Below are 57,671 nucleotides of genomic sequence, written 5' to 3' on the forward strand. Positions count from 1 at the left end.
AGATCACCAGGTGTCGGACTAATATAAGACGGTTTTTGGTTAGAATGATTTTTACTTAAAAACGGAAGTTTGCGGCTCACAGCTGATTGGGCTAGCAGTTAACTCAAAACAAGGATTGCAGCTAGCGCCGTAATTGGTATCCTGATAGATGCAATATCTCAAAGAAATATCGCTTTATCTGGAAACGCTTCAATGGACCCTAAACTCACAAGGGGATATTTGCCAGTTGTATTGGTTTTGTTGTTAGGTGTCGGTTTCACCGTGACGCTAACTTGGAGCTTGCTTGATAGAGAATCTCGCTTTCAATTAAACCAATTCGAAAAAGACGCAACGCTTTATGCTGACGCCGTGGAAAAAGCGTTAGAACGGCGCAGTAATGTTGTATCTGATTTAGCGAATTACTTTTATCTTAATGAAAATTTGAGCCGCAAAGCGTTTTCTCAGATTGCCCAAACCTATTTAGCACGGGATCTGAGTATTCAAGCGTTAGAATGGATTCCTCTGGTGCGCAAGGCGGATCGCAGCGCGTTTGAATTACAAGCAAAAAAAGACTACCCGAACTTCCAATTTACCGATAAAGATCCTCAGGGAAATATTATTCGTGCTGGCGAGCGCGATGTATATTTTCCGGTTTACTATGTTGAGCCCTACTTAGGTAATGAGTCCGCTTTGGGTTATTCATCGATTGGCTCATCGATTCGCAATGAAATGATAAACCGCGCAATAAAAACAGCTTCACCGGTTGCAAGCAGTAGAGTTGATTTACTTCAAGTGCCGGAATTTCAGTCGGGCTTATTCGTTTTCACGCCAGTATTTCATAACAAACTAACTCAATCATTAACACAACTAGACCTTGGTAACTTAAAAGGATTCACGCTAGGCGTATTTAAATTGAGTAGTATTACCAGTCGAGCGCTAGAGCAACAAAAACATCTTCCCCTAAATTTGTTGCTATTTAATTCCTCGCATGCAAGCGCTGATAGTTTTTTGTACGGCCATGATAGTAAAGGCCGGCATCAATTTGAATTCGAATCGAATATGCTAGAAACGCGCTCGTTGATTTATCAGCATGACTTCAATTTAATGGGTCGACACTGGCAGGTCATCATCAAACCGGAAGCGGGAAAGTATTCTGCTTTATCGCTCAATCTTATGTTTGTTTTTATGTTTGGCTTGGGGATTTCGATATATGTCGCTTGGTTAGTATCTCGAGTGAGAAAAAAGCAAATTGCAGAAGCTGAATTACTTTCTCAGGAAATGACCACTGCCCAACTTATTCTCAATAATAAAGATACTACACTCATGCGACAGAATAATGCTCTGACTCATTTAACCCAAAGTATCAACCAGTTCAGTGAGAGTTTAAGTGAGTCTTTAGAGGATATAACCGAGACTGCGTCAGTAACCTTAAATGCGGGTTCAGTCAGTGCTTGGTTCTTTAATGATGATAAGAAAATCATCCAGTGCTTTGATTATTATGATCTTACCAACAAAGAACATCTAAGCGGCTTCGAAATGCATGCAGAAAATTATCCGTTATTTTTCAATGCGATCTTAAATGGTGAAGTTATTGTTGCCGATGATGTCTTAAAAGATTCTCGTACCAGAGAGCTTGAAGATGACTACATAACACGCTTTGATACGAAATCTTTATTAAGTGTGCCGCTGAGGTATCAAGGAAAAATTGTCGGTGTAGTCAGTGTCTCACAAAATAAAACCAATCGAGCCTGGTCAATAGAAGAAATTCATTTTACTAACTCTATTGCTAGCTTTATTGCACTAGCCGTGGAATCAGTGAGACGTCACCAAGCCGAATTACAATTAAAGCAATCGAGTGATCGATTAGCACTAATTAATGCGATTGCAAATGGTATCCGAAGCTGCTTCTCGCCCCAATCTGTCATTCGCTATGCACTAAAGTTATTGTTTGATGAGTTTCCTGACTATCGTGTCTCTTACGCAAAGGTATCAAAACTAGGTGTAGTTACCGTTATCGAGTGTTTATCGCCGAGTTTTATGAAAAATGTTAAAGGCGCTAAAATCGACTTAAAAGTGGTTCCTGATTTTTTGATTCGTTTACTCAAGCAAGAACCTGTTATTTTGAGTGACTTGTTGGGTGATGCACGATTAGATAACTTAAAGGACACAATAATCCAGAGCAATACGAGAGCATTGTTAAGCTATTCACTCTCGCGCTTTCACGATCAAGTCGACTTTTTAATGTTGGAAAGTCATGCTAGCCATCATTGGGGAGAGCATGAGATTTTAACCATTAAAGAAGTCACTGAATATTTAGAGTTGGCACTTCGAGATGCTCGAGGTCAGGAAGCCAGAAAGCGTGCAGAAAAAGCGCTTGATAGTCAAAAAGCTAAGCTCGAATACTTAGTGGAAGAGCGAACTGCAGAATTAAGACACAAATCTGATTTGGAAGAAGTGGTCGCCAATCTCTCTACCAAGTTTATAAATTTACCAGTCGATGAGTACGATGAGGTCATTTATAACGCACTACAGTCTATCGGTAGCTTATGTCGGGCCGAACGAGCTAATTTAAATGAAGTGAAGTCGGATGAGCTTACAGTGATTAAGAGTCATGAGTGGCTGGCTCCCGGTATCAGTTCTTCTGTAGCAAAAAATTCCGAATTTAAACTTAATCGATTACCGTGGATCTATCGGCGTTTAAAAAAACGCAATATCGTCTACTTTGATTCTCCTGAGATGATGCCAAAGAGCGCAGAAAAAGATCAGAGTAGCTTAACCGCGATGGGGGCAAAATCATTCATTTCTATTCCGATTGTCTATGGCCTTAAGCTCTGTACGATTTTTAATTTGAGCACTCAGAATTATGAAGCAAAATGGACACCAGATGAAATTACGCTGTTGCAGCTGGTGGGTAATATGCTGACTAATGTTATTCAACGCCGACGTTACGAGGAACAATTAAAACGCTCAGAAAATTTACTCAGAAAATCCAATAAAAAATTACGCGACTTGGCGACGATCGATGGTTTGACCGGGATTGCTAATCGTCGCTTTTTCGATACCCGGCTTGAATCAGAGTTTAATCGTGCTAAACGAGAGCAGAGTCGAATTTCTTTAATTTTATTTGATATCGACTATTTTAAACAGTTCAACGACGAATTCGGACATGTTGCAGGAGATCTCTGTTTAACGCGAGTTGCTACAACAATCAAAGAGCATTGCCAAAGAGCAACTGAATTAGCCGCGAGATATGGCGGCGAAGAATTTGCAGTGATTGTATCTAACGCCAATGAGGAACAAGTCGTTGCATTAGCAAGTCGTATTCGTCAATCGATACAGTCTTTGGCAATTGATGCAGCGCGTGCAGCAGACTCTAGCTTCCTGACTTTAAGTTGTGGAATTGCAAGTTTTACACCGAGCTTAGAGCAAGTTCCGCAAGATTTGATAAAAGCAGCAGATAAAGGACTATATTCGGCTAAATCGAGCGGTCGGAACTGCGTAAAAGTAGCCGGAGAGGATTCTATTGTCGAGTTTCGGCGTAAAAACTCCTAGTTGCTTTCTGACCATAGCCGATTAGCTTCATAGGCTTGCTGCAGTGAAGCGGTCGGTTTTTGGATAAAGAATCCTTCAAATAACTTAATCCCGAGAGTTTTGCAGATATCCAGCGTTGACTCCTCTTCAATTTGAGCGGCAATGATGGAAATTCCTCGGTTTTTACAATAGCCGATGAACGATTTTAAATCGACTTGAGTGTGCGCTGATTTCATTGCTTCGTTAATTAGACTGGCATTCAGTTTGATATAACCTGGCTTGAGTGCCTCAATGATGTCAAATGACTGGTGGTAATCATAGTTTTCTAATGCGATATCGCAATTAATATGATGGATAGCTTCGGCAAATCGCGTCGATTGTTCGAGGTGATTCTCTATACTGGATTGATCAAGCATAAAAATTAATCGTCTTTCTCCCAAAATTCTCGACTCTTGGATCAGCCCATTAACAATCGTCGGCAGTAAATTGTAGCTTAACGTTTCGGTAGATACTTTAAGGAACATTTTTGCACTCATGAGTCCTGTTTTATCAGATTGCATGGCCTGCGTTGTTGCTGAATATATCCATCGATCCATCTCAACAATCGCATCTAGGTTTCGGGCAGTTTCAAAAAACTTTATCGGTGAAATTTGGCGTCCCATATCGTCTTTTAGTCTAACCAAAACTTCAAACGCCTGAAAATCTGAATTTTCACTGGTGGCGATGGTTTGAAAATTGAGAATATAGGCTTTATCTCTAATAGCCGACTCTAACTTTTCACTGAGAACCATCTGCGCAGATTCATCGATGGTTTTATTATGGGCGTTGAGCACCGCGACGACTTTATTTCCACCGGCGTTTTTTGCCTGATTCACAGCTGCTTCGGCATAGGCTATTGAATCGATACTATTTGCTATGGGCGTATTTAGCGAAAACATACCAATACTAGCAGACGTCTTGAGCGATTCTTCACCTTGGGTATAAGCAATGTGATCGAGCTCATTGATAAGTTGGTTGGCTAAATCCCAACTATGGTCAAACTCACCTTTGATAAGCAAGAGCAAGGCGCCATCGGTTACGCTGGTAACACTATCTTGAGGGCTTAATTGTGGCAGTATTACTTTAAAAAGCTTCGAGTTAATCTCATCTAGGTTCCGGAGCCCAACGTGTTGTTTGACGTTGTTTATATTGTCGAGAACCAGATAATATAAATGGTATTGCTCTAACTCACTGGAGCGACCATTGATGACGCGATCAAGGTTTTCAATAAACTGTTGACGTTTCTTGATTGGGGACTGTTTGCTTGATGGTTTTTGGCGAGTTTGTTTGTGCTTAACCACGGCATATTGTCTCGCTGCAGTCAGACTGGCGTCAAGCAATTCACTTCTTTCCACAGGCTTAGTCAAAAACTGACTATTCTCTACGGCTTCTGCTTGCTGGCGGGTTTCTTCAGAGTTGTCTCCAGTAATAAAGATTATTGGTAGCTCGGTAAAGTGGTTATCTTGGCGAAGGACATCAGCCAACTCTAATCCGTTACACATGGGCATTTTCATATCTAATAACAACACATCAGGTTGAAACTGATTAATCTCTTTCATTGCATTAAGCGGATTATTCACTTTACGAACTTTAAAATTTGCTGATTGCAATTGATCGGCATGAAGCTCCAGAGAAATTTCGTCATCATCAATAATGAGTGCTCGATGACGCGTTTGATCATCGGGCGTTAGCTCCTCAATTTTTTCTACCAATGGCTTAATTTCTACTGGTTTTCCGAAAAAGGCGTTTCCGCCCGCTCTAAGACAACGTAATCTTGCGACCATATCGCTGCGCGCAGAAATAAAAATAACGGGGATTTTAAGACCCATTTGAGATCGTAAATGCTTGAGCGCATCGACACCGGCAAGTGCACCTTCCTCGGGGAACACAATATCGAGAATCACTAGAGAGGGTGTTTCTTGATTCAACGAATCGTAGAGGCTTTGTAGATTCTCAAACAGGTTAACTTGATAGCCACATGCTTCTAATTCACCTGCAAGTAAATCGCGGATGACTTGGTCATCATCAACGATGTAGAGGAGTTTTTCTTGCTTGTCTAGGTTGCTCACTTCGATAGAGGAATTGTCGATTACCTTCTCTGGTTTATGATTGGCTAAATCATTTGAAGTGGCTTTGAGGGCTAAAATACACTGTTCGATTAAATCATTATCTTGAAAGTTCGGTGCACCGGAATCATCATCGATTTGCGCAAGATTATAGTCGAGCGATTTCAGATCGTATGCAATTTTATGCAAGTGCAGTGCGAGCGCTCCACCGAGTAATTTGTGTGTTAAAAGTTTCAGAGAGCTAAGAACTTGTTGATTCCACTGGACGTGTCGTAAGTGTCCCCACATTTCTTCTAGCTTGGCGATATTTTTGGACAAATTTGCTAGGTACTTCTTGAGCACTTCTTCCCTTTTTTTAGCGTTGCCACTTTCCGTCATGTAACGGGACTCCGTCTCACAAAGATTTTTTTTGAGTATAGGACAAAAGCATCACAAACGCTTTGTCAGTTTTTATATACGTGTGACTTAAAATTGCTTGTTTGTGAGTGCAAATTCTTAAAGTTGAGATGTAAGAATTTAGGTTTAAGAGTTAAGATTCAAGAGTTGATAGGTTTCCTGGAGCAGCAACCCGCTATCACAACTAAATTTGTGAGACAGCAGATCATCAGCTCTTGTTGCGCCTTGATTGATTGCGACAATGGGTATCTCAAGTTTTTCTGCGATTTTACAAAAACGAAATCCAGAATAAACCGTTAACGATGAGCCCACGACTAACATTAGACTAGCCGAAGCGAGTGATGAAGAAGCATCCTCGACTATTGGTTTTGGAACGGTACCGCCAAAAAAAACGACGTCGGGCTTCAGGATTCCGCCGCAAGCAGTACAAAGTGGAGCTTTAACCTGGCTGATTATCTCATCGGATAGATGTGCATCACCGTCAGGTGCTGGCTGTTGATTCACTTCAGGGAGGAATGGGTTTTCAGCGATGAGTCTCTCTTGAATACTTTGACGAGTTTCATATTTACCGCAGTTAAGGCAAAACGCCTGGTCTAATCGACCATGCAAATCGACAACTTGTTGGTGACCTGCTTTTTGATGTAATCCATCAACATTTTGTGTGACTAAATAATGGATAAGGTTGTGTTTTTCCATTTGAGCGAGAATCTGATGAGAAGTATTTGGTTCTGCATCAGCTATGGTCGGCCATCCAACGGCACTCCGCGCCCAATATCGTTGTCTTTTATTCGCATCTGCGACAAACTCTTGGTGTTGAATTGGTGTCGCGCTTTTCCACTGGCCGCCATGGTCACGGTAAGTGGGTATGCCCGAAGCCGCGCTAATTCCCGCACCGGTAATCACCCAGACATTGCGCTGGGATGACAAAATTTCTGCGAGTTCTGCGGCATGCATAGTGACGGTTAATTGGTTAATTTAAGATAATCTGTTTCTCTTTATACTAGATCGAGCGTTTTACAGATCAAAAGTCGTACGATGACCCAAAAGTTAGCGAAACTTTGCAGGATTAAAGACCATGTAAACGTCTGCTCTCTGGTAATGCGAGTCATCTTTTTTGGCTTGATGCTCAAATCCCAAGGTTTCGTACAAGTGCAAGGCCGGTTTGAGGCGACTATTAGACTCTAAAAACAATGTCTTGCCAGCAACCGCAAGGAACTGCTCTATCGCTCTGATGGCTATTTTTCGGCCGACCTTTAGCCCTTGGTATTTTTCAGTAACTGACATTTTGGTGAGTTCGTACACTCCTTCAGCAGATTTTATGAGAGCGCCAGTGCCGATAATTTCATCGTTATAGCGCGCGAAAAAAATGTACCCGCCAGGATCAAGGATATACTCTTCTGGGTTTGATAAAACTTGATTGTCAATCTCTTCGACATAGAAGTATTTTTCTAACCATTCAACGTTCAGGGTTTTGAAAGCATCGCGATATTGTGACTCAAAAGGAATAATTTCTACTTTCTCTGATTCTCGCATAGCCTTTCTAGCCTCTACTCTCGATAATAGTGAATGCTCACTTTGTTGAATTTCAAATTGTTTCAAACCTTGCATTAAGTCAAAACCTGAATCGTGAATCATGGCTTTAACACTTTGTTCAATATCTTGCCACAGGGGCACCATGCGCTGAAATAGTGCCAGCCCCTCTTCAGTGAGACCAACGAGCCTTCGCCGCGTGTCATTTGGATCTTGCTTGTTTTGAATATAACCCGCTTTTATCAATTTTTGACTCATCTGACTCACAGAGGAATGCGCTTGTCCCAACTGTTCGGCGAGCTGGGTAATACCAGAGTTTCCGTTCGCGTTAAGTAAAAACAAAATAGGAAAACACCGGGAAGATATGGTTATACCTGAGTGTTGATAGAGTTTGTCGACATCCTCGAATAATTGGTCGCTCATTCTTTTTAATCGAGAGCCAAGGGTTAGTTCGCCAAGATCAGATAAATGTTTCATTAGTCGTTAAAGAGACTCGAGACTTTGATAATATGTCGGATTATATGTCGGTGCCGACGCATATTCAAGTTTCACATAAATTTCAATATCCAGTGTATTGGGTTAGTGATAGAGTTAGGGACGAGTGATTGTGGTTAAAAAGCGTTCTCATCATCAATGTAACTCACTAAAATCAAGATGCATTAGTTGTTCATAGCGCGTAATATGGACGCTTGCTGAACGAATGATCCGAGTTTTTGAATAGAGAGAAGTCATGCCGATGGAGTTGACCCCCTTTCACATCGCTATTCCTGTGCGCGATATAGATGAGTCTAGAGACTTTTATGGCGCTAAAATGGGGTTATCCGAGGGCAGAAGTAGTTCAGACTGGATTGATTTTAATATGTTTGGACACCAATTTGTGACTCATCTCAACCCAGCTATTGGAAAGCAAGGTAAGATAGCGCAGATTACCAATCCGGTTGATGGTCACGGTGTACCAATACCGCACTGTGGCGTGGTGCTTCCGTTTGACACTTGGCGCGAGTTTGCTGATAGAGTCAGTGGGTTTATTGAAGAATTCATCATTGAACCTTACATTCGTTTCGAAGGGCAAGCAGGTGAACAAGGAACGATGTTTTTTGCAGATCCGTCAGGTAACGCGTTAGAATTTAAAGGCTTTAGGGATATAAAGAAGGATTTATTTGCTAAGTAGTTGAATTTGATAAAATTTGACTGCTGGCGAGGTTATAAGAAATGAAAATATTATTAACGATAATTTTACTGCTCGGGATGGGCTGTGCCAACGCGACCAGTGATGTCAATGCATCCAAGACCCCTTTAAAATTAATTGAAGCTCAATTAACGGTCGAAGGAATGAAGCTTGGAATCAAGAGTGGTGTGTCTAAAACCTGTTTTGATTCCGGCGAAGCTATCGATATTTGTTTGAACGAATTAGATAAAATTGATCAACTTGACCTAAAAAGTTTGCTGACTAAAGTCTATCGAGAGGTCTACACCGAAGCTCAGATGCAGGAACTTTACGCGTTTTATTCATCTGAAAGTGGAAGAAAGTATTCTCAAGGCCTTTTATGCATTTTGGCAAGCCAACTGGATTACCCTTCGCCCTACCAAATGCCGTCTTTTTCGGCAGCCGATGAAACTTCAATTCGCGACTTTCAAGCTTCATTGATTTCTCAGATAGAACAAGAACGCCAATCTGCTATCGAAGTAGCCATCAACAAATACCTCATGCCAGTCCTCGGCAATAACAGCTAAATAGACAGTTAATCGTCTTAAAATTGGTGGTCTAGCCTCAAGGCCACCGCAAGCCCCAGCTTGGTCAATGTACGACATTAAAACGGTTAACTGTAGCCTTTTGCGCGAGTTTAGGGGCGTAAATTCTCTCAATAAAACCGACAAATAACCCTCTAATTTCACCCACAACATCTATACTTAGAGCGAATATTCAAATATTTTTCGATCAAGGAAAATGATGCAGTGAGTGAAATTAACATAAGTCAGCAAGTTATACGTCGATTGAATCAAATTAATCAGGCGAGAGCGCAAGGGTTTGACTATCAACTGATAGAGTTGCTTAAACTTGGCTTGCAACGATTCAATTTGGACATTGGTATTCTCTCTCGGATTGAAGACAAGCTTTATACGGTCGTCAACTGTGTGACGCCAGAAGGGGTTGAAATGAAGCCGGGCGATACCTTTGATTTTGACATTACCTATTGCGAAATTACCTGTGGAGCCGACAAGCCGGTGGCACTGGAGCATGTTGGGAATGATGATAAATATGGCACTCATCCCGCCTATAGTTCGTTTGGCTTGGAGTCATATATAGGAATACCAATAAGAGTTGAAGGTGAACTTTACGGTACTCTCAACTTTTCAAGCGCAATGCCCTATCCGAGAAAGTTTTCTGATTTTGATATCGATGCGTTAGTTCTGATGGCGTCCTGGCTTGAGGGAGAACTACTTCGCCAGCGTTTAGAGAAGAAGCTAGACCAGCTAACTAAGGAGCTGGCTCATAGCAACTAATTGGAGATCGCTCAATTCATTATTCGCCAAGGCAAAAAAAGCGAAACCGAGAGGTTTCGCTTTTTTATTGGGACTACAATTCCTCACTGCTGAATAGGAAGTTTTTTGTGTACTATTTTTCAGTGTCTGTTAATTGCCTGTTGATTACTGGGCGTGTGCAGTTGCTCTGAAAATACTGTTCATCAACATCACGTTTAATCCGTCAAGATAAGCCCTTACCGTTGGCTCCTGAGTATAGGCAATCACCATTCCTTTACCTTTTGGTTGGTGAATTAAATAGGGCTTGTAAGCTAACTGCCGCTTATTTTCTTGCCATAAATAACCACTGGCCAAAACCTCTTTGGGGCCTTTAAACCATGCCAGGTTTTTACCTGATTTGAGTTGAATTGGCGTATAGATATCGTTGCCATAAACTAGGCCAACCACATCTTTGTTGATACCTGCGGTTAGCCAGTGTTCTTGGTCGACCTCGATATTAGCCAGCACACCAGCGACAAAATCCGGTTTTTCTTGGGCATTTTCACTGGCAGCTACAAGATCTGACTTTTCAGTGTAAAGGGTTCCTTCTACAGTTGATTTTTTATTATCCTGCTTGCTCTTTTTTGACGGCTTGTCTTTGAATGCATTTTCTCGTTTAACGTCCAATAAACCAATCTCTTTGTCGGCTGCAAACCGAGTAGCCCCCGAAAAGGTGATCAATACTCCCCCTTTTTTTACCCAAGCTTCAAGGTTTTTAGCGCCGGATTTTCCAAGGGTTTGCTGATAGAAACCGTTAGGTAAAATGACCACTTGATAATCGCTTAAATCCGCTCTTGCGAGCTGCCTAGTACGAATCGCGGTGACTGGATAGTTGAATTGACGCTCTATCACAAACCGCGTATTGCCCGCACTCAGTGAGCTAGTCGGTGTATCCCACGCAATCGCAATCTTGGGTGCTTTCATAGTGACAGTATTGCCACTCCCAAAGCTGGGCCCCTCAGTCACCCAACTGGTATCGACGCCATCGACGATCGCACCGGTCTCTTTAGCGATTGTCGCGACTGTTTGAGCGAGGTTTTTTGAATTGGTGCGTGACTCGATAATTAAACTTCCCGCAGGATAAGACTTCTGATTATCGATCTTAAACGCCTTGTCGGCACTTTTGATGGTCAAACCTTGTTGTAACGCTGATGTTAAGAAACGACCCGCCGCCATATCGCCCCAAGGAACAATAAAGGCAACCGAAGCGTCTGGGTTATTGACTGTGCCGATAAGTTGATCGTCTGCTTTAACTGGTGTACCGGAAACTTTAACTGACTTGCCACAAGTATCGGTTTCGATATTAAACATCAAAGGTAGCGACCATCCGGTAACGTCATAAATTTCATCGTTTAGTTTTCTTGCTCGGCGACGTTCTTGCTCTTTGATAAAATCGGCATCCATGTTGACCTGTTGTGTGAAGGTCGTCTTTAAGAACCGTCCCCGCGGCTGAGCCGTATCGAGCACATAAGCGCCAGCTTGATAGGATTTTCCACACGCTTTAAATGCTTTATCAGCACGAGTTACTTCAACCCCATGCTGGGCCATGAGAGTCGCTAATCTGAAGGTGCCGGCTTTGTCTGTTTTGTTTGGCAAGATATACACTCTTTCTTTCTTGTCTTTCTCACCGGCTTCAATAGCATTGACTTGATACTGATAAAAATCAGTTAATAATTTCTTTCGATTATCCGAGGCGCCTTCTGCAGTCGAGACTGAGGCAACAAATTGCTGATGAACTGAGTCACGATAAGTATAAAGCTGACCGGTTTTCTTTTTAAATACTTCGCCGCGAGCGGAACCGACTTCATAGGTTGAAGCGGAGGCACCATAAAAGGTTGGCCAACTATCACCATAGCCTGGATAAAATGCGTCGAAAATTTCTCGGGTAAAATAATCAAAGCCGAATCGATCAAAATGTTTAGCATGATTGCGACCAATAATGTTCATGTTCTCTATCTGAGTTTTGGTCATAAACGGATTGAACGGTTCCGCAGCTGGCGCAAAGTAATAGCTTTGGTCGCCACCCATTTCATGAACATCGACAACGACCAGGGGTTTATACTTATTCAGAGAATCGATACGTCCTTTGGTTTCGGGTTGAGTAACGGCTAACCAATCTCGATTCATATCGAACAAATAATGGTTTGTTCTGCCTCGTGGCCATGGCTCGTTGTGCTCGGCTGATATTCTGTCATAACTGGGATGCAGGCCTACTTGTGCATAATAGCGGCTAGTGAAGCGATCTCTTCCGTCAGGGTTTTGCAGGGGATCGATGAAAACAATTGTGTTATCGAGGATTTTTTGATTAACGGTCTCGGTTGGCGCTGCGAGCAAATGATACGCCAATTTCATTGCTGAGTCTGTGCCACTGATTTCGTTTCCGTGAACACTATATTCTAGCCAAACTGAAGCAGGTAGTGATTCAATGATTTTATTAGCTTGTTTGCGATTGGTTACTCGGGGGTCCGCGAGTTTTTGCATATCAATTGCGAATTGCTCAAGTTTTGCAAGGGTATCTGGTTTTGCAATTGCCGCATAGATAAGCTTGCGACCCTCCCAAGAACGCGCATATTCGAATATTTTTATCCGATCAGGTGCGGCTTGCTCGAGTGCCTCAAAATAACGCAACATTCCATTATAGTTACTAATTCTCTCACCGGTTTCATACCCTAAAACCGATTTAACGGTCGGTATTGATGGGTCGTATTTTGTGCCTGGCCAGAATTCCTGGGTACTATTACTAGCATTGACGAGCGAAGAGAAAAGAAAGGCAAATATTAGCCCAAAGGTGGAAAATGGTCGTTTCGAGAGATAACGCGCACTCATTGAATTCCCCTGATTAGTTGTTAATTTTTCAAGATTCCCAATAATACCGAAAATCAAGTTTGATCCCAGCGGCAATTAGAAAAAAACGTTACCAAATGCTATTTGGCTAATAAAAACATTAGCGGTTGGTCGAAACGGCTTTTCCAAGCATTTTCATCATGGGCATGGCCGGGAAAAAATTTCGTCGTCCAAAGCGGTCGCTGATAGCCTGCTTTTTTGAGGATCTCATCGACTTTTTGTTGGAGCGGTGGATAATAAGCGTCTAAGGTTTGATCGCCGTAGTCAAAATAGAGTTTGTGGACCTGGGGTGAGGGTAAATTTGATGTCACGTAATCGAGTATCGCATCTGTGAGTAAGTAATCCGAAGTCGGATTTCTTCCTGGCCAGTGAGTTGAAAGGCAAGCAGCTCCACCGAATATGTGCGGGTATTCTAGTAGGGCATAAAGTGAAATGAGACCCCCCATGCTCGATCCGGCAATAAAGGTGTTAGCGCGATCAGTCGCGACAGAATAGTTTTTATCGACATAGGGCTTTAACTCAGTGACTAGAAACTTTAGATAATTATCTGACGTGAGGCTATTGATATCGATTCCTAACTTGGTGAAAGCTGGTTTTGATTGAAAGTCTTTGAGCGTTTTTTGCGGAAAGTATTCCTGCCATCGGATTTCACTAATATTTTCGATTGCAACAATAATAAATTTTTTCATATTCTGAGAACGATTGAGCACTGCAGCCGCTTCGTCGGCGCCCCAATCTTGTTTATTCCATGTTACGGCAGAGTCGAAGAGCATCTGTCCATCATGCATATAAAGTACCGAATAAGTTTCACTAGTTGAGTAACCTTCTGGCAACCAAATGTGGACCGGTCTAGAAGGGACAAACGCTGATTTGAAATGATTAATCGTTACCAAACTTCCCGAAGAAACCTCCATAGAGAGTGATACCTTAGTGAGGCTCAATAAAAAACTGATACAAACAAATTTGAATAGGTTACTCATTTTGATAGGCCCTTCCTTGAAAATTTTTTGATGCCATTATTTTTCGTTATATCGAAAAATTAAGTGTGAGTTATTTGCGCTTTTTTTAAAAGTTTCATCTCATTATGAGACTAAAATTGCGAGTAGTCGATGCTAATCTTATATTACTAGCCAATTAATTAACACTTGCTCAACAACAGCGACAGAAAAGCAGAAGGTCGATTACGTCGTTTAGTTAATTTAAATATTTTAAACTCAGTAACGAGGTAGATCCTGCGAGAGGTACTAGCTCCATGGCGCTTAGCCTACCAAATTCACATGAGCACGGAGAAAACAACTTATTCACAAGGATTGGTGGTGAAGCTGCAGTTGAAGCTGCGGTCAATATTTTTTATGAAAAATTTTTAGATAATCCAGAAATAAACTCATTTTTTGATTCGACTTCGGTCGTCGACCAGATTGAAAAAATGCGGGTTTTTTTACGCTTAATAATGCAAGAAAATACCCAATATGACCGAGATTTAGTGCGAAAGGCTCATGCCCCACTTCTAGAACGAGGGCTAAACGATCATCATTTTGATATTTTTATCGAGCTGATGGAAGAGTCTTTACAAGAGTTAGAGATTCCAAAAGAAATCATCGGTGAGTTTATGTTAATCGCTGAGACCTATCGCGATGACGTATTAGTTCGTTGAGATTTTTCCGAGTCGCGAAAGTAAGTGCTTTTGAAGACCTCCCAGTGCAAAGGTTTTGAAAGTAAATAACCTTGATAGTAGTCGCATTGGGAACGCGCAAGATAATCGAGTTGTGTTTGATTCTCTACGCCCTCTGCAACCACTTTGACTTGAAATAATGATGCCAAGGATAGTATAACATCGACCATTATTTTGTCGTCTTGCGCATCAGAGCCAGCATCAATATCCCAGACAAAACTTCTATCAATTTTTAAGGTATCGACTGGGTAGAGTTTCAATTGGCTAAATGCCGTGTAACCGGTCCCAAAATCGTCGAGTGAAATTCTAAAGCCATATGACTTTATCTCGTTCAGGAGTTTTATCGTAAAAGTATCATGAGAGACTAAGCTTGTTTCAGTAATCTCTAACTCAATTAATGAAGGTGTGATTTTAAATGAGTCGCTCAGCGACTTGAGTTCTTCTGGGAAAGATTCATTGCGTAACTCTTTTGCTGAAAAGTTGATTGAAAAAACAAACTCATCAGGAAGACTGTGCTGAATCTCACTGATCTTTTTAAATGTCTCGGTAATCACTAGCAAATCAATGGTGTGAATCATTCCGTACTCTTCTGCGATAGGAATGAAAATGTCGGGGCCGATCCCCTTTAGCTTTTCTGAACTACTCCGAATCAATGATTCAGCGCCAACTAAGGTCTTGCCAGAATCTTTAAAAATAGGCATAAAGTTTAGATAAAATTCCTGATTTAAAATCGCATCATTGACCGCTTCAGCAATATTATTCTTTTTAGCGACTTTTTCGGCGATGCTTGAATCAAAAAAAGTAATTCGGTTTTTACCATCACTCTTTGATTTAAACATAGCTGAGTCAGCGTCTCTTAATAGCTGATCGGCTGAACCGGTATTGCTTTCACACAACGCGATACCAATACTTGAGTTAATATGCAATTCAATGCCATCAATTTGAATGGGTTTATTTATTTCTTCTAAGAGTCGTTCGGCTATCATCAAAGCATCTTTTTCATGACGTACATTAGTCGCAGCGACGACAAACTCATCTCCAGCCAAGCGAGCTAAGCGATGTTCATTGCAGGTTGCAAGGATATCCGTTGAGCGAACCGAGACCTTTAAAGCGCGAGTAAATTCGTTAAGCAAGCGATCACCTGCGGCATGTCCGTAAACATCATTTACTCGTTTGAAGTCATCAATATCCAGATAAAACAAGGCAAGCTTATCATGTTGGCTGACATGAGTTTGGATCGTCCGATCTAACCATTCATGAAAACTACGTCGATTGTAAATACCAGTGAGATAATCTTCACTTGCTTCTTTTTCAAGTGCGATCTGTTGTTCAGCGATAGTCCTTCTATATAAGTGAGCAAATCCAATGACGATAATAATTGGGAACGAAATTCGAATTAAGTTGGAAGTAGAAACTAAGTCGGAGGCTGCAAACAAGGTTGCTGCCGATAGTATTATCGAAACTGTTGTCGAAAAGCGGATAGGAAAATTGAAATAGATGCCGATAATTGCAGGAAATAGATAAAAAATTGATCGTATCCCAATATACTGGGCAGCAAAAATGATATTAGCGCTGACCACGAAAAGGAAAATTGACTTATAGTGCTTTAGGGGTTTGCCGGTTAGAGTGAAAAACGCTGAATAGCCAATTAATGCACTGCTGATAAGAAAAACAATGCCAAGTTCTCTAAAATGGAAGAAGTAATGATAAAAACCGAAGCTGACTAACGGAAATACCGTCGCTAGATGGAACCAAGTGAGTTGTTTTTCGATAGCGAGGGTTCGTTTTGGCATGCGGTTAATGACTTTGACGGTATCTATTGATATTAATTAAACATGATTTAGGATGGTCTGCTTGTCTATCATTAACGGTAAGAAAGACAAATACGCCTCATTTAATAAGTTTATTGGTTAATAAGTCTATTCATTAATAAGTATAGTTAGATATCTCAAGGTTGGGTTTTTATTATTGAGAAAATTCGATCCCGTTAATGGGGCTATCTAGTGCGTCATTCCAAGCGTTGCCATAAATCCCATTATGAAGATTGCAGCCGACATTAGAAATCCGCAAATGGGTACCCAAATAAATACTTGAAAGCCGTCAAATGGTAATTCTTGTCGTTTTACTTTTAATAACGCTATATTTACCCCACTAAACACGATAAGGATGATCCCGCTGGTTAATTTGGCTAACGTTGTTAAGTCGACGCATAAGGCAAGCAGTAAGATCGTGGTTGTTACTATTACTGAAGCATTGATGGGCGTTTGAGTTTTTGCGTTGATCGACTTAAATACTTGCGGTGCTTGCTGATTTCTCGCCATTCCAAAAAGTACCCTGGCGGCCATTATTATTTGTACCAATGCGCCGTTTATACCGGCTAACAAGCTGATAATGATAAGGGTTTGCGGAGACAGCCAAGCGGATTGGCGAGTGAGCTCTGCCATAGGCGTGTTACTGCTTGCAAAATCGCCCAGATCGACTGATATCACTGCGATAAAGCTCACGCCGACGTAGAGCAATAAAGTAATCAACAAACTAATTACTATGCCATAAGGTAAATTCTTTTTGACGCTTTTCACTTCCTCGGCGAGCGTCACCATGTCTTCAAATCCAATGAAAGCATAAAAGGCTAAGAAGCTTGCCGTAAAAATACTTAACCATATTTGTGGCCCTAAAGAAGGGAGAAAGGCGCTAGGCGGGCGCTGTAGGTTGATTACTGAGTCGCTGTTAACGACAATAACGAGTATCAGACCGATAACCTCGACCAATGTGATCACGGCAACAGTGACGACTGATTGCTGAATTCCCCAACAGGCAATCATTGCGAGCAGTATGACGATTGATAGTTGACCCAGCCACAAAGGCAAGTTAGCTAGGTCATGCAGAAAGCCTGATACCGCAACGCTCAATGTGGCGGCAGAAACCACTCCCGTGGCAATAACTAAAAATCCAAAAATTTGCCCGATTGGCCGGCTAAAGGCTTGTTGCAAATAAAAAGCCGGTCCGCCGCTTTTGGGATACCGGGCTGAAAGTTCTGCAAAACTAAAAGCGCTAAAAAGTGCCATTACGCCGGCGATGATAATTGCCCAAGGTGTTAACAGGCCCGCGATATCGGTAACTTTACCTAGCAAAGCATAAATACCACCCCCGATCATGGTACCTACGCCATAAAAAACTAGGCCGGGTAATGAGATTGCACGTTTTAGGGATTTATCTGCCATGTCTTATTTTAGGCATAAATGCTGCGTCAATGATTGACCTGACACAATGAACCCGCACGATGAATCCAGGTTGTTATCGCAAAGAATCGAGGGCTCGCTGATTTTGAGTTATTTTTAGCGGCTGTCAGTCTTGAAAATGAGCGGTGGACTTTAGTTAACTTATTGTTATATAAAGGTATATCAATGTCGGCTATTGGAAATAGTCAGTTTTAAAATAAAAATCTCAATGTTTGCCAACCAAAACCTCACTTGATGCACCTAAGTGTATAGAGCGGATAAAGACTGTTGCTGAATTTACAGTTTGACAGTTTCGAAGTAGAAAAAGGCTATGTTGGGGAAAGGAAAAGCGATAGGTTTGCAAGATTTAGAGAAAGACTTAATTGCAGCGGCTAAAGAGGGTAGTGTCGGTGCTTTTGAGCAGCTTATTTCGCAGGTCGAGAAGAAAATGCTGAGTGTTGCGGCTGGGTTGGCGACGTCTCCAGAAGAAGCGGAAGATGTATATCAAGAAGCCATGATTAACGCCTTTAACGCGTTGCCAAAATTCCGCTTGGAAAGTCAGTTTAGTACTTGGCTATATCGGATCGTCGTGAATACAGCGATTAGTTACCGGCGAAAGGTGAAAAACAAATTAGCCAGTTTGATGAGCCATGATAAGTCAGTTTACGACGACAGCCAAGAGTCGGTATCTGGTGAAAAGTATGGAATTTATCATAACCCAGAAGCGCAATTAGTGAATGAGCAATTGAGTTATGCAATTAACCAGGCAATGGCGAAATTAAGTGATAAAGAACGGATTGCATTCGTACTGTGTCATCAGCAAGAGTTTAAGATTTGCGATGCGGCAGAAGTGATGAGTTCGAGTGAAGGCACGGTAAAAAGTTATCTTTTTCGTGCGAGAGAAAAGATGCGCGCTGAGTTGCATTCTTTTGTGAGGTAAGAAGAGAAATGAACGAGCAACAATTAATTCAACAAGATGACGAGCTTATTGTCGCTTATCTATACGATGAATTAAGCGAACAAAGTAGAGAAGCGTTCGAAAAACGCTTACAAAATGATCCAAGCTTTTGCGAGAAATATAATCAACATTCGCAATTAGACCAGCTCATGAGTAGAGGTAATCAACCCATTATCTCGGATCAACGAGCAGATGCCGTTCGCTGGTCATTACAACGAAAATTACGCAAAGAAGCCGCGAAAAGACAATCGAAGGCTGGATGGTTACAAAATCTTTGGACTGGCCAAGTCAGTTTTAAATATCAATTTGCGAGTATGGTCGCGACTTTCGCTCTCGGTTTTTATGTCGCCGGCGAAAGAGAAGTTATTATTCAGCCCGTTGCAGACAATTCGCAACAATCCGAACTATTAGCATTTGTTGAGAAGGATGATCTTCATATTACGGATATGCAATTAAAACAAGTTGATACGCAAAGTGGTGATATTCAAGTTGTTTATTCTTTAGCTTCGCGTACTCAATTAGATGCTAATTTATCCAATCAAAAGGTCCAAGGTCTTTTAGCAAAAACGATGCAGGATGATGTTAGCGATTCGACTCGTCTGGACCTCGTTGATTTATTGAAAGATTATTCAAACACTCAATCAGTGAGAAATGCTTTGAGTCATAGCTTACTCAATGATCCTAATCCTGGCGTTAGGATGGTAGCCGCTGAATCCTTAGCCAAAATTTCTCATGACGAAAATGTTCGCGATGTTTTGAGGGTAGCACTTCAAGGCGATGTTAACCCCGGTGTGAGAGTCGAAGCTTTCCAAGCTTTAATCCAGCATCTAGATGATAAAAAAACCATAGAAGTTTTGAAAAACCACAGTGCGAATGACAGTAATTTATATATTCGTAACCAAGTTAAGACTCTGTTTGATTTAGAGCGACCTGTGGTCAAGGAACAACAGGAAATAAATATTTAATTTTAAGTAGTATTATTAAGGTGAAACCCATGTTTAAAAAAGTTACTTATCCAGTCTTTGTCCTTATGGGATTGCTACTAACATTAAATGTTAGTGCTAAATCAGAAACTATTGAAAGAGAGTTTTCAGTTGCCACTGGTGGTCAGTTAGTTATTGACAGTGATCGTGGTTCAATTGAGATAGAATCATGGAATAACGATCAAGTTGATGTCGAAGTAAGAAAGTCAGCAAGCAGTCAAAGTAAGCTGGATGACTTTAGAGTTGAAATCGAAAATCGCGGCGATAATGTTTATATTAACGGCGATGGCGACGGATGGAATAGTAATGTACGCGTTAAATACATTGTCAAAGTCCCTAAAAAATATAACCTTGATTTAAAAACCGGTGGCGGTTCTATTAAAGTTGATGATATGGCTGGAAACATTAAATTACATACCAGTGGCGGTAGCTTAAAAATCGGTAATGTCGATGGTGGTAACGTTGATGCTCATACTTCTGGTGGAAGTATCAAAGTTGGTGACGTGAAAGGTAATTTAAAAGTTGATACATCAGGAGGTTCTATTCGCTTGGGTCATGTGACGGGAAAAGCGACTGTCGATACGTCCGGAGGTTCGATTAGCATTGAAAGTGGCGGTGAAGATATTGCTGCAGACACATCGGGTGGTTCTATTAAAATTGGACCATCTGAAGGGAATGTCAAAGCAGAAACTTCAGGTGGTTCGATAAAGATTGGTACCGCCAAAGGTGATGTTGACGCGGATACTTCAGGGGGTTCAGTAAAAGTAGAGGGTGCCGGCGGTAAAGTCCGAGTAGAGTCTTCTGGTGGTAGTCTATATGTAGGCAGTAGCGGCGGTCCTGTCTATGCGGATACCGCAGGCGGAAGTATCAAAATCTACAAAGCTCGCGGTGCGATTAATGCTGAGACTTCAGGTGGTTCTATTGTTGCGGAAATGATTGAGACCGATAACAGTAAAGACCAGAGCGTTAGTTTAGATTCATCTGGTGGAGATTTAACTATTTACTTACCAGAAACAATAGCTGCGACAGTTTCAGCATCACTGAGAGTGACGCGTAATTCGCGAAGAGACTACAAAATCTATTCTGATTTTCCACTCACCATTAAAGGCGAAGACAGCAAACGAATCACCGCTGAAGGTGACCTTGGTGGCGGTGGTGATAGAGTGAGATTAACCACAACTAATGGTGATATTTATATTAAAAAACTCGATTAGAATAAATCAACTAGAATAAATGGATTAAAAAGCCCGGCTAAACCGGGCTTTTTTTTACCTTACTTTTAGACTTCTTTAGTTATGCCAACGCTTAATTGATTGATTTGTTGTGTTCAATTTTGGAAGGATTAACTGTGATTAGTTTTGGGCAGGTTTAGTAATTAGAGATAGAAAAGAAAGCGAAAGAAAGGCAAGATAAATAGCGTAATTCGATTATTTTTACCCATTAAGTTTAGACCTCAAGAAAGCTAAAAAAATAGTTAAGGGGCAAGCATTAATGTAGATAAGCGGACTATATTAAGCGCTATCTATAAGAAGTCTATTAAGAATTTGTTTAAAGCACTTGCTAATATGAGTGAAAAAATTGCAGCGTTAATTTTAAGCTTAATTTAACGAAAGCGTCGATAAAGTTAACGATCGGGCGATAAAAAAGGAAGTCTACGGGGATAAGGTAGACTTCCCTAAAAAGACAACCAGGGATAGTTGTATTTTTATTTGGCAGACATGCTCGCAGAAACGACGATAGTTTTTGACGTGTTAATTGGTTGAGTGTTGGCAATATCCTGTCTGATAAGAATATTTTGATCGAGGTATTTACTGATAAATTTTGCAGACTTTTCTGCGCCATATTGGCGAGCAAATTTGGCAATATTCACATCATTACAGGTTAACTTATTCGCAAACAATTGATGATCTCTCACTTTAACTAACGACGTTGTACGATAGTTTTCAACAAGCGATTTATAATCTTGTACATTATTTGACGCAGCGGCGATACACATCGCCGTTTCTTTTGTTTTATCTCCGGCGATAAATTGCTGGCTACCTGCCATTGCTACTGAAGTTCCTGCTAAACCAACTGCTAACACACTAAGTTTTAAAAGTTTCATGATAAACTCCTTATCAATAAATAGACTGGAAACTGGGCTGCGATAAACTCAATCAATCCTGGAATAAATCAATAATGCGTATCGCAGCTCGTGAGATAAACGTAGCATTCATATCAGGCCTTGCCTAGAGCCTGGACACTGGGTGTAACATAGGAACAAAAGTATTTAAAAATAGAATTATTCTGTCATACAATGAACACTTAAAAAAATATGTTGAGAAGATTGATTACGACAAGAATACGTATTGATAATATTGAATTACGATTAAAAGTATTTTGAATTCAATAAATTCAATTCAGTTAACGATTAATTGTGAATTTAATCGATTAATTTTTTTTACAAAATAATTCAAATTCAACATCTTGAATTATCTTAAGATAAACTCACTCATTGTATACAATATCGCAAATTGTAAGTCTATTGCCAACGATCCTGACGTTTTACTTCCTCCGAAAATAGAGATGAGAATGCCCGCATTTTTGCTTTAATTAAATGCTGCCGCCCTTGCGGAGAGCGAGTATAAATTAACTCGGTCGGGCATACATATTTGCACCAAGCAAGATAAAAAGTTTGCGCGAGCTCTTTTTTGGTTGCTAGCTTCATTGGAACTGCGTGGTAGTCATCTTTTTGAAATCCCAAGAATCCACTTTCCCGGATGATTATGTATCTTGGGTTATCAATGGGAGATAATATTTCATTCAAGCAATCAGCAAAAAGCGAACTTTCATAAAATGTTGCGCCGATGAGTCCGAGATAAAACGAACCATCGTCAGCACGAACACTATTGACTTTTAAGCGACGAAAAGATGTTTGTATCTGTCCTGTTTGACATAGTGCTGCACAAAGTGCCTTACCGATTTGCTTTAAAGAACCATCGACAGGTGAATGCCAAATGAGCCCTTTAACGGCTTTAATCGTGGTTGGCAGTTTAAACGATACTAAAGCGATAATACCGAGTGTTAATGTCCAGTATATGGATTGATCTGAAATAAGACCAAAAGCGACGGTTTCTAGCAAAATTCCTATCACGAGAACGAGTTGCCACCAGAGCTTATGAAATGAATTTTTAAAGTGATAAAACTGTATTTTATTAGTGTTTGGCGCTTTAACTGAAGGAAGTACTCGCGCATTTTCATCGATGGTCAAAGCATCTTGCCAACGAGAAGCGATTTTTTTACGATTTCTAAAGCGCCAAATCATTTGCCAGTTGTTATTTCTTTCTGCATATCGAGCACTATTTATTTGAACTAAATTATTGAGTCCGGTTGTATTTAATCGAGCAAAGCCGCTTTCAATGGTGGGTTTCTTTTCGGATAAGCCAACAAAAGTCTCAAATCGTTTTTTGAGATCATAATAGTCGCTTAAGCCACACGGTGATTGAGTATCAATGGCGACTAAGTGCCAGATACTGCTGATCTTATCTGGTCGGTTTTTGTCTAACCTGATAGCTCTACCGCGCATTTGATTAGTTAGCATAAAAGAACCAACAGCACTTGCTAATATCAGTGAATTAATCGCTGGTGCGTCCCAGCCTTCGCCCAGCAGTGATCGGGTTCCTACCAGTACTTTTAAGTCTCCTTGCATGAGTAATTCAGTAAATGCATGAGTTAATTGATTCAGTGGACCGGTGACTACTGAAACTCGGCCCAAATGATCAAAATCCTCAAACTGACATTTTTCTACTTGCAGGTGTTCTTTAAGCTTACCGACGAGTTCATAAGAAATGAGGCATAGTCGACCGGTCAAAAGGCCGATTTTATCGCGAATCGGCGAATCAAGAACTAACCCTTGATAGATTGGCCAAGCGCCTAACGTAACCCGACCAATTTTAGTTTCACCGACTAATCCTTCGTCACGAATGTAGTCAGTCAAAATAACTTGGCGAAGATTATTTTGACGTTTTTTTAATTCGAGTTTGTGAATTTGTAAACACCCTTTGACCTTTGAAGGTGATTGACTGAGTGTTCGAAGTATTTTTTTTGAAAAAGCGACCGATAACTCTTTTTTGTGAAGTAATTCAGTCGCGCGTAATTGCTTTTTGAGTTTTTCGATAAAATCCTGCTGGTTTCTATCGTGTTCAAAGGTGTTGGAAAACAAGGCTGATTCTATAATAATCTGCCACCATTGGCGGGTAAGTTCAGGTATGTCTCGATTTGTTAGGTCAAGAATGGAAAGCAAGGTTTTTTGGATAGGCTTAGATGTCGCTTTACAAAATACCAATAATGCCATCGCAACTTTTGGATGTTTGATGATTGATTGTTCATCAGCGTTATTCTGTAACCAAGGATGATTGTAAATAATGGTTTTGAACTCAGGGTTTGTTATTAAAGATTGACAGAGATTTTGCACACGAGATTCATGATCTTTAACGAGTTGCTTTTCGCTGGTTGTAATATCAACGGTCCAAATAAAGTCTTGATGTGGACACAAGGTTTTTGATTTGACTAACTCAGGAACCGATATTTCCTCGTCAATTGGCCCACAAAGTTTCTCATAGCGTATCCATTCATGGCCTTGAGCATCGTATGGCGGAGTTGCGGTAAGTGAAACTAAAACTAGCTCTGGAATAGAACTAAAAACGCGTTCAATTGCTTTCCACCACTCTGCCCGTAAGTGGTGAGCTTCATCCATAATAATAACCTGGATCGATTGCGCTTTTATTGTCTCAATAAAATTATCGACTTCGTCAATGTCGAGCGGTTCCTCGTCATCAAATAATTCCGCTGCTGTTTCCTGGTTGAGTTCAGGCTTCATGCGACTGTGGAGCGCCTGGTAAGTGATTGAGGTTAAGGTTTTTGGTTTGTCGATATTATTACTTACCCAGGCTAATTGACTCGTGGGCATATCGGTAAAATCAGAAAGTCGTGAAATCCATTGGTCACGAATGACCCGAGTCGGTGATAAAACTAATGTTTTTTTTCGTAAAAGCCGAAAAACCTCTAGTCCTAAAGTTGTTTTTCCGGCTCCCGGCGCGGCGACTACATGAAGCCGTTGGTCATCGAGATGATGATGTACGGCTTTGAGGACTCTTGCCTGGTATGGGCGCCATGGATATTTAAATTTTAGGTCCGGAAACGTCATATCATTTTCTTATTTTTGTATTAGGAAGTGAGTAAAAACGATTTCAATTGGATAATTATCGCATTATTAGAATAAAAATTAATTCATTTAAATCATATCAAGCTTATCTAAGGAGTTACGCTTATTAATGATAAATATTCCCCCATAATAAAGAGGAAGCAAACGAAGTAATTAAATAGTAACGTGTCAATCTTGGATTTAGAAGAGCGCCGAATAGCGCCACGGTTTGAAGTGGCTCTTCCGGGACAGCTAACAACCGAAGCTAACCATCTTGTTGAAATGGTAGTCTCAAATATTTCCTCGTCTGGGGTACAGCTTGAGATGCAACAGCACGAGATGCCACATCTATTACCCAATGACCATAGCCAAAATACTATGAGCCCCGTCGGCGTGAAGCTCTCAATTGATTTACAAGACCAATTGGATACCATTCACATTCGTTGTGGTGTCGTGTACGTGCAACGAAAATCTCACAGCCATTGCATTGTTGGTTGTCGTTTTGAAAAGTTCTACGATAATGCAGGTCCGCGTTTGGAGTCTTTTATTGCTAACCAACGCTGATCTAGTGTTGGTCGCTTTGAGTATATATTAGCAAGCCCTCGAATTTGCTTGTTATTAATGGAATCCTTGCTTTATTTTATCAGTGAATACGGCCCTTTAAGCTATGGGCTTTTATTCGCTTATTGTGCGTTGAAGAGTGGTGCGTTGCCACTGTTTGCAGGCATAGCAGCACACTATGGTGCGCTGGAACTCTCTGCTGTTGCACTTTTTGTGTTTGCGGGTGGGTATTTAGGCGATGAAGCACGTTTTTATCTGGTGCGTCGATATGGCACTGGCTTTGCCGATAACAGGCCAAAAATAAGAAAAGCATTAGATACCGCGAAGCGACTACTAGAAAGATATGGTTATGCTTATATATTTTTATATCGCTATCCGAAAGGAATGCGCACTGTTGGCGCTCTGCCGGTCGCGTTAACAGCCATTAGTTGGCGATCATTTACATTAATCAATGCGGCTTCTGCAGTGTTATGGACGATAGTGATGGTCGGTTTAGGTTATGTTTTTGGCAGTACTATTGAGCACGCGATTAGCCAAAACTGGGGTGGATTTAGCATTGCCTTGTTGGTTATCTTCCTAGCTGTGAGCTATATTGCTTGGTTGAAAGTGATCAATCAAACGACTAAAAAAGACTCCCTTATTGAAGAACGCCCTTAGCGGCGTCCTCAGTATTTAATTTATTTCCATTTCTTGTCAACCATTGGAAGGTTGAGCCGTTATATCAATCAACTGTCATGTAACGCCTGATTATTTTGTAGGGGATTACCATGCTTAGGGTGATTTTTGTAACCGTGTTGAGCTTATCATTTTTGATTATTACAGGATGTGCACATCGTAATAAGCCCATTGTGGATACTCGGGGTGTAGATATGTCGGCTTACCGCCAAGATTGGTTTGAGTGCAACCAATATGCCCAGCAGGTCACCAATAAAGCGGGTGCAGGAGCCGTTGGTGGTGCAGTTGTTGGGGCAGCAGTGGGCGGCATTGTCGGTAATTCGGAGACCGCAAAAAAAGGTGCTGCGGTTGGTGCTCTGTCGGGAGCAATTAGAGGTCAGGCAAGGACTGGTTCAGAAAAAAGTGCGGTACTAAAAAATTGTTTAGCACAACGCGGTTATCGAGTCTTAAATTAAATGCGAAAGGATTAGACATGAGAGGAAGCGTGGTTTTGAAATTCGTTTTTGGATTGTTGGTTGGATGTTTAACTTTAACCAGTAAAGCCGATAATCCTATTGAACCAGTCGATCCGGAATTCTTAGCCTTTTTTGCTTCTATCTACAATGACCCTGTTGAACGTGCTGAACTACGATTAGACGATTTTGCAGAAAAGCTAGTAATTACCAAACAGCAGCAACCGGAATGGGAAAAGTTTAAACAGTATTTCTTAAAGCAATTTGAACGACGTCAAGAAAGGTTAGAAGATTTCAGGATAGCAGTACAGGACCGAAATGGAAAACCGCTAACCACTCCAGAATCCCTAACAATAAAAATTCAGTCACTCGAGCAACAAGTGAGCGAAGCGAAGATAGCACTCAGAATTATCGGTCAGTTGTATGAGAGTCTTGATGCGTCGCAAAAAGCAATTTTTGACCAAGGCGCAAAAGCAATATGGTTGAAAAATAAAATGCGGCAGCGGCGATTTAATTAAATTTGAGTTAGCGTTTCATGCGTTTTAGTTCCAGTGAGCAAAATATTGATACGAGTAGTAAGGCGCTTGGGTGCGAATTTGATCGAGAGATGACTTTCGCACCATTTTTTACTTATAACCGCTTTCTTGTTTGTGCAACCGCTGGCTTTTATTGAATATTGAACTCAAAAAATTTTGAGAAAACAAGTTTACAAATCATGGCCGAGCGAGTAACAACTAATGCTTAGTGTTTTGCCTTAACGGTTATAAAGCCCCATAAAAACCCGATGAGTGCGATAAACAAGCTATATTGATCTGCCACTGTAAAATAAAATTTGTTTGTCTTTGAAAGTCTTTTTCGCGAGTTATCACCGACGTTTGCGACTCTAACTATCCAAGCATATTCTTTTGGCGCGAGCAGCACTCGGTTCCAGGTATGCGCTTTGTCTTTCTTTACATCATTGAGTAAAAGTAAGGTTCCAGCATCAAGAGTACGAAGGATTTTAGAATCCAGTGAGGGGCTTTCTCTGAGTCTGGTTTGATTGGTGACGACCTCAACAAAGAGATGTTTCGATTCATAAACCGGTGAAGTCCATGACTTAGGCAACTGCTTGCTACCCAAAACGATAACCAGCTGGATCATCAGCAATACAATACTATAACCATACAAACCTTTTATAAGCCTAAAAATTAATGAAGCATTAGCTTTTATTTTAAGCAGTAGTATAGTGAGAAAAACCAGTAGTATCATTAACCCAGAAAATAGCCCTGGTTGCTCAACTGGAAGTTGTGAAGGGTTTAGCATGGCGATGGCGATTGACTCATTGTCGGCTAATATATAGCGGATAAATCGCAAGTAAATGACATAACAAGTAAAAACGATAACGGCGAAGTGCAATAGCACAAGTATTTTATTATTTTTGATCATTTATCGTAAACGTCTACCATTGCCCATTGGCAAACTATAGAAAAAAATACCGTAATAAGCGAGCGGCTCATTCACACTTTTGCTCGTTGCTGGTAGTTACTGCCCGTTGGTGGTCGTTACTTGGTTATTGTTTTATTGAGCGAGCTTATTCGTGAGATAAGCGGCAAGCATCTCTGAGGTGGCTGTAATCGATTCCTCAAAATTCTGCGGACAGCCGCTTGCTGGAGTGATTTCAGGATACACGCACTTTTCTATCGCGTTGTTGACGAGCGTAAATATCGCGAATCGAACCGACTCCTCGTAATGGGGCGTTTGTTCGGGGATAAAGCGCGTATAGAAACTGGCGAGAAATTTAAAGTCGTTTATGCGTTGCTCAAGCGTTTGTGGCTGAAGCAAATCAGAGTGAAGCCTAGCGTTTAGATAAATGGTTCGAAACACGCCTTTCTTTGAGTCAACAAAGCGAAAAATGCCTTCTGTCATATCGTAAACCAACTCAGACAGTTCCATTTTTTGCCATTCTTTTGATTTTTCGGTCAGCCAATCTCTGAGCTGGATCTGGAATTGCTCATAAATCACTGGTAAAGCGGCTTCCTTACTCTTAAAACGACGATAAAATGCGCCTGTAGACAGCTGAGCTTCGGTTGTAATGTCAATAATGGAAATCTGTTCGAAGTACTTGTCTTCGACTAACTTCATAATTGCATCAACGATCTTTTTCAAATTTGCTTCGCTGCGCTTTTGTTTTGGTTTGTAAGTTACCGAGTCCATCGATTTAAGTTTAATATGAAGTTTACTGACAGTGTATTCAGTTTACCTGATTACACCGGTTTATCGTAATGAATATTAGAATGAGTCGGATAAATTGTAAAATTGATATAACTTAATTGTGGGTAAAATGATCAAATCTATTTGATAGCCTTCCAAAACCAATGTTGCTTGTAGGCTTCTGTTTGTCTCACTTCAGCAAGCGCCTGATTTAATTGCGCGACGAAATCAGCCGAAAGTGTTTTTTTACTGAGCATAAAGTGAAGCTGCTCTGAGAAAATTTGTATCGGAAACTCTTCAATTTGCGAGCGGTTATGTTTTTTAAGCAAGATGCTATCAATGGTGTAAGGAGATTCGAGCAAACCGTCAATTGAGCGATTCAATAAGAGACTTACCGGAGGACCTTCATCAAATACGAGCTCGGGAAAGTTATCGAAATATTCAGGCTGCTCTTTGAGGCGCATGATAGTTTCGCCATAGTAAGCACCTTTTTGCAGGCCGATAACAAAGTCCTGCTTTAGCAAGTCTTCTATTGATTCTGCATCATGTTTACGCGATTCGCCTTTTCGGACATAAAGCACCACGAGACTCTCCCTATATGGGTCGGAAAAATAAGCGAATTTTTTTCGTGCATCAGTGATGCTGGCCCTACCGAGGAGATCAATATCGCCTTTTTCGAGTGCGATAATACTTTGTTCCCAGTTCATTCGCTTATAGATAATTTGGCACTTTAGTGCGTCACCAAGCCAATTCATCAAGTCGATATGGATTCCTCGTGCTTCTTCGGCACTTTCAATGAATGGAGGCCATGGGTTCCAGGCGACTCTTAAGCGGCAGTCAGTCACTCCTTTGTCTGGTTCTGATTGCTTAGCGATTTGAGCAGAGAGTTGACTGGTGACCAGCAATAGGATGGAAAATACCAGAATTTTCGGAATAAATGACCACATCTAACGACTAGGGATACTTCAAGGTTTGTTATTAATATAAGCCTAGCAGATTTTTTCGAATATTGAGATTAGAGATATTAAATAGTTTGATAGGTTTGAGTTAATTGAGGTATTTGGCGCATTGTAAGTAACAAAAAGCGGCCGTAAAGGCCGCTTTTTATCGATAGCAGGGTTTAAACGCGTTCAAACACTGTTGCGATGCCTTGACCAAGCCCGACACACATTGTAGCGACGCCAAGGTTGGCATCTTTACTTTCCATCAAACGGAGTAGGGTGCCACTGATACGTGCACCTGAACAGCCCAATGGGTGGCCCAGTGCAATCGCACCACCATTAAGGTTAACTTTCTCATCAGCGACATCGAGAATGCCTAAATCTTTCATGACGGGTAGCGATTGAGCGGCAAATGCTTCGTTAAGTTCCCAAAGGTCAATGTCTTCAATTTTAAGACCGGCTCTTTTGAGAGCTTTGTTGACCGCAGGAACCGGCCCATAACCCATGATAGCAGGATCACATCCGGCAACGCCCATGCTGCGGACTTTTGCGATCGGCTTAAGACCTAATTGATCCGCTTTTTCAGCACTCATGAGTAGCATCGCTGAAGCACCGTCAGATAAGGCAGAAGCATTACCTGCAGTCACGGTACCTCGAGGGTCGAAAACAGGGCGGAGTGAACTCAAACCTTCCATATTGGTCTCTGGACGAATAACTTCATCGAAATCGAATACTTTTAATGCGCCATCGGCATCGTGACCTTCCATTGCGATAATTTCTTTCGCAAAAGCGCCACTAGTGGTTGCTGCGTGAGCTCTTTGGTGAGACCGCATTGCAAACTCGTCTTGGGTTTTACGATCAAATCCGTGAAGTTTACCGAGAAGCTCAGCAGTTAAGCCCATAGAGCCTGAGCCTTTTGCTGAAAATTTAGAGATTTGTGGGGCAAAGTCTACACCATGCATCATTGGAACATGACCCATGTGCTCTACACCACCAATGAGAAATACATCCCCGTTGCCGGTCATGATTGACTGGCTAGCCGTGTGAATGGCTTGCATTGAAGACCCACATAAACGATTGACAGTTTGTCCAGCAACGCTGTGCGGAATATCGGTCATTAACATTGCGTTTCGAGCAATGTTAAAGCCTTGCTCTAGGGTTTGTTGTACACAACCCCAGATGACATCTTCGATTTCTGCGGGATCGAGGGCTTCATTACGATCGAGTATTTCTTGCATGAGTTTGGCACTCATGACTTCGGCGCGAACGTTTCTAAACATACCGCCTTTAGAACGACCCATTGGGGTTCTGATAGCATCAACAATGACGACTTCTTTCATTTTCATTTCTCCAAATTCTTAAGCGGTATAAAAAGATTTGTTGTCTGCAGCCATTGATTTCAATAGCTCAGGAACTTCGTAACTGGCACCCAGGTGTGCGTATTTCTCGGCGATAGCAACCACGTTAGCAACCCCAAGTTCATCGGCATACTTCAATGGACCGCCGCGGAATGGAGGGAATCCTAGGCCATAAAGTAGCGCCATATCGCACTCTGCCGGCGTATCAACAATACCTTCTTCAAGACAACGTACGACCTCAAATATGAGAGGTAGCATCATCCGCTCAACAATTTCTTGTTTTTCAAATTCTTTATTTGGCGTACCAATCAGCTCGAACACGGTCTCATCGACCACCTTAGTTGGCTTGCCGCGCTTATCAGTGCCGTAAGTGTAGAAGCCGCTACCGTTTTTCTGACCATACTTGTCTGCTTTAAACAGCTTCTCTACCGCATCCCCGTCTACTTTCGCCATGCGAGTAGGGAATCCTTCTGCCAGTACATCAGTACAGTGATAAGCGGTATCGATACCCACAACATCAAGCAGATATGCTGGCCCCATTGGCCAACCAAAACCGGCCATAACCTTATCGATTTGACGGAAATCTGCGCCATCTTGTAATAATGCACTGAAACCGCGGAAATAAGGGAATAACACTCGGTTAACGTAAAAACCGGGACAATCTTTAACAACAACAGCCGATTTACCCATCGCTGTTGCGTAAGCGACAGTCGCAGCAACGGTTTCATCACTCGTTTTTTCACCACGAATAACTTCAACTAGTGGCATTTTGTGGACTGGGTTAAAAAAGTGCATGCCACAAAAGAGTTCAGGACGTTTTAGGTTTTTAGCGAGTAGGTCAATAGAAATCGTCGATGTGTTTGAGGTCAAAATAGCATCTTCAGCAATGATCCCTTCAACCTCCTGTAAAACAATATCTTTGACCTTAGGGTTTTCGACAACGGCTTCAACGACGAGATCAGCGTTGGCCACTGGTGCGTAATCAAGCGTCGGGTTGATGCTTGCAACGACTTTAGCCATTTTTTCCGGAGTGACTTTGCCTAATTTAACGCCTTTATTAAGGATTTTGATTGCTTCGTTCATGCCTAAATCCAATGCGTCAGTCGTAATGTCTTTCATCGCAACTGGAATGCCTTTCGAAGCTGATTGATAGGCAATACCTCCACCCATGATACCGGCACCTAAAACCGCGCCATACTTAACTTGTTTGGTTGCGGTTTTAGCCGCAATTTTCGCTTTCTTTTTAAGTAATTGATCGTTGAGGAAAATTTGCACCATCGCATTGGCTTGCGAAGTGTGACTGACGTTGGCAAAGCCTTGGTGTTCTTCAAGCAATGCTTCGCTTTGCGGCATGGTTGCAGTTGCTTCGATCACACGAATCGCTTCCATTGGCGCTGGGTAGTGAGGAAGTGCTTTGGCTCCGACCATACCTTTGGCGGTTTCAAATGCCATCGTAGACTCAAGCTTATTCAGCTTCATCGGACCTTGCTTCTCTGCTCGCTTAGCTTTCCAGTTCAACTTGCCTTCAGCTGCGTCATTCACCATTTGCAAGGCAACGTCACGGAGTTTTTCAGGTGCGGTAATTGCGTCAATCGCGCCAACTTTGAGGGCTGCTTCCGGCTTATGATTTTTCGCCATAGCGATCCATTCAATGGCATTATCGCTGCCAATCAAACGCGGTAAACGGATGGTTCCACCAAAACCCGGGATAAGACCAAGTTGAGTTTCTGGTAGCCCTACTCGAGCTTCTGTCGATGCAACTCGGTAATCGCAGGTTAAGGCCATTTCAAATCCGCCACCTAGTGCAAACCCATTGATCGCTACGACTGTCGGGAATGGAAGTTCCTGATAGCCGGTGAAGATTGCGCCAGCTTGTTTACACCAGTCAACCATTTGTTCTTTAGGTTGGGCAAACATGGCTAAGAATTCAGTGATATCAGCACCCACAATAAATACCGACTTAGGGCTTGTAGCGATTGCGCCACGAATACCGTCAGTGGTATTCAAGAGCTCGATGACTTCCTTCCATTCTTGTAGCGTGGCAGCGTCGAATTTATTTACTGACTCTTTTTTGTTATCAAAAATGACTTCAGCTATGCCGTTATCTAGCATCTTGCACTGAAGCGATTGACCGTCATATATCATTGGGTACTCCATTAGTTGAGATGTCGTTTGTCGCTTAGTCTAGTTTAGTTTACTGACAATATAGTGAACAATCGGATGTAATTATGATTGGATTGTTGAACACAGGAGGCTGAGTATAACAGGTTTGACCAGAATTTAAACAAGTGTTTGAATTTATCTCGTTGGATGATTTTTAGACAATTTTAGGCCCTGTCCGACCACTTTACAAAACGCGTTAAAAAGCTCATTATTGCGAGATTAACAACTAGAGGCGTACCGATGAAAACCGCACAAGAGCAACTATCAACCTACAAAAGCGTCCATTTGAGTAAGAAAAATATCGCGACTCATTTTATCGGCGTGCCATCGATAATCTGGTCACTGAGTTTGCTGTTGAGTCTTTACTCGTTTCCTGTCTCTGTTGCTAGTGTGAGTTTCAGTCTGACCCCAGCCATGGTCTTTTTCGGATTGGTGTTTATTTATTATATTAAGCTGCATTGGCGACTATCGTTGGGCTTGTTTTTGTTTATTGTTCCCGTTGTTTACACGACGACGCTTGTGGCAGCAAACCCGAATGCGTTGTGGATCGCAGTAGGAGTCTTTTTTGTGGGTTGGGTGATTCAGTTTATTGGTCATCACTATGAAAAAGCGAAACCTGCTTTTGTCGATGATTTAAACCAACTTCTGATCGGTCCTTTTTTCTTAATGGCCGAAGTCTATTTTATGTGTGGTTGGGAAAAACAGCTAGAAGCGGAAATTACCCCAATGGCTGTGGAAAAGCGACGCGCATTTGAGGCGGCAAAGCAAAGCTAGTGCCACTCGACGTTGAACCCCGAGAATAATTTCGCTTTAGACGTTTTGCCGCTCAAGTCCGACCTGATTGCGCCGCTTCAATAAAGCCATTAAGATGGTGCCAGTTTCATGTCAAAGATGCGCGGAAAGCGCGATTTAAGGGGTTCAAAGAGTGTCAAATTTAGCCGCGCTTTATGGCGAGCATCTTGCCGATCTGCTCGCTCGGCATCGTCAAATCATGCAAAGACATGATATTGAATATCTGGTGGTACCTTCAGGGACGCCGATTAGAGTGTATCAAGATGATATGGATTACCCTTTTAAGTCGAGCTTTCTGTTCCGAACATATGTGCCACTGACTGAGTTGCCCCATAGTTATCTTGTTATTGGACTAACGGGTAAACCGCAGCTTATCTACTTCCAACCTGAAGACTACTGGCACACTCCGCCGTCGGATCCAGAGGGTATTTGGCCACAGCATTTTGATATTGAAGTTGTATCTCAGTTAACTCAGGCATTAGCACTGTTGCCAAAAGACGCTGAAACCGTCGCAATTTTAGGCGAACAAACCGAAGCGACGGAAAATTACCTCCGTGCCAAACTGAATCCGCTTGAAGTGATTAACGCCATCTACTGGCAACGAGCATACAAAAGTGATTACGAAATTGCTTGTTTATTGAAAGCCAATCAACTTGCGGCTCACTCTCACAAAGTAGCAGAGGAATCATTTCGAGCAGGAAAAAGCGAACAACAGATCCATCTTGCTTATGTCGAAGCGAGCGGCATGATGGAGCATCAGATGCCATACGGCAATATCGTCGCTCTAAATGAACATGCTGCGATACTTCATTACCAAGAATGTCAGTCGAAAGTACCCGCAACAATGCGTTCATTTTTGATTGATGCGGGAGTAAGTTTTAATGGTTACCATTCCGATATCACCCGGACTTACTCGTTCGAGCAAAACGAATTTGCAGAGTTGATCGCTGCGATGGATGAAATGCAACTAAATTGTATCGCGTCGATTGAAACGGGTCAGCAATACCTTGATTTACATATTGCGGCTCATCAACAGATTGCGCATCTATTAAAGCAGTTTAATTTTGTCGATATGTCACCCGAATCTATGGTCGAGTCAGGCGTTACAGCAACATTCTTTCCTCATGGCTTAGGTCATTTAATTGGTCTTCAAGTTCATGATGTTGGTGGACAATTTGCCGACCAAACTGGTGCAATCAATTCACCACCGAGTGCGCATCCTTTCTTAAGAAGTACCAGAAATATGGAGCCAAGAATGGCATTTACAATTGAGCCAGGACTGTATTTCATCGATATGCTGCTTAAGCAATTAAAGGCAACCGAACATGCAAAATCAGTAAATTGGGAACGGGTGGAGTCATTTAAACCATTCGGTGGGATTAGAATTGAAGATGATATTGTGGTTCAAGAGAACGGCGTATTAAATTTAACGCGAGAAGCATTTGCCGCTTTGTAGTTTACCCCAGTCGATCCCTCAAAAAATCAAAGGCGCCGATTGGGAGCCTTTGTTGTTTTATCGTTGTTTGATGCGCGATTCAGCTAAGCCGCTGTTAGCGGGTAGTTTTTTCTATGCAGTTAAGTAGCCCTTGTTCTTCGTCAGCACTCACTTCACTCGATAGCATTTCAACCCGGCTCTCAAAACAATCATCAATCATCATTTCGGTTAAAACATCGTCGCTTAAGTTATAACCGAAAATGCCTTCTTCAGTGATAAACACGCCTTTGAGTCGTTCTATTGCTAAGCCATTAATCCAATCGAGTAATCGCTCGCGACTAAAGGTTAACTCGGGAGAAAAACGCCAGCCGATACTATAAAAGCCTTCTCCTTGATTCACTGCCTTGAGATATCCGCTGTCGGGAATCGGTTGATCTGAAGGCGACCCTAACGGGCTGCTTGACACTGAAACGGATTTCGCAGAGTGGTGGCTTTTATTTTGTTTGATGACTTTGAATTTAGATGGATAATTAAGCCAATCAAAGTTCAGATTCCCATGGCTGACAAAATGAACCGTCGCTTTTTGATGATTAATCCTATTGACATAATCAACCAAATTAGCTTGTTCAATATCTTTGTAACGATCTTGTTTGTTGCCGACAACAACATCGGCTACTTTGATCTGCTGATTGAAAGTCTCGTGATTTGTATAGCGATCGTCGGTTAGTTTTCTTGCATCAACTAAAGTGATAATACTTTGAATATTTAAAACATCTTGGTAATGGTCAGCGGTTAAACATGCCATTACTTCGACCGGATGCCCTAACCCAGTCGGTTCAATCAATAACCGGTGAGGCCGTGCTTTACTCAGTAATTGATTTAAAGCTATTTGCATTGATAAGCCAGCTGTACAGCACATGCAACCGCCAGGAACTTCTTGAACATAAATGCCATTATCTTCACGATGCTTTCCTTGCAAGAAGCTACCATCGATACCAATTTCGCCAAACTCGTTGACAAGGATCGCCCAACGTTCTTGTGCAGGCTTGTTTTTCAGTAGTTGTTGGATCGCAGTAGTTTTTCCTACCCCTAAAAAGCCGGTTATTACGTTGGTTGGCACTGCAGAAATTTTGTTAGGTGACATATTTATTGGCTATCGCGTTGCGCTAAACGGTCACTGTGGCAACAGGTTTTGTAGTTTTTGATATGGCCGATAGCAATAATTGCAGCACCGAGAACCGTTAAAATTTTTTCAGCATATTCGCCGAGCAAGTCGTGACCTAGTAGCGCGGCAGAGAACAATATCATTAGGCCTGCGGATATCCAATAGACAATTGATATCTGTTTGTGTTTTTTAAAACCAATCGTCAGCGCAGTGAAACTGCTGATAAAAACAGCGATTAGTATGCCCTGATGAAATCCCTCGTCGCTGAACATCTGAAGGGTACTTGATGGTACTAAGATTAATAGCAGCGGCAATATTAAACAATGGACAACACACAGGAAAGAAAGACCGATGGCAGTCTTGTCTCCAATGGGCTGAAGGAAATGAGCTATATTCATAGTATTTTCTTTGAAATCAGTTGATTAGCATTTGTCGACTCAATTTGATGAACGACATTACTGGATACGCTCCGTAATCCAGTTTGTCTCTTGAATTAGAGGCACCATGTATTTTTCGCTCACTTAAGAGAACGGTTGAAACCTTAACTTTTTGAGCCATCGTAAGTAAAAACGAGAGCGCAAATGATATGTTGTATCATTTTGTGAGTAAAGTGTTTTATCCAATTAATTGTTTGAGAGCCTAAACTCAGTGGTTAACGGGGTTAGCAGCAAATCAGTTAGTCGTGGAAGACTGAGCATGATAAGATCTGCAGGTCTCTGATTTAAGCTAAAACCTATGCCAAGCTATCAAGTACCTGCAGCGCCTATAGACGTCGAAGAAATTATTAAAAATAGTCAATTTATTACCCGAGTGAGAAATGTCACGACGGTTGAAGCTGCGAAAGGTTTTATTAAGCAACTAAACAGTGAGTTTCCAGATGCGACTCATCACTGTTGGGCGTACATTGTTGGCAACCCTAGTAGTACAACCTTATTAGGCTGTAGTGATGATGGAGAACCTTCCGGCACAGCTGGCAAGCCAATGCTCAATGTCCTGCAACACTCTGGTATCGGCGATATTGTCGCCGTATGTACTCGATTTTATGGGGGGACTAAGTTGGGTACAGGTGGTTTAACGCGAGCCTATGGTGGTGGCGTTAAACTCGCGTTAGAATCTCTGTTGACTGAAGAAAAAGTCGAATATAAATCCCTCGAGTTCGATATAGACTATGCGCAACAGAAAGATTGCGAGTACATTATTAAAGATTTTCAAGTGGAAGGGGTAAACTTCGACTTCCAAACAAAGATAAGTGTTTCTCTGCAGGTTGCAATCGAGCAATATGAAGAATTAAAGCAAGCAATACAAAATAAATTTAAGGGGCAAATTCAGTGGAAAGTTACCAATTAGTTAAAAGTATTCATATGTTAACCGCAACCCTCTCGCTAGTGGGCTTTTTGCTGCGTGGTTATTGGATGATGACAGATAATAAATTACTCGGTGCCAAACCAGTAAAAATTCTTCCGCATATTAACGATACTATTTTACTTGGCGCGGCAATTTATTTAGTTGTCATTACTCAGATGTATCCTTTTGTTGTAAATTGGATAACGGCCAAAGTGGTTCTATTGGTAGTGTACATCGTAGCTGGTGTGTTTGCTTTGAAGCGGGGTAAGACCAAACAAATCAGAAGCGTTGCTTTTGTTATCGCCGTTGCATCCGTACTTGGGATGTTTTATCTAGCCTCTGCTAAACCCGCGTTAGCCTTTTAATCAATGCTTAAAAAACATAAAACATTAGTTTACGACGGCTTAATTATCCTAGTGGTTGCTATCGGTTTTGAAGTGATTGATAGCAGCCTAGCTCAGTTAGAAAATGTGCCATTGTATTATGACTATTTGAGCACCGCTAAATGGTTATTAATTGGCGGATTTACGCTCCATGGTGTAATCAATTTTTTCGTTGATCGTTCCAGTTAACCGGTCGTCTTTTTCTTGCCAGATCCTATTAATCCATTGTTGAACAGCTTTGCGGTTTTCAGGGTCATTAATGTAGTCACCAGCCAATTCTGCAGGAATTTCGATTACTTCCGCGTGTAATGAAATTTTGCGAACCTTGCCACACATAAAATCCCAAAAAGTAAACATCTCATTATCAGGGTAGTCGATAGTGACATTGACGAGTTTATGAATTTCATTGCCCATCAACGTTAAAACATAACCGATACCGCCCGACTTAGGTTTCAATAACTTTTCGAAGGGAGAATTTTGTTTCTGGTGTTTTTCGTTGGTGAAGCGCGTGCCTTCAGCAAAGTTCATGATAGAAATCGGTAAAGTTTTAAATTTTTCGCAAGCTTTTCGGGTTGTTTCAAAATCCTTACCTTTTTTGTGAGGATTCTTTTTTATATAAGACTTGGTGTAGCGCTTCATAAACGGGAAGTCTAAAGCCCACCAAGCAATGCCAAGCACAGGCACCCAAATCAATTCTTGCTTAAGGAAGAACTTTAAGAATGGAATTTTACGGTTGAATACCTGTTGGAGTGCCAGAATATCGACCCAGCTCTGATGATTAGCGACGACCAAGTACCATTCTTTTGGCGATAAGTCGTTGGGTATATCAATGTCCCAGGCGATGGGCTTACTCCAGCGGGTGATGTAAGTGTTAACTGAAATCCAGCAAGAAGCGAAAAAATTAAGCACTAACGTACAAACATTAGTCAACGGCTTGATTGGTAGTAGAAACTTTACTAGTGCTACCAAAATGATAGGGACAAACCAAAAAAACGTATTAAGTGTATGAAATGAAAAAGAAATAAGACCCACCAATTGGGCAGGTAATATTTTAGCTAACATATATTTGCGTCTAAATCATGAAAAAACCGGCTCATTATACGCAATAGTCTGACAGTTCCCAAACAAGTTGTCGCTTTCAAACCGGAAAGTCTAACGTATTAGTTGGTAAGCTCCACAGCTTAATCGAGACTCTCATCTAGGCAAATCAGTTTAATATGCTAAAATTCAGCAGCCTACAATAATCGAGACCACTCTATGTTAGATGCCAGTAAATTAGATGAGATAGCGCAAAAACTTTCAGATGTATTACCGCCAGGTGCCAAAGCGTTCCAAGAAGATATCCATCAGCAATTTAAACAGATACTGCAGTCTATGATAGCTAAGATGGATTTAGTCACTCGAGAAGAGTTTGATGCACAAGCCAAAGTATTGGCAAGAACGCGAGAAAAAATTGAGGCGCTTGAAAAAATCGTCGCGGAAATTGAAGAAAAATCGGCAAAAGAATAGCGTGTTACTATCGTTTTGTTTACCCCAGACTTCTAATTGACCGGGCTGACTTTACTGCATAGTTAGGTCGGTTCCTAGAGGTCATTGTTTTGCGGAAATTTGTAAGCGCATACCGACTTTTCAAAGCAATTTATCAGTTTGCACTGGCCGGCTTTTTTGACTCAATTGACTGTCGATTAGGCGCTTATGTTTTCGCCGGTTTGCGACAAACTCCTCAAACTCCGACACAGGCATAGGTTTAGCAAAGTAGTAGCCTTGGACATAATCACAATCGATTTTCATTAGTTGTGAAAGCTGCTGTTTCTCCTCAACGCCTTCGGCGACGACTTTGATCCCTAATTTATGAGAAAGGTCGACCAGCGAGTCAACAATTGCCGCATTGCGTTTGTCGGTGACCAGGTTGTCGATGAAGGCTTTGTCGATTTTTAGAATGTCCGCAGGAAAGTCTTTTAAATAACTTAATGAGGAGTAGCCTTTACCAAAGTCGTCCAAAGCGACAGAAACACCAATTTCTTTGAGTTCGCTGAGTATGTTGCTGGAATCATTGACATGCTCGATCATGATATCTTCGGTCAGTTCAACCTCTAAACAATTGGCGTCCATAGAACTTGATTGAAGCGCCAAATAGATATTTTCTTTCAGGTTGCCAGTTTTAAAATGTGAGCCGGAAATATTGACTGAAAACCTGAGTTCGCCAAATTTATCGGTAAGCTTTTTGCCAAAAGAACAGACTTGATTAATCACCCAGCCTTCGACGCCGGCGAGTAAGCCGAGATCTTCAAGCAAAGGAATAAAAATGGCTGGTGAAATAAAGCCATGGCGTGGGTGCTTCCAGCGTAATAGTGCCTCTGCACCCACCACCGTTTCGCTGTGAGGAATAATTTGCGGTTGAAGATGAATATCAAACTCGCCATTAATTAGTGCGCGTCTCAGGCTTTTTTCCAGCTCTAACTTAAAACGCGCTTCTCGATTGAATTCACTCGTGTAGAATTCGAAATTATTACGGCCTTTCTCTTTCGCTTTGTGCAAAGCTAATTCGGCACTTTTAATTAGAATGGCAGGTTCGAGACCACATTCTGGGAAACTAGCAATACCAATAGTGGCAGTAAGGAACAATTCATGATTGTTTATCACAAAAGAGTTGGCCATGAACGCTTGAATTTTTTCAGCGACCAGAGCGATGTCTCTGGTGCTACCGCAGTTTTCCAACAATACCGCAAACTCATCATTGCCCAAACGTGCGACGATATCAGTTTCGCGGACACAATGAATTAAGCGATCAGCAACTTGTTGGAGAAGTATGTCGCCAATATCAGGACCGAGTGAATCATTGATTAATTTAAACTTATCTAAATCGATGAATAAGATCGCAAATTGATTTTGAGTTCGTTTTGACAACGATATCGCGTGTTCGAGATGTTCGTGAAGTAAATAGCGATTAGCAAGGCCGGTGAGTCTATCATGAGTTGCATGCTTAGCTACTTGCTGTTGATTATGACTTCGTTGTACTGCGCGAACAATATTATGCGTTAAGAATTCAGTTGAAAGCTTATTTTTGACTAAGCAGTCATCGGCGCCACACTGAATCGCTTTTTCTTCGAGTAACGGATCTGGCTGCTCGACGAGTAGAATAATCGGCTTGTCGACTTCCAGCATTTTAATCGCTTCGAGTTGCGACAAATCGTTTCGATCGGCTGACTGACTCAATAAAATTAGATCAAATTCTAGGGCGAGCAAATCTTGCGAGCTTATCTCGGATAGTTGATGCGCAACAAACTTCGTTGTAGCGTCGCTTAAAATACGCTCAATTTTAAGAAAGTTATTGGTTGAACTTTCTACAATCAGAACTTTAATCATTCAGGTTGCCAAATCCTTAGCTTTGACTTCTTCCTTGTTCAACAGCGTTGATTGATTAAATACGACAGGTTTTACAATCACACAAACATCTTATTGGTTGAAATTCGCTTAAGTATAGGCAATAAATTGCGGTCGCCTATAAAAAAAATGTAAGTTATTTCAAGCGGCGATAACCACGGCTAAAAATTCAACATTTATTAGCGTAAAAACCAACGATAGATAAACCGATGTATCGCATTACCATAAGGAGGAAATGCCATTTTTGCTGAGTTAAACCGGCCGCGTTTGAATATTGGCTTTGCATTGGAGAAGGTTTTAAAGCCCTCTTGAGCATGATATTTACCCATTCCAGAGGGGCCAACGCCACCAATTGGTAAATCATCTTGGGCAAAATGAACAAGCGTATCATTAACACAAATACCACCCGAGTGGGTTTCTAGGGCTAACTTTTGCTGGAGTGCTTTGTCAAACGAAAACAAGTAAAGCGCCAGTGGCCTTGCTCCGTCATTCACAATCTGAATAGCTTGTTCGATATTTTTATAAGTGACTATCGGAAGGATGGGGCCGAAGATTTCCTCTTGCATGATGGTCATATCCATCGATACATCAGTGGCCAAGTACAGTGGCATGTAGCGTTTTACTTTGGGGTTTTCTTCACTTAGGGGGATGATATTTGCGCCTTTATCTTGTGCATCTTTTAGCCAATCGCTAAGACGGCTGTGTTGACCTTCGTTGATAATGGAAGTGCGGTCTCCATTATTCACATCAGGGTAGAGAACACTGAATTGATCTTTAAAGGCTTCGATTAACCCGTCTACTTTATCTTCTGGGCATAATACGTAATCCGGTGCGACGCAGGTTTGACCGGCGTTTAAGGTTTTACCAAACAACATTCTTTCAACCGCAAAGTCAGCACTCACATCTGAAGCAATAATTGCAGGCGACTTACCGCCAAGTTCTAGCGTGACAGGGGTGAGATTTTTGGCCGCTGCGGACATGACTAAACGACCAACTTTGGTCGAGCCGGTGAATAAAATATGGTCAAATGGTAGTTCGGTAAACGCAGCGCCTACCTCAACTCCGCCTTCTACTAAGTAAACTTCATCTTGGGTAAAAGATTCTTGAATGATTTCGTTTAGCACTCGGTTGGTATAAGGGCAATGTTCGGAAGGTTTTACCATTGCGCGATTACCGGCAGCTATCGCAGCGACTAATGGTCCTAGGGTTAGAAAAACCGGGTAATTCCAGGCGCCCATAATTCCAACAACGCCCAGTGGTTGGTACATGATCCCTGCTTTCGCTGGTTGAAATAGCCAGTGTATCTTGCGTTTCTCTGGTTTCATCCATGCGCGCAGATGCTTCATGGCATGATCAATATTCATAATGGTCGGCAAAACGTCTGCTAACAACGATTCGTCATTAGAGCGGCAGTCGAAGTCGGCTGAAATTGCCTTGACCAACTTATCTTTGTGTTTCAGTAATGCAGTCTTCAAAGCTTTGAGTTGCTGCAACCGCAACTTTTCACCAGGAAAAGGGGCTTGTGCGAAGGTCGCTCTTTGCAAATCGAAAACTTCGCGAGCGTTTTGAATTTGATGCTTTGTGTGGTCGATAGTTTGGTTATTCTCGGTATTATCTGAGTTCACTGCTGATGCTTGATTGGTGGTATGCATTGCTAATCCTGATCATTTATTTGCGTCGCGAGCCGGGGTAGTCGGTTTGAATTCCGTCATCTCTACTATCGTCGATCATCGACTAATTTTAAAGTCAATTTTTCCTAATCTGCCAAAATCTGCTTGATATTGACCTTCGGCAGCGGGGATCATTTTACCTAACGCTCCGGTGATGAGTAGTTCCCCTGCAGATAGTTGATAACCTTGTGAAAGCAGCTGATTGATGAGCCATAGTAATGCTTGCCACTGATCGTTTAATGCATCGCTGCCTTGACCACCATTGACTTGTTTGGCGTTGTGAGTCAATTGGACCGTGAGTTGGTTTAAGTCGTCAATGTCATTAAGATTTGTCGAGGGTCCAAGAATAAATTGATGAGACGCTACATTCGCGGCAATTAAGTCAATACCTTGTATTTTTGATGGACCACTAAAACCAATGTCAGGGAGTTCGATAACACCGACAACATAAGCAATGTGAGATTTGAGCGAGCTAATACTCGTGATGGGTTGCTCGATGTCTTTTGACAAAATAAATCCAATTTCAGTTTCAATCATTAACTTACCCGCGTCTGACAATCGGATAGCATTCGCGTCGGTAACATGGCCAGATGAAAATAGTGCACCAGATAAGGCTTGAGTAACCGAAAATTTGGCTTGCCCGGCTGTTGAGGTTAAACCGGCCTTGAAACCTGCAATCGTTTCTTGAGATTGGCGCAGAGATACATAGTTTTTTTGAATTTGATAAGCCTCTTGCTCGCTCAAATTGGGTGCTAGTTGGCTGATTTGTGGGGTGGGCTGATCGTTTAAGTAAGCTTCGTGGAGCTTTTGTGCAAAGTTTTCGTTTGCTGTCGCTGACGTCAAATTCAAAAGCAGGTAGAATAAGACTATTACTTGTTTGAGCACTAGTTGTCTGGTCACGCTAGGTTCTTCTTGAGTACAATTTTTCTTTTCGGCTGGTCAATATACAGAATCATATTATGGATGTCACACCGATCCTTGATGGACTTAACAAAGCACAGCGAGAAGCTGTATCGTCACCTGATGCCGCGCTATTAGTGCTTGCTGGAGCCGGCTCAGGTAAAACACGTGTTCTGGTTCACCGAATCGCCTGGTTAATTAGTGTGGAACAGCTGTCGCCCCACTGTATCATCGCAGTGACCTTTACTAATAAGGCTGCTCAAGAGATGCGAGGCCGGGTTGAAAACCTTTTAGGTCACTCTGCTTCAGCGATGTGGATTGGAACTTTTCATGGTTTAGCTCATCGTTTGCTCAGAGCGCATGCGCGAGACGCGAATTTACCGGATACCTTCCAAATTCTCGACTCGGATGATCAGTTGCGTGTCATAAAGCGGGTCATGAAAGAAATGAATCTGGATGATACGGAGTGGCCCCCTAAACAAGCTCAATGGTTTATAAATAAACAAAAAGATGAAGGCAAACGCCCCAAAGATATAAAACACCAGGGTGACCTGTTCACTAGTGTTCATTGCAAAGTATATTTTCAATATGAAGAAGCCTGCAAAATCGGTGGCTTGGTTGATTTTGGCGAGTTGTTATTAAGAACTTATGAATTGCTCAGGGATAATCAACACCTTAGAGATCACTATCAACAAAGATTCCAACATTTACTAGTTGATGAATTTCAAGATACTAACGGCATTCAATATGCTTGGTTGAAGCTGATTTCTAATAAAGACTGCGGAGTCACTATTGTCGGCGACGATGATCAATCGATTTATGGTTGGCGTGGCGCAAAAATAGAGAATATCCAGCGGTTTGATCGCGACTATGCCGATGTCAAAACAATCCGTTTGGAACAAAATTATCGTTCAACGGGCACTATTCTAAAAGCTGCCAATGCTGTTATTGCCAACAACCAAGAAAGAATGGGCAAGAATTTGTGGACCGAGGACGATGAAGGCGAACCAATTTCTTTATACGCCGCGTTCAATGAACAAGAAGAAGCTCGGTTTATTTCGTCGAGAATTAATGAATGGCACGAAGATGGCAACGCGTTTGCTGACTGCGCAATTTTATATCGCTCCAATGCACAGTCGCGTGTTTTGGAGGAATATTTACTCCAACGGCAAATACCCTATCGTATTTATGGCGGGCTTAAGTTCTTCGAACGCGCTGAAGTTAAAGATACGTTAGCATACTTAAGATTAATGTATAACCACCAAGATGATGCCGCGTTTGAACGTGTCGTCAACACACCGCCGAGAGGATTGGGACAAAAGTCAGTTGAAAAAATTCGCGAGACAGCGCGCGCAGAACAAACCAATTTATGGCAAGCCGCTTGGAAAGTGGTTGAAGACAAACAGTTGTCACCAAAAGCCAATGGCGCGCTATTAATGTTTTTGGAGCTGATTAAACAAGGTTACCAAGAGTTTCATGAATTACCCTTGGAAGAACAGATCCAGCTTACGATAGAAGCGTCTAACTTGATGGAAATGTATGCCAAAGAGAAGGGCGAGAAAGCTTTGGCAAGAAAAGAAAACTTGGCTGAACTCGCCAGTGCCGCGCGCGAGTTTGATGTTGATGATTACCCTGAACTGTCTCCGATGACGGCTTTTCTTGCGCATGCTTCGCTAGAAGCCGGCGATACTCAAGCGGAACAGTATGAAGATTGCGTGCAATTAATGACATTACATTCTGCAAAAGGACTTGAGTTTCCATTAGTCTTTATAGCCGGTATGGAGGAGAAGCTCTTTCCGCATATGATGTCGATGGATGAGCCTGATAAGTTAGAAGAAGAGCGCCGCTTAGCTTACGTAGGTATCACTCGTGCGATGAAAAAACTTTATTTATTGTATGCAGAGAAACGTCGCCTTTGGGGAAAAGACACCTATCCTGCTGTATCAAGGTTTATTCGAGAAATTCCCGCGCAGTTAAAAGAAGAAGTCAGGCTTAATAGTCAGATTGCGACACCGACTTTTTCATCGGGCGCGACCCAAGATGTGGTTAACGATGGCATTGAATTTAAACTGGGTCAAATGGTTAACCACCCTAAATGGGGAAGCGGCGTGATATTAAATTTTGAGGGTGAAGGAGACCGTACCGTGGTCCATGTGAGTTTTGATTGCGGCGAGTCGAAAAGATTGATGTTGGCGTATGCTCGCCTGGAAGCACTGTAGAAATTTAAAATCGCGAAGGTGTTTTTGTAGGCAAAAAAAAAGCCTCAAATACGAGATTTGAGGCATATATTGAATCTAGCTTGGGGAAACCAGATCCAAGTTCCCGCATCTATAGGAGGGGTCGCGGGAGACGCTACCTGCGTCTATTTACTAAGACGCACCAGCGAGATAATAGTTGCATAATTAGTCGCCGTGAAATGTAAACATTTGTAAATAGATGTGATGGATGAGCGAAGGCCCAAAATCAGCGTGACATTGTAAAGAATTACTCGTTAATACATTGGTGGTAGAGTGGTTAAAACCACTAAAAGACAGAGCGTTTTAGTGGCTTGAGGTTATCTTTTTTAAGTTTTAAATTTAGCGATGGTTGCTTCGAGTTCTGCAACATATTCGGCCAGTTGTTGTGAAGCTGAAATCGATTGGTGAACGTTGCTCTCAGTCACTGTGGATATCTGGCTTATGGAAGCCAAACTGGATTCAATTTGTGAAGCAATATTCTCTTGTTGCTGAGTAGCTTGTTCGGTGGCGGAGTTTTGTTCTGAAATCTGGGTCACTGCTTCGCTAATATTATCAAGTGCTGCGTTCAATTTAGCCGATTCTTCTATCGAGCGGTTGGCTTTTTGATCGCTTCGAGTCATTGCTTGAACGGCGTTTTTCACGCCATCTTGCAAGCTTGAAATTGTTGTTTGTATTTCCTCCGTTGATTCGTGAGTTCGTTTGGCTAAAGACCGAACTTCATCAGCCACTACCGCAAACCCTCGACCTTGATCACCGGCCCTTGCCGCCTCTATTGCGGCGTTTAACGCCAACAAATTGGTTTGTTCGGCAATACTTTTGATAACATCGAGGACTTGGTTAATCGAGTCAGACTGATGTGAAAGCTGATTGATGACTTCGACGGAGAGTTTAATTTCATCACCGAGTTCGTCGATAGCTTTAAGCGCACCAGCGAGAGTTTGCCGACCTTGTTCCGATTCTTGGTTAGCACTTTCTAACGATGCAACGACGTTTTTGGTGTTATTTGAGACATCCGCAACTGCGGAAAGTAATTCGCCGATCGAGTTGGTGATTGCACCAGTGTCTTGTAATTGTGAAGTAACGGCCTCTCCAGTTTGATTAGACAGTTGTTCCACTTCTTCGGTTTGTTGGGCGACACCTTTAGCGGCTTGTTGCACTGACTCAACCAAATGATGAACTTTGCTCGCCATTTGATTAAAGGCTTTGATCGCATCAGCGAGTTCGTCTTTTGCGCGCACAGTTGATTCAACGCGAGTATCGCCATCGGCCAATTTTATTGCCGCGACCTTTAAGCTATTGGTGGACATTGATATCGACAGGCTCATACCGACGAAAAGATAAACGATTAACAAAAGTGCCACGACCAAGGTCGCCACCTGAGTATAAAAAATTACTTGGTTGCTATTAATTCGCGATTGTAAGCGTTTATTGAGTTCGTCATATAAAGTGCCTTTGCTCGTGTAGAACTGCGCGAGTTGATTATTGATCCATTCGTCTAACTGAGATTGAGTGAGAGTAACCTCTTCCGCGACTAAAAATTGATCTTCCAAGAAGAGGAGGTTGTCATCAAGCAACTTAACCAAAACATCAATATCGCTCAAAATGAGTTGCTCAAGATTAGGGTCTTGGCCCTCAGCGGTCGAGGTAAGCTGCCTAACATTGGCGATGTTATTGGCAAGTTGATCCGAGACGATACTTAAAGCATCGAAGGTCACTGACGATACTTCTGGCTCTCCGACTGCATAGGCACTGATTAAAAAAGCCCTCATCATGAAATTCAGCGCAATCAGACGTTTTTCTATCACCAGTCGAGATAAGGTCACTGTATCGATTTCAGGATCATTGGTCAGCTGCTTCATGTTGGCGACCAAACCATAGAAATTATTGAACTTGTCGAGATTTGAAAGACTTCCATTGATTTTATCTACGGGTGTTAAGCCTGCTCGATTAGGTGATGAAGTCTGTTCCAATAAACTCGTTTTAAACTTTTCAATCTGCTGCCTGAGTGAAGCCAGTTGCTGCTCGTCGAGGAGTTCAGGATCCAGTAGATCGTTCAACTGAGTAGTAAACTGTTGGATTCTTTGCGCTTGCTCTGGTGGTGCATTTTGGCCGGAGCGCCAGTTGAGATCATAGACCAGCACGCTACTCATTTTTTGCTGCTGTTGGTCAAGGCTCTGCAATATTCGAACGGCCTCTAGCTCACTTTCGGTATGAGCGGTTGCTTTGATAATCGAGCTGAAGTAGCTAAATGCCAGATAGAGCAAGGGAAGAAAAAAGAGTACCACGACTAAGGTAAACTTGAGGCCAAACCTCAATTTGTTCATCAGTAGTGTTGCGGGGAGAAATAAGTCTTTAATCATTTTTAGTGTTTATGTGGCTAACTTATTAATAAATATAGACTAAAATTGTAAATAAGGTTAGTTTTTAAGCAAAAACAAGCTAAACGGCAAAGAATTCAAGAAAATGCTCGGCTGAAGTAACAATTTATTGATTCTAGCCTTGAATTCAGCTGTTGTACTTTGAGAATATTAAATGCCCAATCTGAGCTGGCGTTACCGGGTATTTGGTCATTCACTGTGATTAGTGGGCGGTTAGCTGTTAGACTGCAACAGCCTTGTTCGACATTGATCGGTAGCATTGCTGTTCTCAATCGGGTAATACGGGATTTAAAATAGCAGTAGCGAAGTCGATAAGAACTTTAATTAGAGGGACAAATCATGCTTTCCATTTTGGCAAAGTTACTCAAGGTGCTTAATTCAGAGCAATCTCCTGGGCAAATTGCCGCGGCAATATCCTTAGCAGCCATTGTCGGCTTTACGCCTTTATTTTCTCTTCATAACATTGTCATTTTCTTTTTCGTGTTAATTCTGCGAGTTAATTTGACTGTGTTTTTAGTCGCGTGGCCGTTACTGACCTTATTGGGGGTATTAATTGCCCCGGGAGCCGAATCGATCGGGCTTTCTATTTTACAAAACCCATCGCTGATTCCGTTTTGGGAGAGTTTTTACAATACTTTGATTGGTCGTTGGAGTAATTTTTATTTCAGTGGCGTAATCGGCGGCCTAGTAATCGGCGTTATTACTGCGGTGGTGCTCTACCCAGTGTCAATCTTGTTAGTCAATCAATACCGAACCAAATTAATGCAACGTTTCGAACAATTTCATATTGTTAGATTGATAAAAACCACTAAGTTTTGGCAGTTGTATGACAGTACAGCCAATTAATCATCGACTCTGTTGAAAACGACAATAAGGCATAGAGGAAGGTAATCATGAAAATTATTCGTTGGTGGGGTATTGGTGTTTTTATCGCACTTCTGGTGTTGCTAGCGCTTTCTTGGGTTTTACTCGCCCCCAAGATTATCGGCGACACAATAGAGCAGGTCGGTTCAGAGGCATTAGGCGCAAAAGTGGAAGTTGGCGATGTCGACCTGACTCTTTTCCCTGTATCGGTTACTTTAAATCAAGTGTACGCTGCCAACCCTGATAAACCGATGGAAAATATATTTGAGTCTTCGCAGATAAAAATGGCCATTGACTCAGAGTCATTACTTTGGAAAAAGATTGTAATCGACGAGTTAGTCTTAGATGGAGTAAAAACTGCGACACCTAGAACAGAAAGCGGTGAGCTTGCTGGCGGTCGAAAGTCAGCTCAATTTGTCCAGGAAACGCTAGATATTGATATTCCAGAATTAAGTGAATCAGATATCAAATCTGCGGTTGAAAAAGCCGACTTAATAACGGTGAGAAGAGTCAACACGTTAAAAGATACCCAACAACAACTTAAAGGAGAATGGGAACAAGTATTAGATAAAAAGGCCTTTGAACAAAGAACAGACGACATTAAAAAGGAATATGATCGACTGTCCGAACGTCTTAAGAAAAATAAACTTAATTTGATAAAAGATGCAAAAGAATGGAAAAAATTGAAGCGAGAGATAGATGCAGAGCGAAAAAACATCAGCGGCTTATCGGATAAACTTAAACAAGATAGGCGTTTACTCGCCAAGCAATTAACTGATGTTAAAAATGGACCAGAGGCCGATTTGGACGCCGTGATGAGCGATTTTGGTCTAGGTAACGGTATCGACGGTATTATTGATAAATATCTAGGGCCAAAATATACGCCATGGGTAAAAAGAGCGATCGAAATGACCCAAGGAATGGAGAGTGAGCCTGCAACGGCTGAATCACAATCAGAAACAGATAAGTTAGCCGTTCAAGTTGGTGATAAAGTTTATTATGAAGATGAAAAACTTTTTCCAGAAATACTTATCAAGAAAATTAAATTAGGCGGTGGCGATACCGGTTGGACGCTTGATGGTGATGGATTTAACCTAGGTTATTTGCCATGGCTGACCGGCAATCCGGCAGTCATGAACTTAAAACTTGATGGTGATAGAAAAGCGAGTTTTGATATGTCCAGTGACTGGCCGAGTAGTAATAAAATGCTCACTAAGTTGTCTTCGAAAATCGATGCATGGCCGGTAACCAATATGCAGCTCATGCAAACCGAAGAAGGTGCTTGGACAATCGATTCGGGTGTTTTTGTCGCAGATATTCAAGGTGAACTAACGTTAGAAAAAATCGATTTACGTGCGACCTTCAAAGTGACTTCACCGCAATTAACGGCGCCCGAGGGCTTGAGTGACTGGAAAAAAACGCTAGCAGCGAGCATCAATAGTCAAAAGGTCGTTGATTTTGATTTGAAAGTAACTGGTAGCGTCAGTGAGCCTAAAGTCAAGCTGAAATCGAGCCTTGAAAATTTATTAAAAGATGCGGTCGGCGAGAAAGTTAAACAAAAAGCGGAAAGTTTAAAAGCCGATTTTAAACAACAAATTACCGAAAAAGTGGGAGACATTTCTGGTCTTGAGGATTTCAATGGTAATCTTGACGATTGGCAAAAACAGTTGGGTAGTAAAGACGATTTGTTAAAGGAAATTTTAGGAAAAATTAAAATATAAAAGGAAACGATAAAAAATGAAAAATATATTAGTACTCTCGGTAATTACATTAGGGACACTCTCGACTTCGGTTAGCGCCAAAAAACTATATGGTGATGTTCTAGTGACTGATGTCAATCCTAAAGAAAAAATACATTGGCAAAGAACCGATCCTAAAACAGTCACCTATCCAAAAGAGCTCGCTATGTCAGAGTCAACGGGCTGTGTTGTATTGAATTTCGATGTCAACCAAGCAGGCGAGACAGAGAATATTAGCATAGTGCAAACTAATGCTAAAAAGAAAGTGGCCAAGTATACCAAGCGCATGTTAAAAAAATGGCAATGGTCGCCAATCGATTCCTCTGCAAAACTCAACACAGAATCACGCACCATACGATTCGATTACTGTATGAGTAATGAGTCAGGCGAAAAGGCAAAGGCAATGTGCCAGCAACAGAGTCAATTAGCTTGTAGCAATAAAAATGTCTAGTTAAGCGAAAACTTTCTAGTGACTCTATCAGTTATTTAATCAATAAAATCATGCTTAAACCTCGCGTGTTTTAGTTTACTTGTGACTCAATGTTTTTTTGAATTGATTTTGCGATAGAGTCGAAAGTTTTCTTACTGGCTTCATTATAAATTGACCATGTTGCTAGCGAATATGGTGCTGATGGCCAACACCAACACCAATACTTAATAAGCTTGTCCTAAATCTCAAATATCATGGAGTGATAGATGTATAAAATATTAATCACTGTGTGCTTTATTTTTTCATTGTTGATAACGGAAAAATTAAAAGCGACACCAGTCCCGAGCGAACTTTATAGTTTAGAAATGCTAGAAGGATATCTGCAGTACCAAATGCAAAATAACAACAAAGCATTTTATGTTTCGAAAGATGGAAGCTGGGGATCGTCTTGGAACTATGGGAGCCAAGCACTCGCTAAAAAAAATGCGTTAAAAAACTGTCAAAATTCTAACCAAGCTAGGCAGTGTATGCTTGTTGATCTCAATGGTGATATTGAAACTGATTCGGTTGAATATGAATTACTGAAAAAACAACTTAAAATAGCCTCAGAGCTTAGTTGGCCGCTCCCTGATAACAAAATCCCCAGTGCTTTGCAGGGAAAACCAAAACTGGTTAAACAGTACAAACGCTATTTGAAGCATCCTGGGCACAAGGCCTTTGCACTCGCTGATGACACTTCTTGGGGATACTCTAACAGTAAGTCGGTTGATAGTGTTGCTAAATCCGCTGCGCTAGAGAGTTGTGAAAAATATACCAAGAAGAAACTATCTTGCCGCTTGATAGATGTGAACAACCAAGCCATCGACGGTTGGGTCGAAGAAATGCCTACCATTCAAAGTGTCAATATTGAAACGATTAAAGCAATTCCTCAATCTATTAAGATGACTTATCAACTGGATGACTATTTAGCTTATTTAGCACGACCGTATACACATCGAGCTTATGCTATTAAAGGTGCCAACTATTCTGGCTACGCGATTAATGAACCATCCATCGAATTGGCCAGAGATAAAGCCTTGGAAAAGTGTGATTATAGAAAACCTAATTCTTGTCGAATCATTGCCGTCGATGATCAAATTTTAGAACAAACAGTGAGCACCAAAGATATCAAGCGTGCGCCGAAAAAGATTACCGCAACCCTACCAAAACCGATAATGAAACGCTTAAGAAAGAGTTGGCATTCGTACAGTAATAGTAAAGGACATCGTGCTATTGCAATGAGTTCATTATCTATCAAAAGTGAGGCAATAGGCTTTATTAAACCAGAGTATGCCATTGAATATGCAATGAATGGCTGTAAAGCGATGAATGAAAAATGGGGAACAACAGAGCGATCTTGTCGAATTATTATTGTAAATAATCAAGTTGACCAAGATGTTGTTGATTACATAATGGAAACGGTTAATTAACCAGAAAAATTTTTGAAAGCTTAGCGTTCTTCCTCATGATATTTACATTGTTTTGAAGTTAATAATTAGAAATTAGGAAATTAGAGTCAGAATCAAAAAGTTCATGGATAGAATGTAATGGAAAATAACTATTTTAAATTTGGGAAATTAGGGGCAGAGTCAAAAAGCTTCAAGAATAACGAATCATGGTGCTCAAACTCCACTACTCAAAAATCTAGACTATTGCTATGAATAAGATGAGAAAGATAACTAGAAGTTGTCCTTTATGCGGGGAAACTTGTTTATCTATAGAGAGCCTGTTTTTTAGTAGCGCCTATTATCCTTAGCTGCTCATCTTGTGGATGTCTTGTTACTACTTCTTCTCGGGATGATACTGTTATATGCATCTTCTAATAATGGTAGGAGTACTGTTGGTAATCTTTTTTCAAAGTTATTGGGCCGTACTTCTGGTAATTAGTTTTTGGGCATTCACGAAAGTTTATTCTTCTTACGAATATCAGCTGATTGAAATAGAAGCTGAAGCGCTTACTGCAAATCGAATTTTGGTCTTACTTGCCCTCCTTGCAATAGCATCGGTGACGATTTATGCTCTGTATATGCTGAGCGATTAGACTGTTTGCTACACATTGAAGTCAGTCACAGGTGGTATTAATTTTTCAGAAATACAGTCGGTCGCTGTTTCAAGTGATCTGACCCCCTTGGTTGCATTCAGAGGCTTGGTTTGACAAGAACGTATTCAATGATAGTGAAAACACGTAACCATACACTGAAAAAGACGCGAACAACACGCTTATTAGCTTGGCGTTATACGCCAGAAAGGAGTGCTAAGTGCATATTGCCGTATACAATGAAGAAAACTCAGAGATATTTGAAACTCTGGTTTCTGAGTTGCGTCAGTTCAACATGTCACACATGGATAATGAAAAATCGAAACCCTTATCCGTTATTGCAACTGACGACATTGGAAAGATAATTGGTGGTGTTTCTGGTCGCACTATTTACAATCAACTCTTAATTGAAATTTTATGGATTAGTGAAAGCGCTAGAGGTAGTGGTTTAGGAACCAACTTAATGCTTCGCGCGGAGAGTGAAGCTAAAGCACGAGGTTGCATAGCTGCACAGGTAGACACGCTATCTTTCCAAGCCCCAAAGTTCTATCAAAAACTCGGTTTTGAGATCGTTGGTAAAGTTGCAGACATACCAAATAGCCCAGAACGCTTTTTTCTAGTAAAAAGGTATAGTTAGCAACTGACGTATAACAAAAGCATCAAATCGCGCTGAAAAGCGCTGCTGGGACATCAAAACTACACAGCGGTTAGTTTGGTGCTCCGCCCAAGTTTAACAAACCGCCGCTTAAGTTTGCTGCCCCTTATGCGGACGTTGAGTGTCCGCTATCGATAATATATTTCTGTGTTACTTTTAAGAATGTTGAACGTCTCGATTATGGCAGCAAGTGCCGCTCAGATATATCGGCTATTGGTCGTTTAGCAAGTTAAGAATTGTACGATTAGGTCAAACCCTCAATTCTAATTTTTCAGATCGAGTATGAGCTAATACAGTTTATGATTAGTCGGCAATTGTTTACGATCGAGTCACTTTGAGAAAGGCTCGAAATCATAATTCAACATCTCATAGACTAGTTGAAATAAATCGCTTACTCTTCAGGTATTGACGTTTCTATACGCTATAACAATAAAAGCAACTCTAAAAATACAAAGACAATGCTAAATCTCATCACAACCCTCAATATTGGATTTTCGTTGATAATCTCAGTGATTTTGATTATTTGTTATGTGTTTTTTCTAGAGAGTAACAATAAAAAGCCCGCTTCGATTATTTCATCGATTTTGTTCTTGTCTGGGATAGCCGCCTTGCAACTTGAGCACTTAAGTTATTTCCAGTGGGAGGGACAACCACTCGATACCCTCTATTATCGTACTTTGGCCTTTGCCATCCCGCCTATGTTCTATTTCTTCAGTCGTTTTGTCCTTTTTCCGGAATATCGATTTCGGCCGCTTAGTGCACTCCACTTTTTGCCAGTTCCGTTTGTCTTCATTGTTGATCGGGAAATTGCAGTACCTATGGCGTTTTTGATTGGCGCGGGTTATTGCGTCTGGCTGACTAACCTTTTGTATCGCCTTCGAACCCATCGAAATCGGTTCGAGATTGAATTTTTCTTTTTTGTCGCATTTTCGCTGTTTGCACTGGGTGTGTTAGTGGTTGGCTTTTCGGCCACCTATATAGATGATGCTTATTTTTATCATTTTTATGCCAACGGAATAGGGTTAGCCTACATGCTGGTAACGGCAGCATTAATCATTTACCCGGATTTGCTCAACGAGCTAACTGAGGCGGTTAAGCTGAGCTATATGACGTCTACACTAAGTAAAGTCGATGTCGACCAAAGTAAGGCGAAATTAGACGAGTTAATGCAGCAGGCCAATATTTACCAAAATGAAAACCTGAATCTTTCGACCTTGGCTGAGGCGACAGAGCTAACAAGCCATCAGTTATCTGAATTAATCAATACCCAGTTTGGGGTTAGCTTCTCTCAATATTTGAGAGAAGTGCGCATCGAGCGAGCAAAGTATCTGCTTAAAAATGAACCTCAATCTTCAATACTATCGATTAGTATGGAGACCGGATTTAAATCTCAGTCAAACTTCTACGCGGCGTTTAAAGAAATTACCGGCCAATCGCCTGGAAACTATAGAAAATCCTTCCAAAACTAGCCTCAGAATTCTCATTTTATCATTCTGGAACTTTTTAACTCACTGATAAATAAAGAATAAAATTATATCTGTTACTTTTTTATCAATGAGGAGTTTTTCAACTTAACTTTTCTCTAAAGTTTGCTTCAGACATCAAATCAAAGCGGAAAATAAGATGAAAAATGAAGCATGCTATGAAAATCAACGGGTGAAAAACAACGCTGGCTCAGCAGTAGACGGAACAGTTGTGTGGTCTATCGATAAGCTATTTTGGATGGGTTCAATTTTTACGATGACCTTAATCGGCTGTGCGTTGACACTGTCCTTGGAAAATTTTCTTGTTTTTATCATTACCACGGCAATAACGCTTTGCTTGGGGCATTCGCTCGGTATGCACCGATTATTAATTCATCGAAGCTATCAAGCACCCAAATGGCTCGAATATTTTTTAGTTCACTGTGGGGTTATTGTGGGTCTTGCTGGTCCTAAGGGGATGATTAGAACTCATGATTTAAGAGACTGGGCACAACGACAACCGCAATGCCATGACTATTTCTCTCACCAGCAGCCAATGAGAAAGGATTTTATTTGGCAGTTATTTTGTGATTTTAAGTTTGACTCCGCACCAACAGTAGAATTTGAAGCCGAAGTTGAACACGACAAAGTCTATTACTGGATGGAAAAATATTGGAAATGGCAACAATTGCCCTTAGCTGCAGTGTTGTTTTTCCTCGGCGGAATAGAGTGGGTAGTTTGGGGAATTTTCGCGAGAGTCTCTATATCAGTCCTCGGCCACTGGTTAATCGGTTATTTTGCACATAACAGCGGGGAAAAGCATTGGCATGTTTCAGGGGCTGCCGCTCAAGGATTCAACATTAAATTCGCGTCATTAATAACCATGGGCGAGAGTTATCATAATAATCATCATGCTTTTCCGGGATCAGCGAAACTAGGGATTAATCAAGGAGAACTGGATCCAGGTTGGTGGGTGCTGAAAGTACTTGAATGGCTGGGTCTAGTAGGGAACATTAAGCTTCCTGATGATTTGCCTCCGAGAAATGAGCTCATTGAAATAAATAACCCACTGCATGCCTTTAACCAATCGGAGGCCGAATCATGAGAATTTTAGTGATAGGCGGTTATGGCACTTTTGGAAAACGATTAGTCGAAAGCTTGGTTAATTTTTATCAATATGAAATTATTGTTGCCGGTCGCTCAGGAGAGAAGCTAGCAAAAACAAAACACTATTTTTCGGTATCGGCGAATACTGAAATTGAAACAGCTCAATTAGATGTCACCAGTGATGATATTAAAGCTAAGTTATCGCTTATAAAACCCAATCTAGTCATCAATGCTGCCGGTCCCTATCAATTACAAAAAGGCAAGTGTGCCTATGGGGTGGCCAAAGCTTGTATCGAATATGGCTGTCACTACATTGATCTTGCCGATGACTCTGAATTTGTCACTCAATTTTCCGAAAAGCTCAATCAGCAAGCGAGAGACGCAGGC

Annotated in this window: 48 protein-coding genes (1 of these 48 only partly in view); 27 read left to right on the plus strand and 21 right to left on the minus strand. The window is 41.5% G+C overall.

All coding sequences use genetic code 11. The features are described 5' to 3' along the window. The first annotated feature begins 192 nt into the window (after positions 1-192). Positions 193-3,531 carry a diguanylate cyclase gene (locus FLL45_RS17795; RefSeq protein ID WP_142943403.1) on the plus strand — a complete coding sequence of 1,113 codons (3,339 nt, stop codon included), beginning with the start codon at positions 193-195 and terminating at the stop codon, positions 3,529-3,531. Here FLL45_RS17795 and FLL45_RS17800 read toward each other — a convergent pair. The 3 genes from FLL45_RS17800 to FLL45_RS17810 form a co-directional block, all read right to left on the minus strand. Continuing rightward, on the minus strand, positions 3,528-5,993 hold the full coding sequence (locus tag FLL45_RS17800) for a response regulator (protein ID WP_142943404.1): 2,466 nt from the start codon (positions 5,991-5,993) through the stop codon (positions 3,528-3,530). The two genes, FLL45_RS17795 and FLL45_RS17800, sit on opposite strands and share 4 nt — an antisense overlap. Positions 5,994-6,137: 144 nt before the next feature. Next, entirely contained in the window at positions 6,138-6,965 is an 828-nt protein-coding gene (locus FLL45_RS17805; RefSeq protein WP_142943405.1) for an NAD-dependent protein deacetylase, read from the minus strand. Between the two features lie 93 nt (positions 6,966-7,058). Continuing rightward, positions 7,059-8,018 (minus strand): bifunctional helix-turn-helix transcriptional regulator/GNAT family N-acetyltransferase, encoded by a 960-nt coding sequence (locus tag FLL45_RS17810; RefSeq protein WP_142943406.1) that lies wholly within the window; start codon positions 8,016-8,018, stop codon positions 7,059-7,061. A 259-nt stretch (positions 8,019-8,277) separates the two neighbouring features. On the opposite strand from FLL45_RS17810, the gene FLL45_RS17815 reads away from it, so the two are divergent. The 3 genes from FLL45_RS17815 to FLL45_RS17825 all read left to right on the plus strand — a co-directional run bounded on the left by FLL45_RS17815 (position 8,278) and on the right by FLL45_RS17825 (position 10,046). Continuing rightward, the gene (locus tag FLL45_RS17815; RefSeq protein WP_142943407.1) at positions 8,278-8,712 is read left to right on the plus strand and encodes a VOC family protein; all 435 of its coding nucleotides are present in this window, start codon (positions 8,278-8,280) and stop codon (positions 8,710-8,712) included. A 41-nt stretch (positions 8,713-8,753) separates the two neighbouring features. Next, positions 8,754-9,275: a DUF2059 domain-containing protein gene (locus FLL45_RS17820; protein WP_142943408.1), complete on the plus strand. Its 522-nt coding sequence runs from the start codon at positions 8,754-8,756 to the stop codon at positions 9,273-9,275. Between the two features lie 222 nt (positions 9,276-9,497). Beyond that, positions 9,498-10,046, plus strand: coding sequence for a GAF domain-containing protein (locus FLL45_RS17825; protein WP_142943409.1), 549 nt, complete (start codon positions 9,498-9,500; stop codon positions 10,044-10,046). Between the two features lie 144 nt (positions 10,047-10,190). Here FLL45_RS17825 and FLL45_RS17830 read toward each other — a convergent pair whose 3' ends face one another. Next, the gene (locus tag FLL45_RS17830; protein ID WP_142943410.1) at positions 10,191-12,890 is read right to left on the minus strand and encodes a M14 family metallopeptidase; all 2,700 of its coding nucleotides are present in this window, start codon (positions 12,888-12,890) and stop codon (positions 10,191-10,193) included. Between the two features lie 98 nt (positions 12,891-12,988). Then, positions 12,989-13,888: an alpha/beta hydrolase gene (locus FLL45_RS17835; RefSeq protein WP_142943411.1), complete on the minus strand. Its 900-nt coding sequence runs from the start codon at positions 13,886-13,888 to the stop codon at positions 12,989-12,991. Between the two features lie 272 nt (positions 13,889-14,160). Between FLL45_RS17835 and FLL45_RS17840 the strand changes: the two genes are divergently transcribed. Beyond that, positions 14,161-14,562, plus strand: a complete 402-nt coding sequence (locus FLL45_RS17840) for a group I truncated hemoglobin (protein WP_142943412.1) — start codon at positions 14,161-14,163, stop codon at positions 14,560-14,562. Here FLL45_RS17840 and FLL45_RS17845 read toward each other — a convergent pair. Together FLL45_RS17845 and FLL45_RS17850 are read right to left on the minus strand one after the other, a co-directional pair. Beyond that, complete coding sequence (locus FLL45_RS17845) at positions 14,535-16,373, minus strand: putative bifunctional diguanylate cyclase/phosphodiesterase (protein WP_142943413.1); 1,839 nt, start codon at positions 16,371-16,373, stop codon at positions 14,535-14,537. The two genes, FLL45_RS17840 and FLL45_RS17845, sit on opposite strands and share 28 nt — an antisense overlap. Before the next feature lie 207 nt (positions 16,374-16,580). Continuing rightward, positions 16,581-17,801 (minus strand): APC family permease, encoded by a 1,221-nt coding sequence (locus FLL45_RS17850; RefSeq protein ID WP_142943414.1) that lies wholly within the window; start codon positions 17,799-17,801, stop codon positions 16,581-16,583. A 328-nt stretch (positions 17,802-18,129) separates the two neighbouring features. On the opposite strand from FLL45_RS17850, the gene FLL45_RS17855 reads away from it, so the two are divergent. From FLL45_RS17855 to FLL45_RS17865, 3 genes are read left to right on the plus strand one after another with little or no spacing between them, the layout of a single operon-like run. Continuing rightward, the gene (locus FLL45_RS17855; protein ID WP_142943415.1) at positions 18,130-18,738 is read left to right on the plus strand and encodes an RNA polymerase sigma factor; all 609 of its coding nucleotides are present in this window, start codon (positions 18,130-18,132) and stop codon (positions 18,736-18,738) included. 8 nt (positions 18,739-18,746) lie between these two features. Further along, entirely contained in the window at positions 18,747-19,721 is a 975-nt protein-coding gene (locus FLL45_RS17860; protein WP_142943416.1) for a HEAT repeat domain-containing protein, read from the plus strand. A gap of 29 nt (positions 19,722-19,750) precedes the next feature. Next, positions 19,751-20,953, plus strand: a complete 1,203-nt coding sequence (locus FLL45_RS17865; protein WP_142943417.1) for a DUF4097 family beta strand repeat-containing protein — start codon at positions 19,751-19,753, stop codon at positions 20,951-20,953. Positions 20,954-21,444: 491 nt separating this feature from the next. Here the strand turns inward: FLL45_RS17865 and FLL45_RS17870 are convergent, their stop codons facing one another. Together FLL45_RS17870 and FLL45_RS17875 are read right to left on the minus strand one after the other, a co-directional pair. After that, positions 21,445-21,843, minus strand: a complete 399-nt coding sequence (locus FLL45_RS17870; protein ID WP_142943418.1) for a DUF3718 domain-containing protein — start codon at positions 21,841-21,843, stop codon at positions 21,445-21,447. Positions 21,844-22,260: 417 nt separating this feature from the next. Beyond that, complete coding sequence (locus FLL45_RS17875; RefSeq protein WP_142943419.1) at positions 22,261-24,924, minus strand: DEAD/DEAH box helicase family protein; 2,664 nt, start codon at positions 24,922-24,924, stop codon at positions 22,261-22,263. 192 nt (positions 24,925-25,116) lie between these two features. Here FLL45_RS17875 and FLL45_RS17880 point away from each other — a divergent pair, with 192 nt between their 5' ends. From FLL45_RS17880 to FLL45_RS17895, 4 genes are all read left to right on the plus strand, one after another. Next, positions 25,117-25,485 (plus strand): PilZ domain-containing protein, encoded by a 369-nt coding sequence (locus FLL45_RS17880; RefSeq protein WP_185964533.1) that lies wholly within the window; start codon positions 25,117-25,119, stop codon positions 25,483-25,485. A 57-nt stretch (positions 25,486-25,542) separates the two neighbouring features. Then, the gene (locus FLL45_RS17885; RefSeq protein ID WP_142943421.1) at positions 25,543-26,139 is read left to right on the plus strand and encodes a DedA family protein; all 597 of its coding nucleotides are present in this window, start codon (positions 25,543-25,545) and stop codon (positions 26,137-26,139) included. Between the two features lie 110 nt (positions 26,140-26,249). Next, positions 26,250-26,612, plus strand: a complete 363-nt coding sequence (locus FLL45_RS17890) for a glycine zipper family protein (protein ID WP_142943422.1) — start codon at positions 26,250-26,252, stop codon at positions 26,610-26,612. Between the two features lie 17 nt (positions 26,613-26,629). After that, the gene (locus FLL45_RS17895) at positions 26,630-27,127 is read left to right on the plus strand and encodes a Spy/CpxP family protein refolding chaperone (RefSeq protein ID WP_142943423.1); all 498 of its coding nucleotides are present in this window, start codon (positions 26,630-26,632) and stop codon (positions 27,125-27,127) included. A 223-nt stretch (positions 27,128-27,350) separates the two neighbouring features. Here the strand turns inward: FLL45_RS17895 and FLL45_RS17900 are convergent, their stop codons facing one another. The 5 genes from FLL45_RS17900 to fadB all read right to left on the minus strand — a co-directional run bounded on the left by FLL45_RS17900 (position 27,351) and on the right by fadB (position 33,243). After that, a complete protein-coding gene (locus FLL45_RS17900) occupies positions 27,351-28,034 on the minus strand; it encodes a hypothetical protein (protein ID WP_142943424.1) in 684 nt (227 codons plus the stop codon). Positions 28,035-28,166: 132 nt separating this feature from the next. Continuing rightward, positions 28,167-28,754 (minus strand): TetR/AcrR family transcriptional regulator, encoded by a 588-nt coding sequence (locus FLL45_RS17905; RefSeq protein ID WP_185964534.1) that lies wholly within the window; start codon positions 28,752-28,754, stop codon positions 28,167-28,169. Between the two features lie 185 nt (positions 28,755-28,939). Continuing rightward, positions 28,940-29,746 carry a substrate-binding periplasmic protein gene (locus FLL45_RS17910; protein ID WP_142943426.1) on the minus strand — a complete coding sequence of 269 codons (807 nt, stop codon included), beginning with the start codon at positions 29,744-29,746 and terminating at the stop codon, positions 28,940-28,942. Between the two features lie 173 nt (positions 29,747-29,919). Beyond that, positions 29,920-31,086 carry an acetyl-CoA C-acyltransferase FadA gene (gene fadA / locus FLL45_RS17915; RefSeq protein ID WP_342778768.1) on the minus strand — a complete coding sequence of 389 codons (1,167 nt, stop codon included), beginning with the start codon at positions 31,084-31,086 and terminating at the stop codon, positions 29,920-29,922. Positions 31,087-31,098: 12 nt separating this feature from the next. Continuing rightward, positions 31,099-33,243: a fatty acid oxidation complex subunit alpha FadB gene (fadB, locus tag FLL45_RS17920; RefSeq protein ID WP_142943428.1), complete on the minus strand. Its 2,145-nt coding sequence runs from the start codon at positions 33,241-33,243 to the stop codon at positions 31,099-31,101. Between the two features lie 258 nt (positions 33,244-33,501). On the opposite strand from fadB, the gene FLL45_RS17925 reads away from it, so the two are divergent. Both FLL45_RS17925 and pepQ read left to right on the plus strand, forming a co-directional pair. Beyond that, on the plus strand, positions 33,502-34,035 hold the full coding sequence (locus FLL45_RS17925; RefSeq protein WP_142943429.1) for an Mpo1 family 2-hydroxy fatty acid dioxygenase: 534 nt from the start codon (positions 33,502-33,504) through the stop codon (positions 34,033-34,035). Positions 34,036-34,186: 151 nt separating this feature from the next. Continuing rightward, the gene (gene pepQ / locus FLL45_RS17930; RefSeq protein WP_142943430.1) at positions 34,187-35,509 is read left to right on the plus strand and encodes a Xaa-Pro dipeptidase; all 1,323 of its coding nucleotides are present in this window, start codon (positions 34,187-34,189) and stop codon (positions 35,507-35,509) included. Positions 35,510-35,603: 94 nt separating this feature from the next. Here the strand turns inward: pepQ and FLL45_RS17935 are convergent, their stop codons facing one another. Beyond that, a complete protein-coding gene (locus FLL45_RS17935) occupies positions 35,604-36,632 on the minus strand; it encodes a CobW family GTP-binding protein (RefSeq protein ID WP_142943431.1) in 1,029 nt (342 codons plus the stop codon). A 2-nt stretch (positions 36,633-36,634) separates the two neighbouring features. Further along, the gene (locus tag FLL45_RS17940; protein WP_142943432.1) at positions 36,635-37,051 is read right to left on the minus strand and encodes a MerC domain-containing protein; all 417 of its coding nucleotides are present in this window, start codon (positions 37,049-37,051) and stop codon (positions 36,635-36,637) included. A 337-nt stretch (positions 37,052-37,388) separates the two neighbouring features. Here FLL45_RS17940 and FLL45_RS17945 point away from each other — a divergent pair, with 337 nt between their 5' ends. Next, the gene (locus tag FLL45_RS17945) at positions 37,389-38,000 is read left to right on the plus strand and encodes a YigZ family protein (protein ID WP_142943433.1); all 612 of its coding nucleotides are present in this window, start codon (positions 37,389-37,391) and stop codon (positions 37,998-38,000) included. Continuing rightward, a complete protein-coding gene (locus tag FLL45_RS17950) occupies positions 37,982-38,362 on the plus strand; it encodes a SirB2 family protein (RefSeq protein WP_210247230.1) in 381 nt (126 codons plus the stop codon). The genes FLL45_RS17945 and FLL45_RS17950 overlap by 19 nt, the downstream gene beginning before the upstream one ends. 147 nt (positions 38,363-38,509) lie before the next feature. Here FLL45_RS17950 and FLL45_RS17955 read toward each other — a convergent pair whose 3' ends face one another. Further along, positions 38,510-39,442, minus strand: a complete 933-nt coding sequence (locus FLL45_RS17955) for an acyltransferase (RefSeq protein WP_142943434.1) — start codon at positions 39,440-39,442, stop codon at positions 38,510-38,512. A 195-nt stretch (positions 39,443-39,637) separates the two neighbouring features. On the opposite strand from FLL45_RS17955, the gene ubiK reads away from it, so the two are divergent. Next, a complete protein-coding gene (ubiK, locus tag FLL45_RS17960; protein WP_142943435.1) occupies positions 39,638-39,889 on the plus strand; it encodes a ubiquinone biosynthesis accessory factor UbiK in 252 nt (83 codons plus the stop codon). A gap of 120 nt (positions 39,890-40,009) precedes the next feature. Here ubiK and FLL45_RS17965 read toward each other — a convergent pair whose 3' ends face one another. The 3 genes from FLL45_RS17965 to FLL45_RS17975 form a co-directional block, all read right to left on the minus strand. Continuing rightward, on the minus strand, positions 40,010-41,746 hold the full coding sequence (locus FLL45_RS17965; protein ID WP_142943436.1) for an EAL domain-containing protein: 1,737 nt from the start codon (positions 41,744-41,746) through the stop codon (positions 40,010-40,012). Positions 41,747-41,943: 197 nt separating this feature from the next. Next, positions 41,944-43,416 (minus strand): coniferyl aldehyde dehydrogenase, encoded by a 1,473-nt coding sequence (locus FLL45_RS17970; RefSeq protein ID WP_142943437.1) that lies wholly within the window; start codon positions 43,414-43,416, stop codon positions 41,944-41,946. Positions 43,417-43,491: 75 nt separating this feature from the next. Further along, positions 43,492-44,334, minus strand: a complete 843-nt coding sequence (locus FLL45_RS17975) for a 2-keto-4-pentenoate hydratase (RefSeq protein ID WP_142943438.1) — start codon at positions 44,332-44,334, stop codon at positions 43,492-43,494. Positions 44,335-44,393: 59 nt separating this feature from the next. Between FLL45_RS17975 and uvrD the strand changes: the two genes are divergently transcribed. Beyond that, positions 44,394-46,553 (plus strand): DNA helicase II, encoded by a 2,160-nt coding sequence (gene uvrD, locus FLL45_RS17980; RefSeq protein ID WP_142943439.1) that lies wholly within the window; start codon positions 44,394-44,396, stop codon positions 46,551-46,553. A gap of 344 nt (positions 46,554-46,897) precedes the next feature. Here uvrD and FLL45_RS22830 read toward each other — a convergent pair whose 3' ends face one another. Next, entirely contained in the window at positions 46,898-48,931 is a 2,034-nt protein-coding gene (locus tag FLL45_RS22830; protein ID WP_185964535.1) for a methyl-accepting chemotaxis protein, read from the minus strand. Positions 48,932-49,288: 357 nt separating this feature from the next. Here FLL45_RS22830 and FLL45_RS17990 point away from each other — a divergent pair, with 357 nt between their 5' ends. The 9 genes from FLL45_RS17990 to FLL45_RS18030 form a co-directional block, all read left to right on the plus strand. Continuing rightward, entirely contained in the window at positions 49,289-49,795 is a 507-nt protein-coding gene (locus FLL45_RS17990) for a TIGR03546 family protein (protein WP_142943440.1), read from the plus strand. Between the two features lie 47 nt (positions 49,796-49,842). Then, positions 49,843-51,534: a TIGR03545 family protein gene (locus FLL45_RS17995; RefSeq protein ID WP_142943441.1), complete on the plus strand. Its 1,692-nt coding sequence runs from the start codon at positions 49,843-49,845 to the stop codon at positions 51,532-51,534. Positions 51,535-51,550: 16 nt separating this feature from the next. Continuing rightward, positions 51,551-52,003, plus strand: a complete 453-nt coding sequence (locus FLL45_RS18000) for a TonB family protein (RefSeq protein WP_142943442.1) — start codon at positions 51,551-51,553, stop codon at positions 52,001-52,003. A 245-nt stretch (positions 52,004-52,248) separates the two neighbouring features. Further along, positions 52,249-53,451, plus strand: coding sequence for a DUF4189 domain-containing protein (locus FLL45_RS18005; RefSeq protein ID WP_142943443.1), 1,203 nt, complete (start codon positions 52,249-52,251; stop codon positions 53,449-53,451). Positions 53,452-53,861: 410 nt separating this feature from the next. Next, positions 53,862-54,062, plus strand: coding sequence for a hypothetical protein (locus tag FLL45_RS18010; RefSeq protein WP_142943444.1), 201 nt, complete (start codon positions 53,862-53,864; stop codon positions 54,060-54,062). A 217-nt stretch (positions 54,063-54,279) separates the two neighbouring features. After that, entirely contained in the window at positions 54,280-54,696 is a 417-nt protein-coding gene (locus FLL45_RS18015; protein WP_142943445.1) for a GNAT family N-acetyltransferase, read from the plus strand. A 476-nt stretch (positions 54,697-55,172) separates the two neighbouring features. Next, entirely contained in the window at positions 55,173-56,183 is a 1,011-nt protein-coding gene (locus FLL45_RS18020) for a helix-turn-helix domain-containing protein (RefSeq protein ID WP_142943446.1), read from the plus strand. 154 nt (positions 56,184-56,337) lie between these two features. Further along, positions 56,338-57,282, plus strand: coding sequence for an acyl-CoA desaturase (locus FLL45_RS18025; RefSeq protein WP_142943447.1), 945 nt, complete (start codon positions 56,338-56,340; stop codon positions 57,280-57,282). Next, a protein-coding gene (locus tag FLL45_RS18030; protein WP_142943448.1) for a saccharopine dehydrogenase family protein crosses the window boundary here: on the plus strand, positions 57,279-57,671 show its 5' portion. Its footprint extends 741 nt past the window's final position; 393 of the gene's 1,134 nt are visible here — the first part of the coding sequence; it begins with the start codon at positions 57,279-57,281; the stop codon falls past the right edge of the window. Before FLL45_RS18025 ends, FLL45_RS18030 begins: the two co-directional genes overlap by 4 nt.

The sequence above is a fragment of the Aliikangiella marina genome (assembly GCF_007004765.1).
Classification (GTDB): Bacteria; Pseudomonadota; Gammaproteobacteria; order Enterobacterales; family Kangiellaceae; genus Aliikangiella; species Aliikangiella marina.

What these genes read in the sequence shown, in the direction of transcription:
- FLL45_RS17940 (WP_142943432.1), bottom strand. Translation starts at nt 37,051, where the DNA reads ATGAATATAGCTCATTTCCTTCAGCCCATTGGAGACAAGACTGCCATC.
- FLL45_RS17830 (WP_142943410.1), bottom strand. Translation starts at nt 12,890, where the DNA reads ATGAGTGCGCGTTATCTCTCGAAACGACCATTTTCCACCTTTGGGCTA.
- FLL45_RS17995 (WP_142943441.1), top strand. Translation starts at nt 49,843, where the DNA reads ATGAAAATTATTCGTTGGTGGGGTATTGGTGTTTTTATCGCACTTCTG.
- FLL45_RS17845 (WP_142943413.1), bottom strand. Translation starts at nt 16,373, where the DNA reads ATGCCAAAACGAACCCTCGCTATCGAAAAACAACTCACTTGGTTCCAT.
- FLL45_RS17970 (WP_142943437.1), bottom strand. Translation starts at nt 43,416, where the DNA reads ATGCATACCACCAATCAAGCATCAGCAGTGAACTCAGATAATACCGAG.
- FLL45_RS17900 (WP_142943424.1), bottom strand. Translation starts at nt 28,034, where the DNA reads ATGATCAAAAATAATAAAATACTTGTGCTATTGCACTTCGCCGTTATC.
- FLL45_RS17875 (WP_142943419.1), bottom strand. Translation starts at nt 24,924, where the DNA reads ATGACGTTTCCGGACCTAAAATTTAAATATCCATGGCGCCCATACCAG.
- FLL45_RS17815 (WP_142943407.1), top strand. Translation starts at nt 8,278, where the DNA reads ATGGAGTTGACCCCCTTTCACATCGCTATTCCTGTGCGCGATATAGAT.
- FLL45_RS17810 (WP_142943406.1), bottom strand. Translation starts at nt 8,018, where the DNA reads ATGAAACATTTATCTGATCTTGGCGAACTAACCCTTGGCTCTCGATTA.
- FLL45_RS17990 (WP_142943440.1), top strand. Translation starts at nt 49,289, where the DNA reads ATGCTTTCCATTTTGGCAAAGTTACTCAAGGTGCTTAATTCAGAGCAA.
- FLL45_RS17870 (WP_142943418.1), bottom strand. Translation starts at nt 21,843, where the DNA reads ATGAAACTTTTAAAACTTAGTGTGTTAGCAGTTGGTTTAGCAGGAACT.
- FLL45_RS17835 (WP_142943411.1), bottom strand. Translation starts at nt 13,888, where the DNA reads ATGAGTAACCTATTCAAATTTGTTTGTATCAGTTTTTTATTGAGCCTC.
- FLL45_RS17965 (WP_142943436.1), bottom strand. Translation starts at nt 41,746, where the DNA reads ATGATTAAAGTTCTGATTGTAGAAAGTTCAACCAATAACTTTCTTAAA.
- FLL45_RS17925 (WP_142943429.1), top strand. Translation starts at nt 33,502, where the DNA reads ATGAAAACCGCACAAGAGCAACTATCAACCTACAAAAGCGTCCATTTG.
- FLL45_RS18005 (WP_142943443.1), top strand. Translation starts at nt 52,249, where the DNA reads ATGTATAAAATATTAATCACTGTGTGCTTTATTTTTTCATTGTTGATA.
- FLL45_RS17935 (WP_142943431.1), bottom strand. Translation starts at nt 36,632, where the DNA reads ATGTCACCTAACAAAATTTCTGCAGTGCCAACCAACGTAATAACCGGC.
- FLL45_RS17820 (WP_142943408.1), top strand. Translation starts at nt 8,754, where the DNA reads ATGAAAATATTATTAACGATAATTTTACTGCTCGGGATGGGCTGTGCC.
- fadA (WP_342778768.1), bottom strand. Translation starts at nt 31,086, where the DNA reads ATGAAAATGAAAGAAGTCGTCATTGTTGATGCTATCAGAACCCCAATG.
- FLL45_RS18000 (WP_142943442.1), top strand. Translation starts at nt 51,551, where the DNA reads ATGAAAAATATATTAGTACTCTCGGTAATTACATTAGGGACACTCTCG.
- FLL45_RS22830 (WP_185964535.1), bottom strand. Translation starts at nt 48,931, where the DNA reads ATGATTAAAGACTTATTTCTCCCCGCAACACTACTGATGAACAAATTG.
- FLL45_RS17850 (WP_142943414.1), bottom strand. Translation starts at nt 17,801, where the DNA reads ATGGCAGATAAATCCCTAAAACGTGCAATCTCATTACCCGGCCTAGTT.
- FLL45_RS17865 (WP_142943417.1), top strand. Translation starts at nt 19,751, where the DNA reads ATGTTTAAAAAAGTTACTTATCCAGTCTTTGTCCTTATGGGATTGCTA.
- FLL45_RS18020 (WP_142943446.1), top strand. Translation starts at nt 55,173, where the DNA reads ATGCTAAATCTCATCACAACCCTCAATATTGGATTTTCGTTGATAATC.
- FLL45_RS17800 (WP_142943404.1), bottom strand. Translation starts at nt 5,993, where the DNA reads ATGACGGAAAGTGGCAACGCTAAAAAAAGGGAAGAAGTGCTCAAGAAG.
- FLL45_RS17910 (WP_142943426.1), bottom strand. Translation starts at nt 29,746, where the DNA reads ATGTGGTCATTTATTCCGAAAATTCTGGTATTTTCCATCCTATTGCTG.
- FLL45_RS17840 (WP_142943412.1), top strand. Translation starts at nt 14,161, where the DNA reads ATGGCGCTTAGCCTACCAAATTCACATGAGCACGGAGAAAACAACTTA.
- FLL45_RS17890 (WP_142943422.1), top strand. Translation starts at nt 26,250, where the DNA reads ATGCTTAGGGTGATTTTTGTAACCGTGTTGAGCTTATCATTTTTGATT.
- FLL45_RS17955 (WP_142943434.1), bottom strand. Translation starts at nt 39,442, where the DNA reads ATGTTAGCTAAAATATTACCTGCCCAATTGGTGGGTCTTATTTCTTTT.
- ubiK (WP_142943435.1), top strand. Translation starts at nt 39,638, where the DNA reads ATGTTAGATGCCAGTAAATTAGATGAGATAGCGCAAAAACTTTCAGAT.
- fadB (WP_142943428.1), bottom strand. Translation starts at nt 33,243, where the DNA reads ATGATATATGACGGTCAATCGCTTCAGTGCAAGATGCTAGATAACGGC.
- FLL45_RS18025 (WP_142943447.1), top strand. Translation starts at nt 56,338, where the DNA reads ATGAAAAATGAAGCATGCTATGAAAATCAACGGGTGAAAAACAACGCT.
- uvrD (WP_142943439.1), top strand. Translation starts at nt 44,394, where the DNA reads ATGGATGTCACACCGATCCTTGATGGACTTAACAAAGCACAGCGAGAA.
- FLL45_RS17945 (WP_142943433.1), top strand. Translation starts at nt 37,389, where the DNA reads ATGCCAAGCTATCAAGTACCTGCAGCGCCTATAGACGTCGAAGAAATT.
- FLL45_RS17855 (WP_142943415.1), top strand. Translation starts at nt 18,130, where the DNA reads ATGTTGGGGAAAGGAAAAGCGATAGGTTTGCAAGATTTAGAGAAAGAC.
- FLL45_RS17885 (WP_142943421.1), top strand. Translation starts at nt 25,543, where the DNA reads ATGGAATCCTTGCTTTATTTTATCAGTGAATACGGCCCTTTAAGCTAT.
- FLL45_RS17805 (WP_142943405.1), bottom strand. Translation starts at nt 6,965, where the DNA reads ATGCATGCCGCAGAACTCGCAGAAATTTTGTCATCCCAGCGCAATGTC.
- FLL45_RS17860 (WP_142943416.1), top strand. Translation starts at nt 18,747, where the DNA reads ATGAACGAGCAACAATTAATTCAACAAGATGACGAGCTTATTGTCGCT.
- FLL45_RS17795 (WP_142943403.1), top strand. Translation starts at nt 193, where the DNA reads ATGGACCCTAAACTCACAAGGGGATATTTGCCAGTTGTATTGGTTTTG.
- FLL45_RS17895 (WP_142943423.1), top strand. Translation starts at nt 26,630, where the DNA reads ATGAGAGGAAGCGTGGTTTTGAAATTCGTTTTTGGATTGTTGGTTGGA.